44 protein-coding genes are annotated in these 51,022 nt (G+C 62.9%); 6 read left to right on the plus strand and 38 right to left on the minus strand.

Annotated elements, in window-relative coordinates:
• Positions 1–612 precede the first annotated feature (612 nt).
• The 23 genes from tssA to tssB form a co-directional block, all read right to left on the minus strand.
• Positions 613–1,734 (minus strand): type VI secretion system protein TssA, encoded by a 1,122-nt coding sequence (gene tssA, locus F2P44_RS28925; RefSeq protein WP_167092466.1) that lies wholly within the window; start codon positions 1,732–1,734, stop codon positions 613–615.
• Positions 1,731–5,855 carry a type VI secretion system protein gene (locus F2P44_RS28930; RefSeq protein WP_167092469.1) on the minus strand — a complete coding sequence of 1,375 codons (4,125 nt, stop codon included), beginning with the start codon at positions 5,853–5,855 and terminating at the stop codon, positions 1,731–1,733. Before F2P44_RS28930 ends, tssA begins: the two co-directional genes overlap by 4 nt.
• Positions 5,849–6,628: a DotU family type IV/VI secretion system protein gene (locus tag F2P44_RS28935; protein ID WP_167092472.1), complete on the minus strand. Its 780-nt coding sequence runs from the start codon at positions 6,626–6,628 to the stop codon at positions 5,849–5,851. The genes F2P44_RS28930 and F2P44_RS28935 overlap by 7 nt, the downstream gene beginning before the upstream one ends.
• Positions 6,625–7,956, minus strand: a complete 1,332-nt coding sequence (tssK, locus tag F2P44_RS28940; protein ID WP_167092475.1) for a type VI secretion system baseplate subunit TssK — start codon at positions 7,954–7,956, stop codon at positions 6,625–6,627. Before tssK ends, F2P44_RS28935 begins: the two co-directional genes overlap by 4 nt.
• A 16-nt stretch (positions 7,957–7,972) precedes the next feature.
• Positions 7,973–8,494: a hypothetical protein gene (locus tag F2P44_RS28945; protein ID WP_167092477.1), complete on the minus strand. Its 522-nt coding sequence runs from the start codon at positions 8,492–8,494 to the stop codon at positions 7,973–7,975.
• A gap of 41 nt (positions 8,495–8,535) precedes the next feature.
• Positions 8,536–9,945 (minus strand): cation:dicarboxylate symporter family transporter, encoded by a 1,410-nt coding sequence (locus tag F2P44_RS28950; protein WP_229423813.1) that lies wholly within the window; start codon positions 9,943–9,945, stop codon positions 8,536–8,538.
• A 9-nt stretch (positions 9,946–9,954) separates the two neighbouring features.
• Positions 9,955–11,250: a dicarboxylate/amino acid:cation symporter gene (locus F2P44_RS28955; RefSeq protein WP_187363467.1), complete on the minus strand. Its 1,296-nt coding sequence runs from the start codon at positions 11,248–11,250 to the stop codon at positions 9,955–9,957.
• 22 nt (positions 11,251–11,272) lie between these two features.
• Positions 11,273–12,154, minus strand: a complete 882-nt coding sequence (locus tag F2P44_RS28960) for a substrate-binding periplasmic protein (RefSeq protein ID WP_167092481.1) — start codon at positions 12,152–12,154, stop codon at positions 11,273–11,275.
• Positions 12,151–12,330: a hypothetical protein gene (locus tag F2P44_RS28965; protein WP_167092464.1), complete on the minus strand. Its 180-nt coding sequence runs from the start codon at positions 12,328–12,330 to the stop codon at positions 12,151–12,153. The genes F2P44_RS28960 and F2P44_RS28965 overlap by 4 nt, the downstream gene beginning before the upstream one ends.
• Before the next feature lie 18 nt (positions 12,331–12,348).
• Positions 12,349–12,735, minus strand: a complete 387-nt coding sequence (locus tag F2P44_RS28970) for a DUF4280 domain-containing protein (RefSeq protein ID WP_167092483.1) — start codon at positions 12,733–12,735, stop codon at positions 12,349–12,351.
• Positions 12,735–13,412, minus strand: a complete 678-nt coding sequence (locus F2P44_RS28975; RefSeq protein WP_167092485.1) for a toxin-antitoxin system YwqK family antitoxin — start codon at positions 13,410–13,412, stop codon at positions 12,735–12,737. The genes F2P44_RS28970 and F2P44_RS28975 overlap by 1 nt, the downstream gene beginning before the upstream one ends.
• Positions 13,413–15,449 carry a type VI secretion system Vgr family protein gene (locus F2P44_RS28980; RefSeq protein ID WP_167092488.1) on the minus strand — a complete coding sequence of 679 codons (2,037 nt, stop codon included), beginning with the start codon at positions 15,447–15,449 and terminating at the stop codon, positions 13,413–13,415.
• Positions 15,446–18,058 carry a type VI secretion system ATPase TssH gene (gene tssH, locus F2P44_RS28985; protein WP_167092490.1) on the minus strand — a complete coding sequence of 871 codons (2,613 nt, stop codon included), beginning with the start codon at positions 18,056–18,058 and terminating at the stop codon, positions 15,446–15,448. Before tssH ends, F2P44_RS28980 begins: the two co-directional genes overlap by 4 nt.
• Complete coding sequence (gene tssG, locus F2P44_RS28990; protein ID WP_167092493.1) at positions 18,048–19,067, minus strand: type VI secretion system baseplate subunit TssG; 1,020 nt, start codon at positions 19,065–19,067, stop codon at positions 18,048–18,050. Before tssG ends, tssH begins: the two co-directional genes overlap by 11 nt.
• On the minus strand, positions 19,055–20,803 hold the full coding sequence (gene tssF, locus F2P44_RS28995; RefSeq protein ID WP_167092496.1) for a type VI secretion system baseplate subunit TssF: 1,749 nt from the start codon (positions 20,801–20,803) through the stop codon (positions 19,055–19,057). Before tssF ends, tssG begins: the two co-directional genes overlap by 13 nt.
• Positions 20,804–20,814: 11 nt before the next feature.
• Positions 20,815–21,270 carry a type VI secretion system baseplate subunit TssE gene (gene tssE, locus F2P44_RS29000; protein WP_229423814.1) on the minus strand — a complete coding sequence of 152 codons (456 nt, stop codon included), beginning with the start codon at positions 21,268–21,270 and terminating at the stop codon, positions 20,815–20,817.
• Between the two features lie 256 nt (positions 21,271–21,526).
• On the minus strand, positions 21,527–22,405 hold the full coding sequence (locus F2P44_RS29005) for a cysteine peptidase family C39 domain-containing protein (protein WP_167092499.1): 879 nt from the start codon (positions 22,403–22,405) through the stop codon (positions 21,527–21,529).
• Positions 22,406–23,173: 768 nt separating this feature from the next.
• Positions 23,174–24,106 (minus strand): hypothetical protein, encoded by a 933-nt coding sequence (locus tag F2P44_RS29010; protein ID WP_167092502.1) that lies wholly within the window; start codon positions 24,104–24,106, stop codon positions 23,174–23,176.
• A gap of 162 nt (positions 24,107–24,268) precedes the next feature.
• Positions 24,269–25,546 carry a hypothetical protein gene (locus F2P44_RS29015; protein ID WP_167092505.1) on the minus strand — a complete coding sequence of 426 codons (1,278 nt, stop codon included), beginning with the start codon at positions 25,544–25,546 and terminating at the stop codon, positions 24,269–24,271.
• Positions 25,546–26,193: a T3SS effector IpaJ family cysteine protease gene (locus F2P44_RS29020; RefSeq protein ID WP_167092508.1), complete on the minus strand. Its 648-nt coding sequence runs from the start codon at positions 26,191–26,193 to the stop codon at positions 25,546–25,548. The genes F2P44_RS29015 and F2P44_RS29020 overlap by 1 nt, the downstream gene beginning before the upstream one ends.
• Positions 26,194–26,453: 260 nt before the next feature.
• Complete coding sequence (locus F2P44_RS29025; protein WP_167092511.1) at positions 26,454–26,939, minus strand: Hcp family type VI secretion system effector; 486 nt, start codon at positions 26,937–26,939, stop codon at positions 26,454–26,456.
• Between the two features lie 90 nt (positions 26,940–27,029).
• Positions 27,030–28,523, minus strand: coding sequence for a type VI secretion system contractile sheath large subunit (gene tssC / locus F2P44_RS29030; protein WP_167092574.1), 1,494 nt, complete (start codon positions 28,521–28,523; stop codon positions 27,030–27,032).
• Between the two features lie 41 nt (positions 28,524–28,564).
• Complete coding sequence (tssB, locus tag F2P44_RS29035; protein ID WP_167092514.1) at positions 28,565–29,104, minus strand: type VI secretion system contractile sheath small subunit; 540 nt, start codon at positions 29,102–29,104, stop codon at positions 28,565–28,567.
• Between the two features lie 368 nt (positions 29,105–29,472).
• Between tssB and F2P44_RS29040 the strand changes: the two genes are divergently transcribed.
• Both F2P44_RS29040 and F2P44_RS29045 read left to right on the plus strand, forming a co-directional pair.
• Positions 29,473–32,652, plus strand: a complete 3,180-nt coding sequence (locus tag F2P44_RS29040; protein ID WP_167092517.1) for an nSTAND1 domain-containing NTPase — start codon at positions 29,473–29,475, stop codon at positions 32,650–32,652.
• 9 nt (positions 32,653–32,661) lie between these two features.
• Entirely contained in the window at positions 32,662–33,114 is a 453-nt protein-coding gene (locus tag F2P44_RS29045) for a hypothetical protein (protein WP_167092520.1), read from the plus strand.
• Here the strand turns inward: F2P44_RS29045 and F2P44_RS29050 are convergent.
• The gene (locus F2P44_RS29050; protein ID WP_187363468.1) at positions 33,077–33,853 is read right to left on the minus strand and encodes a hypothetical protein; all 777 of its coding nucleotides are present in this window, start codon (positions 33,851–33,853) and stop codon (positions 33,077–33,079) included. The genes F2P44_RS29045 and F2P44_RS29050 overlap by 38 nt on opposite strands.
• A 416-nt stretch (positions 33,854–34,269) precedes the next feature.
• Between F2P44_RS29050 and F2P44_RS29055 the strand changes: the two genes are divergently transcribed.
• The gene (locus F2P44_RS29055) at positions 34,270–35,613 is read left to right on the plus strand and encodes a PAN/Apple domain-containing protein (protein ID WP_167092523.1); all 1,344 of its coding nucleotides are present in this window, start codon (positions 34,270–34,272) and stop codon (positions 35,611–35,613) included.
• A gap of 309 nt (positions 35,614–35,922) precedes the next feature.
• Here F2P44_RS29055 and guaA read toward each other — a convergent pair whose 3' ends face one another.
• A complete protein-coding gene (gene guaA, locus F2P44_RS29060) occupies positions 35,923–37,533 on the minus strand; it encodes a glutamine-hydrolyzing GMP synthase (protein WP_167092526.1) in 1,611 nt (536 codons plus the stop codon).
• 108 nt (positions 37,534–37,641) lie between these two features.
• On the minus strand, positions 37,642–39,105 hold the full coding sequence (gene guaB, locus F2P44_RS29065) for an IMP dehydrogenase (protein ID WP_167092529.1): 1,464 nt from the start codon (positions 39,103–39,105) through the stop codon (positions 37,642–37,644).
• A gap of 153 nt (positions 39,106–39,258) precedes the next feature.
• On the opposite strand from guaB, the gene F2P44_RS29070 reads away from it, so the two are divergent.
• The gene (locus F2P44_RS29070) at positions 39,259–39,777 is read left to right on the plus strand and encodes a DUF4124 domain-containing protein (protein WP_167092531.1); all 519 of its coding nucleotides are present in this window, start codon (positions 39,259–39,261) and stop codon (positions 39,775–39,777) included.
• Positions 39,778–39,789: 12 nt separating this feature from the next.
• Here the strand turns inward: F2P44_RS29070 and F2P44_RS29075 are convergent, their stop codons facing one another.
• On the minus strand, positions 39,790–40,095 hold the full coding sequence (locus F2P44_RS29075; RefSeq protein ID WP_167092534.1) for an RnfH family protein: 306 nt from the start codon (positions 40,093–40,095) through the stop codon (positions 39,790–39,792).
• Positions 40,088–40,519, minus strand: coding sequence for a type II toxin-antitoxin system RatA family toxin (locus tag F2P44_RS29080; RefSeq protein WP_054262875.1), 432 nt, complete (start codon positions 40,517–40,519; stop codon positions 40,088–40,090). Before F2P44_RS29080 ends, F2P44_RS29075 begins: the two co-directional genes overlap by 8 nt.
• 73 nt (positions 40,520–40,592) lie before the next feature.
• On the opposite strand from F2P44_RS29080, the gene smpB reads away from it, so the two are divergent.
• A complete protein-coding gene (gene smpB / locus F2P44_RS29085) occupies positions 40,593–41,042 on the plus strand; it encodes an SsrA-binding protein SmpB (RefSeq protein ID WP_054262876.1) in 450 nt (149 codons plus the stop codon).
• 79 nt (positions 41,043–41,121) lie between these two features.
• Here the strand turns inward: smpB and F2P44_RS29090 are convergent, their stop codons facing one another.
• From F2P44_RS29090 to lepB, 9 genes are all read right to left on the minus strand, one after another.
• The gene (locus tag F2P44_RS29090; protein ID WP_167092537.1) at positions 41,122–42,318 is read right to left on the minus strand and encodes a multidrug effflux MFS transporter; all 1,197 of its coding nucleotides are present in this window, start codon (positions 42,316–42,318) and stop codon (positions 41,122–41,124) included.
• 111 nt (positions 42,319–42,429) lie between these two features.
• On the minus strand, positions 42,430–43,155 hold the full coding sequence (locus tag F2P44_RS29095; protein WP_167092540.1) for a DsbC family protein: 726 nt from the start codon (positions 43,153–43,155) through the stop codon (positions 42,430–42,432).
• A 99-nt stretch (positions 43,156–43,254) separates the two neighbouring features.
• Positions 43,255–44,073: a membrane dipeptidase gene (locus F2P44_RS29100; RefSeq protein ID WP_167092543.1), complete on the minus strand. Its 819-nt coding sequence runs from the start codon at positions 44,071–44,073 to the stop codon at positions 43,255–43,257.
• 1 nt (position 44,074) lies between these two features.
• Positions 44,075–44,455 (minus strand): hypothetical protein, encoded by a 381-nt coding sequence (locus tag F2P44_RS29105; protein WP_167092546.1) that lies wholly within the window; start codon positions 44,453–44,455, stop codon positions 44,075–44,077.
• A complete protein-coding gene (locus F2P44_RS29110; RefSeq protein WP_167092549.1) occupies positions 44,452–45,138 on the minus strand; it encodes a hypothetical protein in 687 nt (228 codons plus the stop codon). Before F2P44_RS29110 ends, F2P44_RS29105 begins: the two co-directional genes overlap by 4 nt.
• Positions 45,139–45,264: 126 nt before the next feature.
• Positions 45,265–46,287, minus strand: coding sequence for a phospholipase C/P1 nuclease family protein (locus F2P44_RS29115; RefSeq protein ID WP_167092552.1), 1,023 nt, complete (start codon positions 46,285–46,287; stop codon positions 45,265–45,267).
• Positions 46,288–46,320: 33 nt separating this feature from the next.
• Entirely contained in the window at positions 46,321–47,676 is a 1,356-nt protein-coding gene (locus F2P44_RS29120) for a DUF4785 domain-containing protein (protein WP_167092555.1), read from the minus strand.
• A gap of 14 nt (positions 47,677–47,690) precedes the next feature.
• Positions 47,691–48,563 carry a hypothetical protein gene (locus F2P44_RS29125; RefSeq protein ID WP_167092558.1) on the minus strand — a complete coding sequence of 291 codons (873 nt, stop codon included), beginning with the start codon at positions 48,561–48,563 and terminating at the stop codon, positions 47,691–47,693.
• 234 nt (positions 48,564–48,797) lie between these two features.
• Positions 48,798–49,466, minus strand: coding sequence for a signal peptidase I (gene lepB, locus F2P44_RS29130; RefSeq protein ID WP_167092561.1), 669 nt, complete (start codon positions 49,464–49,466; stop codon positions 48,798–48,800).
• A gap of 96 nt (positions 49,467–49,562) precedes the next feature.
• Here lepB and F2P44_RS29135 point away from each other — a divergent pair, with 96 nt between their 5' ends.
• Positions 49,563–50,255, plus strand: coding sequence for a hypothetical protein (locus tag F2P44_RS29135; RefSeq protein ID WP_167092564.1), 693 nt, complete (start codon positions 49,563–49,565; stop codon positions 50,253–50,255).
• 59 nt (positions 50,256–50,314) lie between these two features.
• On the opposite strand, the gene F2P44_RS29140 is transcribed toward F2P44_RS29135, so the two are convergent.
• Positions 50,315–50,797 (minus strand): CPBP family glutamic-type intramembrane protease, encoded by a 483-nt coding sequence (locus F2P44_RS29140; protein WP_167092567.1) that lies wholly within the window; start codon positions 50,795–50,797, stop codon positions 50,315–50,317.
• Between the last annotated feature and the right edge of the window lie 225 nt (positions 50,798–51,022).

The raw sequence follows: 51,022 nt of genomic DNA on the forward strand, positions 1-51,022 counted from the left end.
TTGTCTTCATGGGACAAGCCGGTGAGATTGAGACGGGGAGGTTTTGGTGGCATGCCCAAATCATGCGCGATAGCAGCACAGTTTACAACTGTTTATTGCGGCCTGTACTCCGGCTGAACAGTTACAAGATATCATAGTTACTATAATTTTAACAAAACAAGTATGATGCCATTTCTCGCAATAAAATTGTCATTTTGATATAATGAATTATATAATTATTTTCCTCCCCGATGCAATCCACCCAAGTTAAGTGTCAAGTCTCGTCTGGTCATAAACGCGTTTAACAAATAACTCCGGCTTGTTTTGCTGCCATTCCTTGAGCGCTTGAATCGGCGTCTTCAGGCGGACTTTCGCGGCAACGCCGTCGGCGGTCCCGCGCCTGCGCTACTCGAATCGGTGCGCCTGCTACCCCACCTCGATATTGCCACCGACGAAGGGTGTGGCGGGATTCGGCAAGGCCTGTCGCACCACGGCATCCGCATCGCCAAGAGCGCCTCGGCAAACCGCGACATGGCGCTGCGCGCCACTACGCGTCATGGCGCTCGCCTCAGCACGACAATCGGGCGCCGCTTTTCGCGGGGACCCGGTTTCCAGCTGCCCACATTGTCCGCGCTACATCTTCAATCCAAGAACACCCACCAGCCGCTTGAGGTCGCCCTCCTCCCGGATGATTTCGGCGATCAGTTCCGGCAAAGGCATGCTGCCCCAATGTAGCGCGCGTCGAATAAGAAACGGAACGGGACTGTGTGGTTCCAGCTCCATCAAATAGCGTGCCAGCGCATCGAGCGTCACATACGCTTCAGCACGGTTGCGCCAGCCTGAGAGGGGCACGTCGGCGTCACTGTGCGCCGGCGCGGGCGCGGGCAGCGCACCAGTGTCGGGAAGCACGGTTTCAAGCACGGCTTGGTCGTCCATGGCGATCACTTTCTGTTCAGGATGCAATTGCACCAGCACGCGCCCGGCAGCTTCCAGCGTCGCTAGCAGGCGTGACATATTCGGCGCCTCATCCCCCAGCCGTTCATTGAGGAAGGCGTCTATCGCGGCCAACGTTGCGCCGCTTTGCGAGACGGCAGCCCGCGTCGCGTGCAGCTGCGCCTGCGACTGGGCGGCACAGCTCAGGATAGCGGCCCGCGTGAGCTGGGAGTCGGCGTCGGCGCGCGCCTCGCCACGCTGTTTCTCGTCCAGACCGGTCAGATCTTGCGCCGACATGCGTTCCCAGTCCGCCAACGTCAAGCAGGGTGGCTTGCACTGGGCCAGCGGCAGCAGCACCGCGTGGATGCGCACGTCGACGCTGAGCGATTCGTTGAGCCATTCCAACGGCGCCAGGCGCAGGTCGCAGTCGCCCTCCTCGTCGATCATTGGATGGATCGCATCCCAATAGCGGCGCAACAGCGCCTCGAGCATGCCCAGTCCCTGGCACAGTCCGGCGAAGCCGCGCTGGCGCATCCATGACTCAATCAGCCATACGGCAAACTGGAGATGTTTGGAGCGCGTGCAAAGCATCTCCACGCAAAGCGCATCGATCCGCACCCAGTCGGCCACCTTGAGCGGCCGCTCCCATTGCCTCATCGGCAGGCTGGGATCGTCCTCGTCGCGCAGCAGGCGGATTTCGGTAAAGACGGGATCGAAGCGCACTTGCGCGCCGCATGGTGCATCGGGCGTGAGCGGCGCAAGAATTTCAGCAACAATCCGCCGCTCTGCTTCGTTGACGAAAAAATCCGGTATCGCGTTCATTTGGCATTCGCTTCAAGTTGATTTGATGTCAGCGCGGCGCTGCTGGTCGGCGCCGCGTCCTGCCAGCCCGGCACATGCGACAGGAATACCGTGGGCCAGGCCAGCGGCGTGCGCTTGCCCGGCGCGCTCACGCCCAGGCGCAGGAACACACGTGTCCGCGCCGCCAGCGGCACCACGTCCGCCCCCGCGCCGCTGTGCAGCACGGGAAATTCAAAGCGCAGCAGCGGCCCGCGCTGGTCGCCGTCGGCCACCTCGCTATCGCGGTAAGCGCCGATGAAACTGAACAGCGCCCATGGGTCGTCAAAGCGGTAGTTCACGCTGCGCTCGGTCACTGACATGTTGACGTGCCCCGGTTCGGCCTGGGGCTGGCCAGTGCCGTCGCGCGCCAGGCGCAGCGACAGCAGCACCGGCATGCCGGGTTCCCAGCGCAGTGCCCGGGGCGGGTCGCCAAGGCGCAGCGTCCCCGCGCCGATCGCGAGGCGCCAGTCGATGATCTGGTTGGCGCCGGCATCGGCCACGCCTGCGGGCCGAAACTGCACCGTCACATCCAGCCCGCCCGCCTGCCCCGGTTCGACTGGATACAACGGCGCCAGGACCTCGCGCATGCGGCGCAGCTGCTCGCCTGCCGCGCGCACCGGGGCGCGGGCGCCTGCCACGCCTGGCTCGCGCTCGGCCAGCGCACTGGCCGCGCGCGCACGGTCGAACTGGTTCATCGCCGCCCCCACCGCGTCGCGGTCGGCTGGCGGCGCATCGCCGTTCGGACGCGCGTCGAACGGCGCGCGGCGCGCAAGGTCACGGTTGTACAAGCCGGCAAAGCGCTCCCATTCCTCCCGGTAGCGGCCGGCCGCCAGCTCGCGGCAGCGCGCCAGCAAGCCATTCTGCAGATTGAGCAAGCGTTCGGCAAATATATCGGCTCCACGCCGTTGCCCATCGCGTGAACTGAGCTTGGCGGTGCAGTTGCCAAGGTCGATATCGGCACTGCCGCTGACGATGAACTGCTCGAGCGCCATCAGCGAACTGGCCGGACTCTTGAGCCGGTGGCGGCGCACGTCCGCCACGATGGCTTGCCAACGTGTCACCAGCGGATTCCCGGGGGCGACACTGGCCAGCTGCGCCAGCACGCCTTCGGCCTGGCTGGCCGCTGTGTCGACAAACTCCTGCTGCTGGGCGACGTAGGCGGCAAGTACGGCGGCGTCGCCATTGCCAAAGGCGTCGAGCAGCACACCCTTTTCGCCGTTCCACGCCTGGAACGTGCGCTCGCGCGGCACGAACACCTCAGCCCCTGTGAAGATGTCGTCCAGACGCTGCAGGCGCGACAAGGCATCGGCCGCCAGCACCGCGTCCAGCTCCGCGCCGACATCGCCGGCCCCGATTTCCAGCAGCCAGGCACGCACCCGCAGCACGCTGGCGCGTTCGGCATCGCTGGCGCCACTGGGCAGTTCGACCGGGGCCACGCTGAGCGCCTGCATCAACAGCCGTTGCGCACTGGCGGCCAGCGCCAGGTCGGCCAAGGCGGCGCCAGCTTGCTGGAGCCTGGCCGGCAGCGCCATGACAGGACCGGCCTGGAAGCGCTTGCGCGCCTCGGCCAGCTGGATCGCCTGCTCCAGCAGCGCCTTGTTCCAGCTGACGGTGGCGCCGCGCGCCAGCGCCGGCAGCTGCGCCGGCCCGCCGGCGCTCATCCATGGTTGCGCCAAGAGCGCCGCCAGCGACGCCTGCAATGCCTGGCGCGGCGGCGAGAATGCCCATCCGCTGCCGGACCACACCAGGTTGTCGGCCGTGCCGTCGATGGCACTGGGCGCCGACAGCGCGGCATCCCTGGCCACGACAAAGCGTCCAAAGCCCTCGGCCGCGCGGCGCCGCGTTTCCTGTACGGCGGATTTTCCCAGCAGGGAATTGGCGCCGATCCGCTCGATCATGATCTCGTGCGCGGCGCCGAGGTTGACACTGCCCTGTATCATCCAGCCGCCCTTCCCCCCGGCCAGCTGATTCTGCTGAAGCTTGAGCGCGTCGCGCAGCGCGTGCCACGCCGGCAGCTGGCCAGCCAGCCCTGCGCCAGGCTGGGCGCCGTCGAGCAGCGCTGCGCTGCTGGCGGCCACCATGCGGTCCGAACGCAGCAAGTCGTTGTCATCGAACAGGCGCTGGTACAGCGCCGTGCTGGCCCGTCGCAGCGAACAGCGCGCCGCCGCCTGCATCGGTTCGAGCGCCAGCGACGGCTCGCGCTGTGCCACGGCCCGAAACAGCGCGGCCGTCCGTGCCGGCGCGCCATTGAGCTCGGCGCCAAGCAGGACCCGCACCACCAGCGCCAGATCGGCGCCCGACGCCGGCCCGGCATCGGCATGCTTTAGGCGCAGCATGGCGCCGATCACGCGATCGATTTCGTCCAGCCGCGCCAGGTATCCCAGGGTGGCGCCAAACTGCGGCAAGTCGTCGACATTGAGTGCGCTCACGGTTTGCGCGGCCGCCTGTTCGCTCCAGCCAGCGGGCAAGGTACATTCGGCGCCGCCGATCAGAGCGCCGGAGACCGGCTCGATCGCTACCCCCGTCAATTGGCCCAGCCGGCTGAACGCGGCGCGCCGCAATGGGCCGAAGGCGTTGTCGGCAAAGCCCTGCTCGAGCCGGCCAACCACGCGCTGGTGCAGGTCATCGAATAGCGGCCATGAACCGGGCATGAAGACGGAATTGAAACGCGCGCTCCCCAGTTGCTCGATATTTTGCAGCGCGTCGGTGGCGCGCTTCTGGCTGCGCTGGGCGTCGTCAATGCCGCTGCGCGCAGTTTGCAGGCTGCGCCGGGTATCGCTATTGAGCGCGTTCAGATAGCCCACCAGGTCGCCGCCCAGCAGGTGCAGGCGAACGGTGGAGACGACCAGTGCGGCGGCCCACAGCACCGGCACTGCCAGCACCACCCAGGACGCAACGCGGCGCGCGGCAGGGCGGCGCATGCGCTGCGAGGAGGACTGTACCAGCCCCGCTTCGGCGAAGACCTTGCGCTCGAAAATGTCGCGCATGAAGACCGGCATCGCGTCGTCCGTGGCCGCTAGCGCGGGCTCGCCCGGTCCCGGCGTGGCCAGGGACAGCGCGGCGCTTGGCGCGGCCGGCATCGCGGCAAGCAGTGCGGCCGCGTCGCCACTGTCGCCGGTCAGGTACATGCCACGCAACAGGAACGGTTCATGATAGGCGCTGGGCCGCATCAGCTCTTCGCAGAACAACTTGAGGCCAGCCCGCAGGCGTTCCAGTTCCCCGGGCAGCATGAGGTAGGCGCTGCTGTCCGCGCCGGGCGGTTCCAGTGCGCTCAATTCTGCGCAGTGATCGCTTGCCGCCCGCACCATGTCGTCCATGGCGCTGTCGGCCCACTGGGTGCGAAACGGCGCCACCAGTTCGTAGGGCGACGACCAGCCCAGCATCGATCTGCGCAGCGCCTCGGGCAAAGCGCTGCCAAAGTTGGCAAAGCCCGGCAGCGCTTCGCATTCGGACACCACCAGATAGATCGGAAAGCGCAGCGCCAGGCGATTTTGCGCCAGCCACAGGCGACGGTGAATCGCCTTGGCGCGCGCCGTCAGGTCGAGCAGGCCTTGCGGGTCGGTTTGCAGCAGGGCCGTGCACGGCACTGCCAGCACGATGCTGTCGAACGGACGCTGCGGCCGGTAGCTGCGGCACAGGCCCAGGAAATCGTCCCACACCCCATTACTCGACGCGCTGTCGGGATCGGGCGAACCGAGGTGGCCGGCCTGCAGTTGGACGATCACGCCGCTGTCGAAGAAATGCCAGTCGATGCCTTGCGCGGCCGCGCTCAAGGTACTGTCGGTGCTCAGTGCGCTGGGCAGGCCGGACTGCGCCAGCGGCAACGGGCCTTGCGCGCTGTCGTTGAGCAGCAATGTCCACGACAATTTGTAACGTTCGTGGCGCGCCGCCAGGTTCGATTCGATCAGTTCGACCGCGCTGCGAAAGGATTGGCGCAGCGACTCCGCGCCCAGCGTGCGCAGCTTGCGGTCGGCATGGGCGGCGCCGCCCTGGGCAGTCCCGCGCAAGGCCGCGTTGATGATCAGGCCAAGCAGTATCAGCACCAGCAGCGTCACCAGCAACAGCGTGGCGATGGCCAGGTTATCGGATAGAAACTTCAGCATGGCGCCACCCCGCCCGCAGCGGCTGGCGCAGCGGCCAGGGCAGCGCCCACGGCCTGGCGCACAGGCCAGGATTGCCAGAGCCAGGCGATCTCGGACAAGCCCAGCAACAGCAGCATGACTAGCGCCAGCGTCATGCCGCGCCGGCTCAACTTGGACAGGCGCCGCGCAGCGCCATGCGAGAGCGTGCTGGCATATGCTTGTTCGGCCACGACAGCGTCGCGTCCACCCAGGTCGGCCGCGCGCTGGTAAATGAACTCGAACAGCTCGCGCCGGTAGTCGGCAATCCGCCCCAGCGCGGCGCTGTCGCGATAGCGTCCCTGAAAACCGAGCGACAGCAAGGACAGGTACAGGCGGGCCACGCCGCGGCGTGCCGGTTCGCGCTCGCGCAGCAGCTGGTCGACGTCGGCGAACACCTGCTGGCCGGCGTGGGCCGTATTGAACAGCCTGGCCTCGATCAGCACATGGCGCCAATGTGCGCGGCCGGCCCAGTCGGTGTGCAGCAGCACTTCGTCGGCCAGCGCCGCTTTCAGGAAGCGCGCCTGCAGCTCTGCTTCCAGGCCGGCCTTGCCGCCGCGTCGCCCGGCCTCCAGCGTTTGCAGTTCGATCAGTTGCGCCAGTTGGCCGCTGAGCGCCTCGGCGCCGCTGCGCGCTTCGTTCTCGCCCAGCTTGGCCGCGGCCGCCGCGGCTTGGGTGAGCACTGCCGTAAAGTGGCGGAACTGGACCGACGCCAGGTCATCGCCGCCGTCCCGGCCCGGGTTGTCATGGAGTGTCATGGTGAGCCTTTGATGAACAGGACAAGTTCCTGCGGCCGATTGGCCGCCGGGCCTTCGTTGATATTGCTGATCTGGAGCGCCTGGTCGGCTACGATGAACTGGTCCGAGGCATCGACCCCGAACAAGGCATAACCGGCGCTGGCGCGCAGGCCCAGTTCCGGCGCCTCGTCGATCCGGGTGCGCGCGGCGCCGAGCATGCGGCGTTCGCACAGCGACGTCCAGATGGTGCGCGAGCCGATCACGGCGCCCTCCATCCACTGCCCCAGCTCGCGCTCAGCGTGGCCGCGCAGGCCCACCACCAGGCGCTTGCCGAGCCACTCGGCGCGCATCGGCAGCGTGAACGCCTGGCCGTCGAAGTCGAAGGTGCACGTCTTCCAGTCCTGGCTGACTTCATCGACCAGATCCTGCAAGGCCAGCAGTACGGCGTCGAACGCGGCGTAGCTGTCGGCGTGGCGGTACGGCGGCGGCGCCATCGGCACCGCGCCGGGGCGCAGCGCCGACAGCGGTCCCAACTGGGCGCACAGCGCCAGGTACAGCGGTTGCGGCTGCATTGCCGGCGCGCGCAGCACCGCTTCGAGCAATGGCAGGTGCAGCACCAGGCCAGTGAGCCGGTTTTGCTGCTCGAGCAGCGCCAACCGGTCTTCCAGGCGCGACGATGGCGCCATGTTCTGACGCGCCAGGAACAGCGCCTTGCTGCGCATGTGCGCCGCCAGCTCGCACGCGCGCCGGCACAGGCTGGAGTCGCCCGGCACTTCCAGCTGGGCAGGCCAGAACGGGCCGCGCCGCACGATTTCGTTTTCCTTGCGCAGATTCGCCAGGTGCAGTGCGACATAGGAGGCGCCGGGCGCCTTGCCTGCGATGAGCTGCAGATTGGCCGCCATGCGCGGCACCTCGCAAGCGAGCGCCTGCGATACCTCGTCGTCGACGCTGCCGCCTTCGAGACCGCGGAACATGGCGGGCTGCCCCGGCAGATTGAGCGCGCGCGCCGCGCCGAGCGCCAGATAGACCGCCAGATCGCCCAGCTCCATGCGCTGCGCATACGGCGCCAGGTCCAGTTCCAGCTCCTGGTCCTGGGCCCGTGCGGCATCGAAATGGACCGCCATGCCGTTCGGGAGGATCGCTTCGAGCGCCAGGATGCGCAGCGTGCCGGTGGTCAGGCGCGCCTCGTCCAGCACCAGCCGGCGCACCCCCCAGGCGGCCGGCTGGCCCGCCAGCGATTGCCACCCGACCAGCGCGTCCACGCGGGCGCTCTCCTGCTGGAACTGCTGTGGACTGAGCAGCATACCCTCGTGCCACTGGATACGGTCATACAGTTGTGCTTCGGCCATGACGATGCTTCCTCGGTTAGCGGGCACTGCCCGGCTTGATATCGCTGGCAATGAACTCTTGCGCGTTCAAATGCAGCACATAGCCCGGGTGATCGAGCAGCAGGCGCAGCCTGTGCTCGCCGGGGGTGGCGTAGTTGGCAAAGACCAGGGCGGCCCAGGCGCGCTGCTTGCCGAAGCGCTGGCCGTCGATGCGGATCTGCTGTCCCGGCGTGATTTCGATCGGCAGCACGCTGAGCGCGTCTGGGAAAGTGCGTTGCAGGTCGGCACGCGCGCCGAAGTACTTGGCCGCCGACATCGCCGCCAGGCTCTCGAGCATGGCCTTGTCCTTGACCAGCACGATGTCGACCGCCAGTGCACTGTCGGCATTGGCGTCGGCGGCGGCCGCCAGCGTGACGCTGGTCCAGCCGGGTTTGGCCGGCGCGGGCGCCAGTCCCACCAGCGCGCGCGCGCCAGCGACGGCGCCGCAAGCGGCCAGCGTTGCAACGGCGATCAGCACGGCAGCGCACCGGCACCATCTGTAAATGAGCTTGAATCGCATGGTTTCTCCAATGTGCGGCAGATCTTGCGGTGGTCCTGGTTTTACAATCCAGGCATGAGCATCTTGCGCAGGCCGAAGCCGACTCCAGCGCAAAAGAAGGCCAGCAAAGCGGCCGTGAGCAGACTGGCGCCCAGCCAGGCCTGGCGCCGCGTCAGCACCATCGGCCAGACAGGCGCCGGCTGGGCCGCATGCACCACTGCCGTTTGCAGCGGGCGCGCGGTCGACACCAGTGCCACCAGCACGGCGGCGCTCAGGTAGGTCACCAGGTTGCGCGGTCCGGCGCACAGCACCTCGACCGCGGCCAGCGCCGGCAGCAGCGCCTCCATCGGCAGGCCCAGCGACGCTTGCAGCACGCCCGACCACAGCACCGTCTTGACCCCGACCGTGCCGATCGAGCACAGCGCGCTCCAGCACGCCAGCAGCACCACCATGGCGCTCTCGGACAGCGTCAAAGGCCGCCCGTACAGATTGGCGATGAACACCGCCAGCACCGCAAAAAACAGCGCTTCGCCGCAGCGGACGAACACCGGCGCCACCGGCATCACCAGCTCCGACGCGCCGCGCCGCAAGCCGAGCCGCACGCTCAGCGCGGCGATAAATTCCGGCAGCGCCGCTGCGCCGGCCGGCGTGAACAGGCACACGGTGACGGGTTCGCGCAACGCCGTCATCACCGTCCACGGGTGCGCCTTGAGACGCCAGCAGATCAGCGCGCCGGCCACCAGGCTTGCCAGCAGCACCGCGGCCAGCCAGGTGGCAAGAAAGCCGATCAGCAGGCCGGTCGATCCGTCCCCCGCGCCCGCACTGGCCGCAGCGGCAAGCACAAAGGCGATCAGCGGCAGGCCGGCATTGATCGATCCGATGGCCGCTTCCAGCGCCCGGTACACCGCCTCCAGAATGATGCTCAGGTGATTGGTCACGTCCCGCCGCTGGGTCGCCACGGCCGCCCCGAACAGCAGCACGCCGATCAGCACCGAAGGCAGCGTGCCGGCCGCCAGCACCGCATACAGGTTGCGCGGCACGAATTGCGCGATCTGGGACCTTGCCACCAGTGGCGGCTCGGCGCCGTACAGGCTGATTGCCGCGTCGCCCGCACCCAGCGCCATGCGTCCCAGGGCCATCTGTTGCGGCAGCTCCAGGCCGGCGCCGGCCGCGCTGACACCAGCCAGCAGCACACCGCCGAGCGCGCACAGCGGCATCGCCAGCAGCGCCGGCACCGTCACCGCCAGCCAGCGCCGCCAGTGAGCGCCGGCGGCCGGCATGCGCTGTAGTCCGAAATACACGGCCAGCACGATGTACGGCAGCGCGAAGGCTTGCAGCAGCGCCAGGTAAATGCTGGACAAGGCGGCGAACAGCCCGGCGCCGCCCGGCCACAGCACGCCCACCCAGAGCCCCAGCAGCAATGTACTGAGCAACGCGGCCGGATGCCGTCTCACGTGCGTCAACAGGTTCATGCTCATCTCCTATAACTGAACCGGCCGCGCGCACACCAGCGACACCGCTGCGCAATCGACGATCACGGTCACCGCCGTACGTGCCATGGCGCAGATCGGATCGACCGCCATGAACAGGACGAAGGCTGCCTCGAACGGCAGCGCCAGGCCGGTGCACACGGCGCCCATCAGCGACACCGTCACCAGACCGGCCATGCCGGACGAGGCAAACCCCGCCAGCGCGGCCAGCACGACCAGCAAGACCAGGTCCGCCGGGCTCAGGGCGCGCCCGTACAGCGCCGCGATGAACAGTGAACCGCAAGCGAAGTAGGCGACCGGACCGGTACGCAGCAGTGCAACGCTGAGCGGCACCAGCAGTTCGACCCGGTTGCGCGCGAAACCGAGGCGCTCGACCATGGCCGCGACCATGGCCGGCATGCAGGCGGCGCTATTATTGGTCGCTACGCCCAGCGCAAAAGGTTCGCGCAGCGCCGCGACGACCGCGCCGATGGTGCCGCCCGCGCGATGGCGCACCAGGAACAGCGCCAGCACGATGACCAGCACGCTGACCGCCAAAAACCCGATCACGAAGCCGGCCATGGCGGCCAGCGGTCCGACACCGGTGCGCGCCACCTGGCCGGCCGTCATGCACACCAGGATCAGCGGCAACGGCAGATTGATCCAGCGGGTCAGTGTCTGGCAGGCGGCGTAGACGGTTTCAAGCGCGTCCTGCAGGCCGGTCGCGAGGCGGGTCGGGACCTGCCCGACCGCAAAGCCGAACAGCAGTGCGAACACCAGCGCCTTGAGCGTTTCGCCATTGGCCAGGGCGGCGAAGATGTTCGACGGGATCAGCATGCGCAGGATGTCCTGTCCGCTCGCGCCGGGCGGCAACGGTTCCGGTGTGAGCAGATACATCGGCATGTTGCCGTGTTCGATGTCGCCGCCGACGATCTGCCCCAGCGTGGCACGCAGGCCGTCGCTCATGCCCCCGCCCGGTTGAAACAGCAGCGTGGCGGCGGTCGCGACCAGCGCAGCGCCCAGGGCCAGCAGCGAAAATACCAGCACCACGCGCTGGACGATACGGGCCGCCCCACCCTCGCGGTACAGGTTTTGCAGGCCCATGATGACGGCCGACATCATGAACGGCAGCACCACCATGGTCAGCAGGTCCACGTACACCGCCCCGACCAGGGCGAGCGGGCCGGCCACGCCGGGCGCCGCCCAGCCGATGGCGGCCCCCAGCATGACGCATGCCAGCACCATCCATGGATTGATGGCCAGGGCCTGGAAGCGGCGCAGGGCGCGAATGATTCTGATCTGGTTCATGGCAACACCTTCAATGGAGGTACTACTTGATCAAGGTGAGCGCTCCGCTCACGCTGGGCTTGTCGGTACGGGATGCAATGACTTCGTTGACGAAGGCCAGCAAGGACGTGTCGCGTACGCCGGTCATCACGCTGAGCGCGGACTGGGCGTCGTTGAAGGTGACCGTGCGCAGCGTCAGCGCCAGGCCCGGGTCGCGCTGCAGCACGGCGCGCACCTCCAGCTCGTCGCGATAGGCGGCGGCGACCTGCCCGCGCCGCACGGCATCGACCACCGCCGGCCAGTTCGGAAACGAGACGATCGTGGCCTGCGGGAAGTGGCGCCTGCCATATTCTTCCCACGATGTATTGGCGATCACGCCGATGCGTCCCTTGAATGCGCGCACCACCTGGGCCACCGGCCGATCGCCAGACATCTCGGCCATCCGCAGCCGGTTGATCAGCATGGCGTGGCCCAGCATCAGGTAGGGCGTGGAGAACAGCACCATCTGGCTACGCTTGACTGTGCGGCCAAGGCGGCTGATGGCCAGGTCGGCGCGGCCGCTGCCGACCATTTCAACCACGCCGTCCACCGTTGCGCTGCTGCGGTCGAAGCGCACCGCCACCCCCAGCTCCTTGCCGATCATGCGCGCCAGGTCGACGTCGATCCCGCTCAGCACGCCGTTCTGTTGCACGAAAAACGGCGGACTGTCGGTCTTGAACATGGCCACCACCAGTTCGCCATGCTCGACGATGCGCGCGATATCCGGCGCCATCAGGCGGCCATCGGCCGTCACGATCAATGGCGATGCACCACTGGCCCGGACCTGGCATGGGGCCGGGGCGCTGGCGAGCAGGCCGGCCGACAGGACGGCGGCGTGCATCCAGGCCAGCGGCCGCAGACGCCTTAAGGTATCAGCGGCGCTCATGACGCGGCCTTCGGCGCCGGCGCGGCGCGTTCGAGCGGGACCGGAGCGGGCGGTTCGCCAGCCATGCGCACGCCCAGCTGGAAACCCAGCGAGAACAGCAGCACCAGCAGCGCCACGCCGGTGAACAGCCCCAGCGCCACCAGGCGTGGTGTAAAGTTGAATCGGTATTCCATCATTGGCCTCGCCAGACGAAGTTAAGGAACCGCCACGGTCATCTGACCGGGCACAGAGATTTCAATCACGCCGCCGGCCATGCACATCAGCTTGGACGCGTTATTCAGCGCCGGCATGCCGCCCAACAGGACTGTGGGCGAACCGGGAACCCACGGCGCCGTGGTCAGCGGAATGCAAGGCATGGGCACCAGCACCCCCAGCGCCGCCGCGGTCGCCGCCGCGACCAGGGGATTGGCCAGCGAGGTGCACATCCCGAACGGCATGACATTGACCATCGGCTTGTTGTCCATGATGCTGGCGTCCGGCATGGCAGTCATCACCTGGCTCAGCGGCAGTACGTTCAGCACGCCGGGCGCCAGGCCGAACGAGCATGTCAGCATCGCCCCGCTGCAAACTTGTTGTCCCATCATTCCCCCCTTAACAGTTGTTTGACACGATCGAGCAGCGCCGGCGCCGCCGCGGCGTTGCCGAGCCGCTTGCCGCGCCGGCTGAAGCGGCTTGGCTCAGCATCGGGCACGCCGTCGCGATACATCGTTTCTTCCATCAGCGCCCCGCCGGGCCAGTAGCGCCGCACCGGGCCATGCAGCACATTGGCGCGGTAGGTGCAGCGCTGGACCACGTCGCCGCGCGCGTCATGGTCGACCGATTCGCCATCGAGCAGGCCGGCGCGGTAATGGGCGCTGCGCACATGGCGGCCCTCGTGATAGAAGCGCGCTTCCCCTTCCAGCTTGCCGTCCGCCAGCGGCAGCTGCGCCGTCATGTGGCCGGCTTCGTCGAACGACAGCGACGGGCCGTTGGCGACGCCGCCGGCCATGCACTGGGCCGCCACCCTGCGCCCGTTGACGAAGGTCTCCATCAAACCGTCCGCGATTCCATGGCGATAGACGCTGCGCTGCACCAGCGCGCCGTCGGCGCCATACACCGCCATCGCGCCATGCAGCTTGCCGTGCTCGAAATGGGCCGTCATCGCGGGCAGGCCGGAAGGGCCGAACTCTTCGAGCCGGCCATGCAGCACGCTGCCGTCCATGACGCAGCGCAGCAGCAAGCGGCCGTTGTCGTCGTGTTCTTCGATCGTCGTGTTCATCTAGTTCACCTTGGTCATGGCGCCCTTGAGCGTCAGGCTGGCACCGGCTTCCACCGTTTGCGTGGCATCGGCCTTGCTATTGATGATGGGTGCCTTGCTCTCGATTTTCATGCCGGCGCTTTGCAGCAGCGCCTTGCCGGCCTTGCTGGTCAGGTCGGTGCCGGCATCGCAAGTGAGCGCGGTGCCCGCCTTGCTGGTCAACTCGGTTCCCGCCTTGTTGGTCAGCTCTTTACCGGCTTCGTTGGTCAGCGCCTCGCCCGCCTTGGCCAGCAGCGTTTTGGTCGCCTCCAGCGACAGTGCGTCCTCCGTGACCACCTTGATCGCTCCCTTGACCGTGATGGTCAGGCTGCCGTCGACGGTGAGCGCGTAGTCGCCCTTGACGGTGTGCGTAAACTTGGCCTCGTTGGCATGGGTTTCGTCGCCGGTCGCGGTCAGCGCGCGCGTGCCGGCCACTTTATGGATCTCGTTGCCCTTCTTGAGCTCGAGCGTGCGGTCGCCCTCTTCCAGGGTATGCATCTCGGCGCCCTTCCTGACCGTGGTGGTGAGCGCGTCTTCGATCTCGACCAGCATGTCCTTCTGCGCGTGCAGGTACAGCTGCTCGGCGTCCTTCTTGTCTTCGAAGCGCAGCTCATTGCCGGCGCTGCCCTGCTTGATTGATCGCGTGCGCAGGATCGACTGGGTCTGGTTGGCGGGCAGCGCGGCCGGCGTGACGTTATTGCCGTTGTAGACGCTGCCGGTGATCAGCGGCCGGTCCGGGTCGCCATTCAGGTAGCTGATCACCACCTCGTGACCGACGCGCGGCAGGAACAAGGCGCCGAAGCCCTTGCCGGCGGACGCCTGGGCTACCCGCACCCACGGCGCGCACTCATGCTCCCTGGCGCCCCGATCCCACGCAAAACGCACCTTGACGCGGCCGTACTGGTCGGTCCAGATTTCCTCGCCCTCGGGCCCGACCACCAGCGCTGTTTCGCAGCCTGCCGCATGTGGCCGCGCGGTGCGCATCGCGGGCCGGAACGGCAGCGCCGCCGGAAAGGCCTCGAAGGTATTCGCATAGCTGTCGGCGCGCGCAATGTGGCGCACGCGGCGCAGCACGAAGGCGGCGTTCAGGGTTGGCACGAAATGGCCCGACAGCGTGAATTTGGCGCCTGCGCTGAAGGCATGGCAATAGCTGTCGCCGTGCAGCAGGCGCGCTCCCGCCTGCCCCGCTTCCACCCTCAGCTGGGCCAGCGCCCTGGCGGCATCGACGCTCGGCTGGCCGCTGGCGAATTCATAGGTCGCGCCCTTGCCTGCCGCCGCCGAGAAGCTGCCTTCGAGCGAGGTGTCCGGCGTGCGGAACTCGTAGTCGCTCACGGTCGCCTTCTGGAGCGCAATGCAATGCTCATGGGCGAAGCGCGTCACCGTATCGACCGGCTTGCTCATCCCCGTGCCGGGCCAGAAGCGGATCGCCGACCCGCCGTCGCAGTCGGCAAACTGCGCCGGCGCATCGGCGAGGACCATGCGATGCCCACCGCTGCTGAAGGTAAAGAAGTAGCAAATGCCCGCCTGCTCCATCAGCCGCGAGATGAAGTCGAACGCGGATTCGTCATACTGCACGCAATAGTCACGCTTGGGATAGACGCCGCTTAACTTCGAATCGTACGAGACGCCGAACAGGGTCAGCACATCGCCCACGATGGCGTCGACACTCATGTTGGGGAACACCTTGCGGTCGCGCGACAGGGTCAGCAACCATAGCGCCGGCACGAGTTGCGCCTGGTAGACGGCAAAGTCCCGGTCCTGCCCGGTTTGGATGAAGCGCGCCACCATGCCGCTGAAGTGGCGCGTTGCAGCACCGGGAACGCTGACCGTCACGGTCATGGACTTGCCGACCACTGACTCCGCACTGAGCGAGGTACTGCCCGAGCGCATGTGCAGATCGAACTGGAACAGCTCGGACAAGCCTTCGCTGCCCTCCATGCTATCGAGCAGCAGGTCGTCCGGTCCCAGCGGCGAACTCAGTTGCAGCATGGCCCCGGTCTGGGTGAAGTTGGTTCTCATGCTCCCCCCCGCGCCATGCTGTCGCGAAAGCGGTACGCAAACTGGCCGTCATCGACGTGCATGTGGACCGCGCTGAACGCCGACGCGGTGGCCATGCGCTCCAGGACCTGGGCCGACAAGTGGGGCAGCACGGTCTGGGTCAGGATGAAGTCGATATTGCGCGCGCCACTATCGACCTCGGTGCAGCGCGCGGCAATGGCGGCGGTGACGCTGTCGTCCCAGCTGAAGCGCGCCCGGTGATTGGCGCAGAAGCGTCCGGCCAGCCTGGCCAGCTTCATGTCGACGATGACGCTGATGTCGGGGTAGTACGGCACCAGCACCACGCGCCCCAGAAATGCGGGGCTGAACTGGCGCAGCAGCGCCGGACGCAGTCGCTCAACCAGGGACGCCGGGTCGGGCAGCGACGCCCGGCAAGCGTCGGTGATGACGTCCTGCGCCGCGTTTGACGTCAGCAGGATCAGCGTGTTCTTGAAATCGATCGGCACGCCCTCGCCATCATCCATGGTGCCCTTGTCGAATACCTGGAAGAACAGTTCAAGCACGTCCGGGTGGGCTTTTTCCATCTCGTCGAGCAGCACCACGCTGTAGGGCCGGCGCCGCACGGCCTCGGTCAACACCCCGCCTTTGCCGTAGCCGACGTAGCCCGGCGGCGCGCCTTTCAGGCTGGAGATCGAGTGCGCCTCCTGGAACTCGGACATGTTGATGGTGATCAGATTGCGCTCGCCGCCGTAGAGCATGTCGGCCAGCACGCACGCGGTCTCGGTCTTGCCGACGCCGCTGGGGCCGACCAGCATGAATACGCCGACCGGCTTGCCCGGGTCGTCCAGCGCCGCGCGGAAGGTGCGCACGCGGCTGGCGATGGCGTCGAGCGCCTGGTCCTGCCCGACCACCCGTTCGCACAGACGCTCGTGCAGCTGCAGCACGGTGTGGATTTCATCGGCCAGCATTTTGCCGACCGGGATACCGGTCCAGCCCGAAATCACCTCCGCAACCGTGGCCGAATCCACGCACACCGGGACCAACGCTTCGCCGTCCTGGATCGTCTCCAGGCCCTTTTGCAGGCGTTGCAGCTGGGCGGCGTCGGCTTGCCGGTCGTCGCTGGCGCCGGTGTGCCCGGCGATGCGGCGGCGCAGGGCCAGGATCTCGTCCACTGCGCGCCGCTCACCGGCGAGCTTGTCGCGCAGCTGTGCGCGGCGTGCCTGCAGGCGGCCCAGCGCGGCATCGGCCTGGTCGGCCTGGGCGGGCTCGCCCTCGCCGCGCGCCATTTGCTGGCGCAGGATGCGCAACTCTTCCGCCGCCAGCATGATGTCGTGCTCGACCAACTCGAGCTGCGGCGGGGTGCCCGCCAACGCCAGCGCGACGCGCGCACAGGCGGTATCGAGCACACTGATCGCCTTGTCCGGCAGCTGGCGCCCGGTGATGTAGCGATGCGACAGGCGCACCGCGTCGCGCACGGCTTCATCGAGGATTTCCACCTGGTGGTGGCGGGTCAAGACGTCCACCATGCCGCGCAACATGCCGATGGCCGCTTCCGGCGTCGGCTCGTCCACCTTCACCACCTGGAAACGGCGCGCCAGTGCCGGATCGCGTTCCACATGCTTTTTGTATTCCGCCCAGGTGGTGGCGGCGATGGTACGCAGTTCGCCGCGTGCCAAAGCCGGCTTGAGCAGGTTGGCGGCATCGCCCTGCCCTTCGGCACCACCGGCGCCGATCAGCTGATGCGCTTCATCGATAAACAGGATGATCGGCGCGGCCGACGCGCGCACTTCGGCGATGACGGATTTGAGGCGGTGCTCGAACTCGCCGCGCACGCCGGCCCCGGCCTGCAGCAGCGCCAGGTCGAGCGAGCAGACCCGCACATTGGCCAGCAGCGGCGGCACGCTGCCCTCTGCCACGCGCAAGGCGAAGCCCTCGACCACGGCGGTCTTGCCGACGCCGGCCTCGCCGGTGAGGATGGGATTGTTCTGGCGGCGGCGCAGCAAGATGTCGATGATCTGGCGGATCTCGGCATTGCGCCCGCGCACCGGATCGATGCGTCCGGCGCGTGCCAGCGCGGTCATGTCCACGGTGTACTGGTCCAGCGCCGGCGATGCTCCGGCTGGCGCCGCAGGCGGGCCTGATGCGGGGCCGGCGTCTTCGATTGATGCGGCCAGCAGTTGCGCCAGGTCGGCTTTCAGGCGGTCGCGCGGAAGCTTGAGCAAGGCCGGGGCGGTCTCGATCAAGCCGCCGCGCAGGCTGTCAAGCTCCAGCAAGGCGAGCAGCACGGTGCCGGAACGGATCTGCTGCACGCCCAGCTGCATGGAGCCGATCAGCCAGGCTTCCTGGAACAACGCAGTGAAGTTGGGCGACATGGCCGGGGTGCGGCTGTTACCGCGCTTGAAGCCGTCAAGGCTGGCCTGCGTTTGGGTGCGCACCGCATCCATGTCGACGCGGAAGTGCGCGAGCATCAGCGTCAGGTCCGGCGCGCCCGTATCGATGAGGGCCAGCAGAAGGTGCTCCAGTTCGACATTGAAATGGGTCTGCTGGACGCACAGTTCGGCGGCGCGGCCCATCGCGCGCTTGCATTCCGGGTTCAGCTTGGCCATGAGCGTGCGGATATCAATTTGCATGGCCGTCAGCTCCAGTCGGTGTGGCTTGAGCGCGCAGGTCGAAGCGCGGTTGCTGATACGCTTGCGCGCTGCTGGCGGCGCTGCACAGCCATGCGCTTTGTCCCAGGCGCGGCGCCAGCGCCTGCGCGCAGCCAAGGCGCGTGGCCGGCTGTGCGGCCAGCGCTGGTTGCAGGCTCACGCTGATGTCCTGCTGCAGGTGACGGGCCACCAGCTTGCCAAGCAAGCCGTATAGGTCGCCAGATGGCAGCAGCGCGGCGAACTGCGCTGGCGCCAGCGGCGGTGTCGTGAGCGCCATCGCGGCCGCCTGGTCCCAGGCGCGCGCACCGAGACTGGCGCCCATGCCCAGCCGTTGTTTGCCAAGGCGGGCATGTTCGCGCGGCACAAGCCCATGCCAGCGGCCGACCATCTGTTCCCCAGCGAAGGCGGTGCCGATGCGGTCGCGCAGCAGTGCGAGCAACGTCGCCATGGAGCGCGGTGCGGCGCTTTGCAGGCCTGCGTGGCGCAACCAGGCTTGTTCACCGGCCGGACCTGGACTCCCCTGTGCACGGCCTGACTCCGACAGGGCATCGAGTGCCCGCACCAGCGGAGTGCTGTCCTGCGCCAGCGGGCGCAGGGACAAATGCTGCTTGCAGCGGCTGCGGTACCAGAAGCCGATCAGGCGTTGGTTGAAGATGTCGAGAAAATCGAGTCCCGCGTGATCGCGCTGGCGGCGCTGCTCCAGCAGCATTTCCGCGAACGGCGCAGCGATCGGACCATGGCCGCCCGCCAAAGTCAGCGCGGCGGTGCGCAGCATCAGGGGTGGTCCGGGCCGGGCGCTGTCGCCCAGGCTGGCAATGTCGCTCGCCGGGAAGGCAAAGTCGGTCTGCCCGGCCAGGCGCACGGCTTCGTCGATACCGTGTGCGGTGCCGACCGGCGCACGCGATGGTTCGCTCCGTTCGAGCAGGCTGATGGCCTGGAACAGGTTGAAGTCGTGCGGCGCGCGGCGCAGCTGTGAGATCAGATCAGGCATTGTCGCCCCACCATGGCTGGCCATTGCTTCCAAAGTTCGCCACGCCGCACAACAGAGAGGCGGACGAACGAGTTGGCGGTTGTGTAGAGCGCGAAAAAGCGTGCCAGCACCGCGGCCAGCACCAGCGGCGACGTTCCGGCAAAGGCATCGGAATCGAATTCGAGTTCAATGTCGGTACCGCGGCAGTGCCCGCGCCAGGTGTCGCTGCCGATGCGTGCCATGGCGCCGGTCGTGTGCAGGCGCTTGATGCCGCAGATCTGGACCTGGTCGCGCGCGCTGCCGCCGGCAAACAGCATCAGCATCCGTTGCAAGGTTGGTGCGGTGCCATGGACCAGCGAGTGGTGATTCAGGCGCATCAAGGACACCAGCGACCACAAGGCTTTGGTGGGGGCAACCGGGGCACGCTGGGCGCTTGGCTGGTACAGTGCGCGAATGACAGTGGAAGCGGCAATGCCGTCGCCGTAGAAGCGGCTGCCCGGTCCGATCTGGTCGGCCAACTGGCGGTTGGTGCAAAGCAGTTCAGCGTACATGACCTGCTCGGGCAAGGCGCTGCGCACGTTGCCGCTTTCGATGAAGCTGAGATAGGCGTCGGTGCCGTTAATACCCTTGCGCAGGCTGGTTTCGCGCCGCATGGTCCAGCTCAATGGCAGGCCCTCGCCTTCCATATCAGCCTCGGCGAAGGCATTTGGAATCTGCACGCTACGCTCACCGTGCGGATCGGACGCGGTCACCGAGACGATCGAGTGCACCTCCATGACGGCATCGCGGCGACGATCCGGCACGATCAGGTATTCGTAATGGCGGCGGTTGAAGGCGATCGGTTCGCTGGTGACGGGGAACAGGTTCACCGCTGGCACGCAGTTGAGCAGCACATTGTCGTGCGTTAGCAGCGACAGCACGGGCGCACTGTGGGTGAACACCAGACGCAGCGAGAAGCCGGTACCGCTGCCCAGGCGACCGCGCAAGCCAGTCAGTTTGAAGAACTGGAACTTGCGCGGGAATGCGAAGTACTCCTGCAACAGGCCGTAGGCGGGATGGGCATGTCCAGGCTTGCACAAAATCGCTTCGTGTTCGGCGAAACCGACTTCCGTCAGCTGGCGTGGCGCCAGGCGGTGCACGCCGTTGCTGCCTGCCAGCTCAACACTTTCCAGGGAACTGAGCAGCATTTCGTGCAGGGGCATGGTCGTCATCATGTCCCCTGCCAGGTGCAGGCACAAGCTGTCCAGTTCCAGCTCGGCGATATCCATGCCGGCGTCGGCCTGGATGTCCAGGCGCAGTGTGCGCGGGCCGTCCTGCGCGATGCAGGCCACGCGCAGCGGCCACAAGGTCGTGTCCCACGCTACCTGGAACCGGCACTGTTCGCCCGTTGCGGCGCTGGCCGACAGCATGGTCCCGCGCCGCACCGGCATGCCGACCGTGACCTTGCCTTCGGCAGGATCGAGTGCCATCTGCACGACCGTCATGGCGGGCACCGGCTGGGTCAGATGCGGGCACAGATTGTCAAGCAGGGCGCCGGCTGCGGCGGGAAGGTCGCGATCGAGGTCGCGGTGCAGGCGCGCAGCGACAAAGGCGACCGATTCGATCATATGTTCGGTGTGCGGGTCGGCTGACTCGGCGCCCGTGAGCACCAGCTGCCTGGCGACTTTCGGATAGCGCGCGGCAAAATCGGCCGACTGCGTGCGCAGATAGCTCAATTCGCGGCGGTAGTATTCGAGCAGGTCGTCCTGGGTGTTCATGGTCATCGTCCTCACGCAGCGGCAGACAGGTGCGCGGTTCCGTCATTGAGCACGACGTGAAAATACACGCGGCACAAGTGCCACCCGAGGGCGACGGCAGCGTCGATATTGATGCGCGCCGCCGTCGGGTGCTTGGCGTCCTGCGTGATGTGCACATGTACCTGCGACAGGCGCGGTTCGTACAGCTTGATGGCGCGCGTGACCACCAGCTCCCAGCGCGCCAGGTCCGCTTCCGATTGCGGGGACAGTCCCAGGGTATCGGGCAGGCCGTAGTGCAGCGCGGTTGGCGAGTCGCTCAAGAACTGCTCGATGGTCAGTCCATTGCGCACGTTGAACAGGCGGATCATGTCTTGCCGCAGCGAGTGTTGAAGGCTGTCTGAATCGGGCGTCTCGTCATCCGTTGCCAGTAGTTTTCCGCACAGGCGGTCGAACAGAGGCATCGGCGAGCTGGCTGGCATAGCGTTCATGGGATCACCTCGTCCAAGGTTGCTTAAGATGGAAAGACGGCGCTTCGTGAATCGGGTAGTTCGAAGTGAATGGTAGGCGGCGACTTCGGCGTAACACCAGTAACAAGTGCGTATCTGGTCGCTGTAGATCTGGACGCGAGGACATAGGCGTAGAAAAGGGGTTGTCCCGGAGCGACGACGGCCAATGAAGATCGGCATCTTCATTGGCCATCGCACTTCAGTTACGCGGAAAACTTAGTCTTCGTATCTCGGCGGCTTAATTCACCGCCAGCACCCATTGATACCAAGTGCTAGGGAAGGTGGATCCATTATCGTTCGGCTCATAGTTGTTAACAGTCTCGACGCCGCTGACATTGGAAGTGCTGAACTGCTGGAGGCCGTACCAGGGATCAAGGACGGTAATAGTGCCGACGCTGTTCTTGCCTACGACCACGACGTAGTGCAGGCCGCCTGCGCCAGTCCACTCGACGACGGCGATGCATGGCTTCTTTAAAGTAGCCGCCAACAAAAACTGGTTCGGATTCGTGCGATGAAGCGTAGCGTTGATTCGATAGCTCTCGAGGGCTTTGTCCATGCCCCAGGTACCCTGATTGACCCAATCGTGGCTATTATTGCTGACCACAACGCCACCGCCACCCAGACTGCCGTCGATGATTGCCCGCAACGCTTCCTCTCCCACACGCTCATTTTTCACCTGCTTGATCAGGATGCGCAGACAGGCGGGGCCGCATGAGCTTCCTTTTTGTTGCAATGAAATTTCAAAATGATTTCCTCCCAGCTTATCTTGGATCAATGCACCGGGGACATACATCTGCGCCGCCGGCACGGGCAACGCGCTCACGACAGACAACGGCGGCGGTAGCGGCACTGCGATTGGGACCGGTGGCGGCAAAGGTATGGCCAGAGCGGGGACGATGGGCGCCAAATAATGGTCGATCTGCTGGCGCAGTTCCGCGACGGTACCTCTGGCGTTACGCCCACCTGCGCCAGTCCATCCGTTAGGCTTACTGTCCACCCAAGCGGTGAGCGCCGACTTCAGCACACGCGCCCTGTCACCGGTCCTGCTTTGGTGAAAGTTCCTCAACGCGATGTCCACGGCTTTAAGTGCCCCGCTGCGCCCGAAAAACGTGAACATATTAGTTCCGGTAGCCCATTCCTGGCTTGTCATAACCATGCTGTCCTCGCAAATAGAATGCGACCCGGCGTCAGCCGCGGTACCTGCTGCTCTGCTAGTCGTCTCTGCCATCGTATTGGCCGACCGACACGTAACACAAGTAACAGCGTGATATCGCTCGACAACGAGTCATAGTGGTTGCGGCAGATGCAATGGTTGCGGATTCATGAAAGTCCAGATACCGGACAACACAAGGGTCACCAGCCTGCTGTAGGTAGTGCCATCGCCCAACACGTTGGCCTACCCGCTGAGGGAAACAGCAAACGCTTGGCTGGTCATTTCGTTCGGCATAGCACATAGGGTTGACGTGTTTCTTGTTCACGGCACCAAGGATGCGTGCGCCCAGGTCCGCGAGCGCTCAAGGTGCCGGCACACCGACACGAGCCGATCGCTTGATGGCCTAGCGTTTATCGGCCGCAGAAGCCACGCCAAGAGCATTCCGGCGCTCTAAACCGTGAAAGCCGTGCAGATCTCCAGATCGTTCGACTCGCTCTGCCTCCGCTATTGACCAAGTCATCTTCGGGCTGGCGAAGCTAAGATGAAGGGTCCTTCTGTTTTCACGGTCTGCGAAATGATCCTCAATGAACGGGGGAAAGGTGACTTTGCCATGATCTTCCCCTTTCCCAAGCGTGGCACGCCCTGACGGAGAGTTCGCCACCAGACTCGCCAACAAGCGCTTAAGTTGCTCCCGCCGCGGACTAAGTTCCTGCCGGAACCACGCGAAAGCCCCTAGACACCTAGTATATGTTGAGTAATTTGCGTCACTCTCAGCCTGACTTCGTGTTCGGTATCGGTATCACCAAGCGCAACCGCAAGAGGAAATAGCTGGCTATGTAGTTGCCGAACGAGCAGCCGCTTTAGTGAACCGCCCTTGTAGCTACCGCTGCCATTGAGGAAATCGTTTAGCACGCGCAACCGCTCACGATCGGTTCGGGCCGCAGTCACCCCGGCGCGAAGTCGCAGCGCACGCTCGTTTCCGGTGGACAGTCTGTGGCCGCCGAGGCGCCAAGGATTACAACCGTTGCCGATCGCAGAAACGCCGGCAGCAAAGTGCGCTTCATAGAGGGTCAACGCGGCGGTTGCAGCCTCGAGTAGCACGTTACTCAAATTGCCGCCGCGCCATACTTCGGAGCCGGCAACCGCACCCACTTCGCCGAGATAGTTGATGCCAAATCGGGTGCCTGTGCCGGTAACGACAATAATATTTTGCTTGGGGATTTTGAGATTAACAAGGTCGATCAAGCCGCTAGCAGCGGTCTCGATGCCGTCGTTTGCAACTGCTTTAGATGATTGAGAAGAGGCAAACACGACATGGATTTGCGCAGGCGCAACGCCGGAAACATTCAGCGCCGGTGCCGTCGGCAGATCGGCCTCGCGAATCATGCCAGTATGTGCATGACAAAGACTAACATTCAGCAAAACGCCATTGAGATCGGTATATACATAACATACTGCCGCGCAGCTTATTAGATTCATAATGTGTACCGCACCCGGCGCTCTGATTCGCAGGGAACCTTCCCGCCCATTTTGACGCACATCTTCAGCGCCAAATCCCATCGAATAGTGCCAACGAAAATTCATTGGCACCGAGGAAAATTCAACCACGCCTCCGACATGAGATATTTTTACAGTTTCAACTCTCGGCAAATCTCGATAAAACATGGCTTTTCCTTTGGAACTGTGAGGATCCTAGCGCGATCATTTCGCCATTGTCGAAATTGATGCGCACCAACACCAGAGTTGGACGTCAACCAGCGGTTTCCTTACGTGCAATAGATTAAAATAGTCCCATGGTCGATGCCATTGCGATGCAATTTCAGATATTTATATGCGACTGCGGCGGGAGGCGAGGGAATGAGCCGCGGCACCTTGTAGCATCGACCTTATTTGATCAAGCAGCCGAAAAACACTCTGTTCAACTTCCTTTTCTGTTTTATGAAGGATCTGATCGCGCACATGTGGATACGCAGCATTAAATAATTGGTTTGCAAGGTGCCATTTTAATGAATTGACTTTGCAACTCCCATCTCCCCCGAAAAACCGTCGAAATTCTTGCAAAGTTGCTTCAAAACCAAACGCACGGCTTAGTCTTCTATGTAGTTCGGTCGCTCGATTCTGGCCGGTGGATTTTTTACGTCCACCAAAGTTGAATAGAACCGTGTTAACCGAATTTATACCCACCCCAAACTGGCTTTCATAGCTGAATAATGCGGCATCAATCAGTGGAGAAATAACATTACCAATATTTCCAATAAGCCTTTTCCTAAATACTTCATTCATTGGTTCCGTTAACAGGCCCCACCGTCCACGCAGTACCATGCCTGGGAACGATACACGAAGGAAATGGTGTTCCAGACCTTTCGGGTGGATCTGCGCTGGGTCATTAAACACCCGCTTTCCAAAAAAAGCGACGCTCCAAGCTTGAAGCAGAGAAGCGACAAGCCCAGAACAGATATACGCAATTTTCTTGTTTTCTCCACGAATAAACTCCAAGACACGTTGATCGTGGTTGGAGTACCAGGAATCAGGAATTACGTTGGGAAGCGCCATGCTCACCATGTTTCCATACCCATATCGCTGCGTCTGCTGATTACGCGCTGGAATATGTGCAACTCTTGCGGCTTCAAAAATTCTGTTATTGATCTGCACACTTGCTGAGTATTTCCCAGAGTCAAGCGGCGGTGGCGATTCCGCCTGGAGTTGTGCGAGGCGGGTTGCGAAACCATCGCACAGGACGCGAATCAAGTCGCGCTGATAAGTAAAGTCTCGTCTCCACGTGTGCTCCGATGGAAATCCATACACCAAATATGCATTTTCCTGACCATTTTTAAAACTTTGCGCCTCACTTTTTAGTCTTATTCCATCGCCATCTGCTTCAAAAATTCTTCGAATATTATTAACTGTTCCGACCATGGCGGCATGTTCAGCAGAATCCGCCCCCAAGCAATCGAACGGGTGCATCCAAGCAGCTATCCGAATAGCATGTTCGGTTGCATCCAAGCCGTGTGAGGCCCCTTCGTGCATTTTCCAAACGTGTTTTATTAAAACATCGCCCGATTCCGGCACTACTTCGGACAGCGCCAGCCAGTCCTCTTTTCTCATTATGAATACCCCTTACTCGACGGAGCAAAAGAAGACGAAGAAGAGGAAGAGGAAGAGGAAGATGCGGCAACGGAAGAGGACGAAGATCTTCTTTTAAGAACGATGGTTATTCCTACTTCCTTGTACCCGCCCTTTATGATATTTTCGAGCGTAGTGATTTCACCTTCGCCTGGGTCCATTATCTCGCCAAAGTGCTGCATGACATAATGCAGGCCTCCTTCTTTATTAGCCAAAACCAACAACCTTCGTTCATCCCCGTTAAATTTCGGCGGCGATTCATCATGCACGTGCCCGCCATTTTCTAGCGTTGCTTCTTCTTCACCTTTAAATTTATTCACAATATTAACACGTGCGGATCCCGTTAAATATATGTCCATACTAAGATCTAAAAGCTTCGCAGCTATCGCCATATTGCTAGGAAGAGAATATGGCGATTCGTCGCTAGGTTCAGTGTCAGGCTGGCCGCTGGTGATCGAATATATTTTCGCCTCCACGTATTGCGTCAGCCTCAATTCTCCGGGCTCCTTCCAATATTTATTGGGGTTACTATCAACTTTTGGCAATAGCGTAACTTGTAACTCCATTGCGGCACACATCAATGCGGCGGCACCACAGGAATTTTTAAATGTTTGTTGATATGCAAGCATAATTTCCTCCGTTAACGGTCACCTGCCCGATACAGCCATTGGCCGCTTTTCAGTGTGGCGCTTCCCTGCACTTTCTTGCATGGTTCTGCACATTGCGTCTGTGCCAATCGCTGCGATACACACTCTAGTATCTCAACGATTGGAGGGAACCTGCGATTCATGCCGACAACGCTTGCTTCCGCGCCCGCTGCGTTCCGGCTATTCAGGTTGCGATCATCCGCAGATAACCGAACCGACCGGCGCCGAATCCTCAGGAATGGTCAATCTGACTTCATTGTTCCCAAATTCCAGTTCCACGTGCCCGTACCTTTTTTGGTCGAATCCGCATTCTGCTGCGCGAATACCGCGCCAATTTTTGTGAAGTTGAGCGAGAAGGAGTCACTGGGAATACCGCCGCCGCCCCCACAACTCATTTGCGAAACCATCGCATTCTCCATCGTGTAGGTCATGAAATTCATGTACACGCCATTTTCGACGCGGCCGATACTGAGGGTCGCAGGGCCGATCTTGCTGCCTTGCGTACACGCCTTGAACAATTCGGTAGTGCACAGGTCTGACGATTTTGAAAACGACATTTCCGACAGTACCGGCCGGCCCAAAGTGCGTTCGGTATTGGCCGCATCGCTCCCCATCGGCAGGTAGGCGTTATGGGAAAACGAATTGACGATGATCTTGTCGGCATAGCCGTCGATCGTGCAATTGCCTTTGTATTTGTCACCCAGGTCCAGAATAAGAACGTCTGACATTTTGTGCTCCATATAAAGAATGCGGGTGCTGTTACGGACAGCGCCGCGCTAATGAAAACGAGATGTGCGGGAAATATGCCCGCACGCCGATTACGCAGCTACAGCCGCAGGCAACTCCGCCACCAGGCGAATCGAAGTGGTCAACTCTTCCATCTGAAAGTGTGGCTTCAGAAAAACGACGGCCGAATAGGCGCCCGGCTTGCCTGCCACGTCGGTGACGTCAACCCGCCCTTCCGACAAAGGAAAGCGCGCCTTTTCCCCCTGCGACGCGTTCGCGCTCAGCAAAACATAGTCGGCCAGCCAGTTGTTCAGATAGGTTTCAACGCTCTGACGGCTCTGGAAGCTGCCAATCTTGTCGCGCATGATTACCTTGATGTAGTGCGCAAAGCGCGACGCAGCCAGCACGTACGGCAGGCGCGACGACAGCGCCGCGTTGGCATTGGCCGCATCCAGGTTGTACAGCTTGGGCTTGTTGACCGACTGCCCGCCGAAGAACGCCGCCATGTCAGACCCTTTGGAATTGACCACGGCGATAAAGCCCAGGTCATTCAACTCCTTCTCGCGCCGGTCGGTAATGAACACTTCGGTCGGGCACTTGAGCGCGATATCGCCCTCGTCGGTCTTGAACGTATGCGCCGTCATGCCGGTGATCTTGCCGCCGCCCTCGACGCCGCGAATGGCCGTGGTCCAGCTATGCTTGGCAAACGAATCGGTGATGCGCAGGCCCAGCTGGTAAGCCGAATTGGCCCACAGGTATTTGCTGTGGTCCTTGCCGTTGACGTCTTCCTCGAATGCGAACGATTCCACCGGAATGGTCTTGGCGCCATACGGCAAACGCGCGGCATAGCGCGGCAGCACCAGGGCAACGTAGCGCGAATCTTCCGACTCGCGAAAGCCGCGCCACGAGGTCAGTTCGGCGCTCTCGAAGATCTTCGACATATCGCGCGGCACGCCCAGCTCGGTGAACGAGGTCATGTCGAACAGCGATGGCGCGGCAGCGGCGATGAACGGCGCATGCGCGGCGGCGGCCACTTTGGACAGACGCTCGATCAGCGCCATGTCTTGCGGATGGCGTCCGAAGTAGTAGTCGCCAATGAACAGCGAATACGGGTGCCCGCCGAAGGTGCCGTACTCTTCCTCGTAGATCTTCTTGAACAGCGCGCTCATGTCATGATCGACCGCGCCTTCGAGGTCTTTCAGCAGCTCTTTTTTGGACACGTTCAACAGGCGCAGTTTCAGCTTGCTGCTCGTTTCGGTCCCGAACACCATATCCCGCAGGCCGCGCCACGACGCTTCCAGGGTCTGAAACCCTTCATGATGCATGATGGCATTGACCTGGTCGCTCAGGATTTTGTCGATCTGGGCCACGCGTTCATTGATCATCGTGACGATGCCCTTGTCAGGCGCCGCCTTCATGCCCTCGTCAAGCACCTGGGTTGCAAACTGCCCCAGGAGCTTGCGCGCATACATGTTCTGCGAAGGGTCGACCGCCATTTTGCCTTCCTGGACGATGCGATCCAACAGGCTCATTTCCACTACTGCGGCATTGCTGGCGCCGCTTTCTGCTGTTTGTGTGCTGGCCATCATTGAACTCACTTTCGGTGTTGGTATGAATCGGTGCCCGATCAGGACGCAAGCGCTTCGGCGCTGTCGGCCGTTGCCTCGGCGTCCGCAGCAGCGGCATCGTCGGTGCGCAAGGTTTTCAGCTCTTCGGTGTTTTGCACGATGTTTTCAAGCAGCGAATCGAGTTCGTCGTTGCCATCGAGCTTGCCGAGCAGGTCGCGCAATTGCTGGCGCACTTCCAGCAGTTTCGCCAGCCGCGGCACTTGACTGACGATCGCTTCGGGATGGAAGTGATCGAACTCGGTGAAGTTCAATTCAATCTTCAGGTTGCCCTCGCCCTTGTAGGTGTCGGGCACCGACAGATCCAGGCGCGGTGCGATCTTGGCCATCACTTCATTGAAGTTGTCGCGATCGATTTCCACCAGGCGGCGCGCCTTCAGCTTGAGCGGTGCCTCCAGCGGCTGGCCGGACAGATCGGCCAGCAGGCCAACCACCAGCGGCAGTTCCTTCTTCTCGACCGCGCCGCCGATTTCCACATCGTAGGTAATCTGAACGCGCGGGGGACGATTGCGTCCCACCCATTTTTGCAAGCTCTCTGACATCACATCCTCACTGGTTGTTGGACTTGTGGATCAGACGTTCAAGCAGGTCCGCCAAAGCGTTTCAACTGACCTGAAAGCACCGTCAACTCGTTTCGTCATTCGGGTAGTTCGGAGTCGATGGTAGAAGTCCGTTTGCACGTAACACAAGTAACAACACCAGGTCTCTCATCTACAACAATGCGTTCGACAGGGTCGGATCGTCGTGATACGATAATTCATTGCTGTTTGGCTAACTTTACAAAGGCACCATGTCTGGTCGGCCGTCCCCAGTTGCTAATCCGCACCAAACAAGGGCGCGGTTTCGCTTCGGAACCTGGCTGGTCGCCCCTGCTTCCAACACCATCGACAACGCGGACGAGACGCGCCAGATGGAGCCGCGTACGATGGATGTGCTGGTCGCGCTGTGCCACGCCAACGGTGCCATCCTCAGCACCGAAGAATTGCTGGAACAATGCTGGGGCAGCACGATCCACGGCGACAGTCCGGTCCACAAGAACATTGCCCAGCTGCGCCGCCTGTTGGGCGACAACGCCACTGCGCCGGTCTTCATCGAGACCATCCGCAAACGCGGCTACCGCACCGTGGCGGCAGTCGACTGGACGGTGGACGATGTCCAGGCGGCGCATTGGGAAAACGGTTCGCCCTTCCGTGGCCTGCTGCCGTTCGACGAAGCCCATGCCGGTGTCTTCTACGGCCGCGATAAAGCAACTCGCAAGTTGACGCAGGCAGCCCAGGCGCAGATCGACCATGGGCTGGCCCTGCTGCTGCTGCTCGGTCCCAGCGGCTCGGGCAAAACCTCGCTGGTGCAGGCCGGCCTGTTCCCGGCCATGGCGCGCGCGCAGGCCGGCAGCGGCCCTGCACTGCTGGCCAGCACCGCCTTCGACATCGCCGATCAAGGCGAACAGACGCTATTCACGGCGCTGGCCGGCGCCATGCTCGACCTGCACTGGGACGATACCTACAGTTTTCCTGACGAAAGCGCGATTGCGCTGGGCCAGCGGCTGGAACGTGATTGCACCAGCGTCATCAATCAACTGCACGCCGCGCTCGCGCCGCATCGCGCGGGCATCCGCTTCGCACTCTTTATCGACCGTTTCGAAGCGCTGTTCAACGCCAACCGCGTCACCGAAGCGGAACGCAGCGCGTTCCTGGCGGCGCTGGAACAATTGGCGCGCAGCGGTACTTGCCTGATCGTGATCGCTTGCCGCAACGATTTTTACCCGAACATCGCCACGCTGCCGCTGCTGATCGAAGTCAAGCCCTATGGCGGCCATGTCGATCTGGCGCCGCCCAGTTTCAGCGATATTGCCCAGATGATCCGCAAGCCGGCCGCCGCGGCCCAGCTGGTCTTCGGCGTCGATCCCGTCACCCACGCCAGCCTCGACGACATCTTGTGCGAAAGCGCCACCGCCAGTCCGGACGCCTTGCCCTTGCTGCAATACTGCTTGCACGAGCTGTACCGGCAGCGCACTCCCGACGGTGAACTGAGCTTCGCCGCCTTCCATGAACTGGGCGGGCTCGAAGGCGCGATTGGCCGGCGCGCCGAGCAGGTTGTCGTTGGGCTCAGCGACGAGCAGCGCGCCGAACTGCCGCACATCATGTCGCTGGTAACGGTGCTGGCAATCGACGAGGAGCTCGTCAGCAGCCAGCGCGCGCCCTGGTCGGCGCTGCGCAGCGAGCAGGCGCGCGCCACGGTGACGGCGCTGATTGAAGCACGCCTGTTCGTCAGCGACCTGGCCAGCGGGACGCGGGTGTTCGGGATTGCGCATGAAGCGATCCTGCGTCGCTGGCCGCGCATGGGCGAATGGATCGGTGCGCACCGCGATGCCTTGCGGGCGCGCGGCCGGCTGGCGCAGCAGCTTGCCCGCTGGAGCGCCGATGGGCGCCGCGCTGACCTGCTCATTCCGCGCGGCAAGCTGCTGGACGAGGCCAAGGCGCTGCGTGATGCCGGACTATGGTCGCTGGAACCCGACGAATGCGAGCTCATCCGCCTGTCCAAGCGGCGCGCGCGCCAGTTCGAATGGGCGCGCCTGTCCGCGCTGGGGCTGATCATCGTGCTTGCCGTGCTCAATTCCGCGCTCGCCCTGAGCGCACTGGCGGCCAAGCGCACTGCCGAAGCGCGCCGCACCAAAGTCGAAGGCTTGGTCGATTACATGCTGGGCGACTTTGCCGACAAGCTGCGTCCGCTGGGCAAACTTGAACTGCTCGAAGGCGTCAGCGGCAAGTCGCTCGAGTACTTGCGAAGTTCCCAACAAGATGAACTGAGTCCGGCAGCCTTGACCCTGCGTGCCAAGGCCTTGCAAGTGATCGGCGAGGTCAGCAGGGAGCAAGGCAACGCTGCGCAAACGATCGCTGCTTTCACCGAGGCCAATGCCATACTGCGGCGCCAGCACGAAGCCGATCCAACGAACACCCAGGTGCTCAAAAATCTCGGCGACAACAATTACTATATCGGCCAGATGCACAAGGATCACAACGACATGCCGGCCGCCGCGGCCGCATGGCAACAGTATCGGCTGCTTGCCGAACAGTTGCACATGCTCGAACCGGAGAATGTGGAATGGTGGATTGAACAGTCTTACGCCCACAATAACCTCGGTTCCCTGGCGCTGGCGCTTGGCAAGCCGGAGTCCGCTGAACCGGAGTTTGCCGCATCGCTCGCACTGAAACAGCGCGCACTGCAACGCGCGCCCGGCGACAAAATGCTGATCGCCGCGCTGGCCGACACCTATTCCTGGCAAGCGTTAGCCAGGCAATCCATGGGTGAGCTGGGGGCCGCGGAACAGCTGTATGAAGAGGAAATGAAACTGGTACAGCAAGTGCGCGGGCAATTTCCTAGCGAACCCATGTGGATTAATCGCTATGCCCGCGCTCTGCAGCATCGGGCGGTGCTCGCGCTCGCCCTGGGCAGGGATGATCGTGCGCTGGACGATCTGGCAACTGCTGCCGCGTTACTTGTCGACCTCGCACAAAACGACAAGAAAAACCGGGCGTGGCAGGTTGAACTGGCGAATGCCGAACAAGAGTATCTGATGGTCAAATTGCGCACCGAACCTGCGCAGCTCATCCTGCCGCAGCTGCAGCGCATTCACGCCAACCTGGTCGCAGAGAGCGCAATGAACCCGAAAAACGTCCGATGGATCAGCAACGAAACCGTCGCCCGCTCCCGCATTGCGACGGCGCTGCTCGAGATGGGCGATCTGGAACGGGCGAAAGGCGAGATTGAAACTGTCATTGCGCAGTTCCGTCTCTTACACAGGCGCACGCCGGCCGATTTGCAAATCCGCCTGTCGCTGGCGGAGTCGCTGTTGCTGTACGCAAAGATACAAAAGAGACGGAAAGACGACGCCAATTCAATCATTGCGTGCAAGGAAGCCTACGCCGTGATTCAACCCAGCACCACCTCAACCAGGGATTTTCTCATTCTCGATCCCTGGAGCCGCTCGACGCTTTGTCTGCAACAATCCGTGATCGATAATATTCCTTGGCAACGGCTTGCACAGATCGGGTATCGAGACTCTCTCTACCGTAAGTTAATCCCAAGATAGGAAAATTCTATGCAACATACAAAGCCAATATATTCCCAAGTCCCGGTGTTAGTTACCATTGTGGGCGTCGATGCGTGGGCGGAGGTCTACTACACCTATGACGATCCAGGCACGGGCAAACACCATGATAAGGCACCTACTTGCAAGATTAGCGCCGTTTCTCCGTTTCAAACGCTGTTCGCGTTGGACTACGCGACATCGCGTAACGGTTGGGTCGTCCACAGTCCTGCAGTACGGATCGCAACGCAATCAGAGATAGTTCAACCGCTAATCCCGTCGTTCCCGGACATCGAAGCTTCTCGCCTGGTACTGATTACTCACGATTTCACTAACCTGGAATATAAATTCGACGTTGTCTTCTACAATGAACTCACGAGGACGACGATATGGGATGATCCGCAGGAGGGCAATGTTCTCCAGCCCATCAAGCCGCGCGATGCTGGGACCAATCAGGCCTCATAGGCACGCCGGAAACATCCTCGCCCAGCATGTAATTCTGCAAATCAGTACAGATCGCCAACGCCAGCTTCTCCTGCAGCGCGATGCCCAGCTCACCGTGGCGGTCGCACTGCTGGATCCAGGCGATCTGCCCGGTATTGGCGTCGATCAGGCGGATCGTCGCACGCGCGTACCTGGGCTCGGTCCTGACGCGCACTTCCATTCGGTATTGCTCTGCCGAAGCATCCGATTCGCTGCCAAAGCGCTGGAACAGGCGCAAGGCAAGTTCTTCCTCCAGTCCGGAAATAAAGTTCCTTGTTCCACTTTCCGGGGTCGGGCTGCCTAGCGGCGTCAACGCCACCGATTTGATACTGATGGGACGCGCGCTCGCCGCCGATGTCAGCACGGGCACATAGGTTCCCAGAGGAATCACAATCTGCAAGCCGCTCACGTTGGCTGCGGTCGCGTAGTACTGCGCGAGACGGCCACGCAGCCTGCCCATCTGCACCCGCACCACGGGATCGAAGCTCGTATCGTAATCGCGCGCGTCACGGTGAAACACCTCGATACCGATCGCATATTCGCTGATCGATGCTTCCATGCCGCTCAATTTTCTCGTCATCAGGAACGACAGCATGGCGCGCATGCGCGGCGCTTTCACGAAGCTCGGACTGGACAGCACATGCTGCACAGCTTGCCAAGTGGCGTCGCTTTGCACGGCGGCGGCTGTCAATGTCGATGCGTTGCTGGTGTGCGTATTCATGGTCGATCCAGTCGGAAAAGGGATTCAGGAAGTGCACTGAGGTGTGCCTGAATTCACTCTAACCAGCCGCATCAATCTTGACCTTACGATTACCTTACGATTTCAAGCAGTTGATTTAAAAGGAATTATTTCCGATTTCAGAAGCGGACCGGAGCGCAGGCGCTGGGCCGCCAGTCCTGCGCGGGGATGCCCGGTCACGCTCCGCCGGGTTACGGGATGTTACTTCACACACCGGCCAGGCGCCGTCACCATCCCTGTATGGGCTGTCATCGAACGCCGCCGCTGGCAGGTGGCGCAAGCAGCAACACCCGGGGTAGCACGCGACGCAAGAGCCGATCCCGGCGCGCCGTGGCCCCCCGTCGGCTAGCCGGCGACAACCCATCCTTGTAGCAATCAACGTCCATTAGGAGAACAAGATGAAAACTGTTTCGGTATGGTTCAAAATACTGATTGTCGCGTTGGGCTTGCTATGGGGAAGTACGGCATTGGCCGTTGACTACCTCTCGGGAATCTGGAAGATCCCGGCCACAGGAGAACTCGGCGCCAGGCGCTACAACACCACGCGGCAGGCGTGCCAGGATGCGTGTTCCGCTAACCAGTCGTGTAGTGGCTTCTATGCTTTCACCGACTGGGATACATGTCAGCTCTATGGACCGGACGCCGACGTCGCCGCTCGCGTAGGACCTTGGTCGAATGTCCAGATGAACTGGAAGAAAGCCAGCCCGGACCCGCTTGCGGCCTATACATCCGGCTTTTTGCCCATCCCCAATAATGGCGCGCTGACGGATACTTTGTACGGCTATCAGCCGCAGCAATGTGCCAAGATGTGTAGCGGCAAGGCCGATTGCGTCGGTTTCCACACGATCACGACGTCCGACGTCTGCAGGCTATACGGCCTCGAGTCGACCTGGTCGAGCACCAATGGCCCGTGGTCGAACGCGAAGTTGTTCATGAAGAGCACCCAGCCAGCCATTCTGATGGTGGATGTCCATGTGATCGACAGTACGGGCGGCGGCAACGCCAGGTGGACCAGGGAGTACGCGCAGCAAGTGCTCGCCAAGGCGACCCAGGAAATGAACAATGGCGAAGTGGTGTTCAGCCTTGGCACCTTGGATCACATCGTCGACGACCAACTCTTCAATGGCCGTGCGCTGGACCCGATCTTTGTCAAGTTCGACAACAGCGGCCGTCCAGGCCGGATCAACATCTACGTCGCGGCGCCCATGAGCAATTACGGAGGGGGCGTGGCGTGGGTAACGGTCACCTTGTCGCCCTACGCAGTCATTTCTTCGCGTTACGATTCCTTCAATTCCTATGACGTGGAGGATACCGCCAGGATTTTCCTCCACGAGTTAGGGCACAACCAGGGATTTGCGCACAACGGCAGCTTTTACAGCTATCCCTACGCCACCGACTGGTACTGGAGCAGCAGCCCCCTTGCCAGGCAGGTGTTCGCACGCCTGGCCGGCTGGTCCAAGCTGCGCCAAAAGGGCTTCGACCCTAACCTCAAGAACAACAACTATAGCTGCGCCGTCAATTCCCCGCTCCCCGATCGGGGCACTTTCCCGGCACCAAACGTTCCAGCTGCAACGTCGCAGGAATGTGCGGCGCGCTGTAGCCAATCGAGCAGTTGCGTGGCCTTCCATTCGTTCACCACGTACCCATCGTGCGTGCTCTTCGACGCGACCAGCATTGGCAACGCTACCCAGCCAGGCAACTCGGCCACGGAGATGTGCTGGAAAACGGCCGGCAAGAAATAGCGCATCCGCGCCGACCTTGAACAGCTCTGCAAGAAAGGCGTCAGCAGCAAGTGCCAACAGCAGTTCGCCTATCCAGGCAATCACGACCGGTAGTGCGAGCTGAACCCGCATAGCGTTCCCAAACGCCGAGGCCAAGTTGGGCAATCCGACTTGGCCTCATCTTTTGCGCGTACAAGACGCAGCAACGCTCGCGTGAGCTTTTCATTCAGTAGCGTATCGCTGAATTGAGCACACATAGTGAAAAAGCCCTGTAAAAACAGGGCCTTGTTTGTAGCTAACGATGATTAGAGTAAATTTCCTACAAGAAACTCACTCCCACTCAATCGTCGCTGGTGGCTTCCCGGAAATATCGTAAACCACGCGATTAATCCCGCGCACTTCATTGATGATGCGGTTCGACACCTTGCCCAGCAAGCTGTGCGGCAAGTGCGCCCACTGCGCCGTCATGAAGTCCAGCGTTTGCACCGCGCGCAGCGCCACCACGTATTCATAGGTGCGGCCATCGCCCATCACGCCCACCGATTTAACCGGCAGGAACACGGCAAACGCCTGGCTGGTCGCCTCGTACCAATTCTTCGGCGCGGCGCCGGCATCGATGCTTTCCAGCGCCGGCAAGTCGCACGGCGTGTTGCGCAATTCTTCGATGAAGATCGCGTCGGCCCGGCGCAGCAGGTCGGCAAAGTCCTTCTTCACTTCGCCGAGAATGCGCACGCCCAGGCCCGGACCCGGGAACGGATGGCGGTACACCATATCGTGCGGCAAGCCCAATGCCACGCCGAGCCTGCGCACTTCATCCTTGAACAGTTCGCGCAGCGGTTCGAGCAGTTTCAGGTTCAAGGTTTCCGGCAAGCCGCCCACGTTGTGGTGGCTCTTGATGGTCTGCCCTTTCTTGCCCTTGCCGGCGCTTTCGATCACGTCCGGATAGATGGTGCCCTGGGCCAGCCACTTGGCGTTCTTCAGCTTGCCCGCTTCGACCTGGAACACTTCGACGAACTCGCGCCCGATGATCTTGCGCTTGGCTTCCGGATCGGCCACGCCGGCCAGGTGGCCCAAGAACTGGTCTTCGGCATCGATGCGCAGCACTTTCACGCCCAGGTTCTTGGCGAACATGTCCATTACCATCTTGCCTTCGTCCAGGCGCAACAGGCCATGGTCGACGAATACGCAGGTGAGCTGGTCGCCGATGGCGCGGTGGATCAGCGCCGCCGCCACGCTCGAATCGACCCCGCCCGACAGGCCGAGGATGACGTCGTCGGTGCCGACCTGTTCGCGGATCTTGGCGACCGCTTCGCTGATGTAGTCGGGCATGTTCCACTCCGACTTGCAGCCGCAGATTTCATGCACGAAACGGCCCAGCATGGCCTTGCCCTGCGCCGTATGCGTCACTTCCGGATGGAACTGTACACCGTAGAAACGGCGTTCCTCGTCGGCCATGGCGGCCACCGGGCAGCTTGGCGTATCGCCCATCAGCTTGAAGCCTGGCGGCATGTCGAGCACCTTGTCGCCGTGGCTCATCCAGACCTTGAGCATGCCGTGGCCTTCGTCGGTGACGAAGTCGTTGATGCCGTTAAGCAGCGTGGTGTGGCTACGCGCGCGCACTTCGGCGTAACCGAATTCGCGCACCAGGCCGTTTTCGACCTTGCCGCCCAGCTGGGCCGCCATGGTTTGCATGCCGTAGCAGATGCCCAGCACGGGCACGCCCAGCTCGAACACGGCCTGCGGCGCATGCGGGGCGTCGCCTTCCAGGGTGGAGCTGTGGCTGCCCGACAGGATCACGCCGGCGGCGCCATAGGTGCGCACGAATTCGTCGCTGACGTCATACGGGAATACTTCGGAAAACACGCCTGCATCGCGCACGCGGCGGGCGATCAGCTGGGTGACTTGGGAACCGAAATCGAGGATGAGGATTTTAGAGTGCATGAAAGGCCAGGAGAAATTGCAAAATCGGTGCCGTTGGGCGGCGCTCGCGGGCAACGGGGCCCACGCTAAGAACAACGCGGCGATCTGGTCGCCGCGTTGTGTGTGCCATTATTCGCCGGAACGGTAGTTCGGCGCTTCTTTGGTGATCTGCACGTCGTGCACGTGCGATTCGCGCATGCCGGCCGAGGTGATCTCGACAAACTCCGCTTTTTCGCGCAGCTCGTCGATGGACGCGCAACCGCAGTAACCCATCGACTGGCGCACGCCGCCGACCAGCTGGTAAATGATCGCCAGCACGCTGCCCTTGTAGGCAACGCGGCCTTCGATGCCTTCCGGTACGAACTTGTCGGCCTTGGCCGCCGCGTCCTGGAAGTAGCGGTCGGCCGAGCCGTCCGCCATCGCGCCCAGCGAACCCATGCCGCGGTAGGACTTGTACGAGCGGCCCTGGTACAGGATCACTTCGCCCGGCGCTTCTTCGGTGCCGGCGAACATGGAACCCATCATGACGGTCGATGCGCCTGCCGCCAGTGCCTTGGAAATGTCGCCCGAGAAGCGGATGCCGCCGTCGGCGATGCAAGGCACGCCGGTGCCGGCCAGCGCTTCGGCCACGTTGGAAATCGCGGTAATTTGCGGCACGCCCACGCCGGCAACGATACGGGTGGTGCAGATCGAGCCAGGGCCGATGCCGACCTTGACCGCATCGGCGCCGTGTTCGACCAGCGCCAGCGCAGCAGCCGCCGTGGCGATGTTGCCGCCGATGACGTCCACGTGCGGGAAGCGCACCTTGATCCACTTGACGCGGTCCAGGATGCCCTGCGAGTGGCCGTGGGCGGTATCGACCACCAGCACGTCCACGCCAGCGGCGACCAGCAGCTCGATGCGCTCTTCGTCGCGCTGGCTGACGCCAACGGCGGCGCCGACCAGCAGCTTGCCCTGCGCATCTTTCGAGGCGAACGGGTGCTCGTGCGACTTCTGGATATCCTTGACGGTGATCAAGCCGCGCAATTCGAATTCGTCGTTGACGACCAGCACACGCTCAAGGCGGTGCTTGTTCATCAGGCGCTTGGCTTCGGCGGTGTCGGCGTCTTCCTTGACGTACACCAGCTTGTCGCGCGGGGTCATCTTGTCACGCGCCTCGGCGTCGAGCTCTTCTTCAAAACGCAAGTCGCGGTTGGTGATGATGCCGACCACGGTCTTGCCTTCCACTACAGGGAAGCCGCTGATGCCGTACTGTTCGGTCAGGGCGATCACATCGCGGATCTTCATGCTTGGCGGAATCGTGATCGGGTCGCGCAGCACGCCGGCCTCGAAACGTTTTACGCGCGCTACTTCGCGGGCCTGGTCCTTGGGCGACAGATTCTTGTGGATGATGCCGATGCCGCCTTCCTGCGCCATGGCAATGGCAAGGCGCGCTTCCGTGACTGTATCCATCGCTGCGGACAGCAAGGGAATATTCAGGGCAATATTACGGGTCAGGCGAGTCTTGAGGGAAGTGTCGGCTGGCAGGACATTCGAGTAAGCCGGGACGAGCAGCACATCATCGAACGTGAGTGCTTTTTGAAGTAGACGCATAGCATTTTCCTATTGGCGCAAAAGTGAATTATACAGAAGTTCCTGTGCGCCGTCTCATCAAGCCCTCAAAATGCCCCAAAACCCGTCAAGTTCGTTGACACGGCGGACAAATCATGGCGAAATCGGGGATTGATTACTAACGGAAAGATTTACATGGTCAACCTTATCGGAAAACGAACATTGCAGCTGCTGGCCGGAGGCGCGCTGATGCTGTTCGCCTCCGTGGCTTCCGCGCAATACGTGTGGGTCGACGCGAATGGCACCAAGCAATTCTCGGATCGCCCGCCGCCGCCTGGCGTGCCGGCCAAGAACATCATCAAGGCGCCGCCTGCCGCTGCGGTCACGCCGAAGTCGGACGACGCGCCAGCGCCCTCGTCCAAGCCGATGAGCGCCGACGACAAGGTGCCGCCTAGCCTTGCCGACCGTGAAGCCGACTACCGCAAGCGCGCCAAGGCCAAGGAAGACGAGCAAAAGAAAGCTGGCGAAGACGCCACCAGGAAGGCCGGCAATAAAGTCGCCTGCGAAACCGCCCGCAGCTACAAGCGCACCCTGGAACAAGGCATGCGCGTGAGTTCGACGGACAAGAACGGCGAACGCACGTTCATTGATGACAAGCAGCGCACGGCGGAAACCGCGCGCGCCAACAAGGCGATCAGCGATACCTGCAAGTAAGCAAATCGGGGCTCAGCCTGGCTGAGCCTTCTTCTCAGCCCGCTTGCGGCGCGACTCTTTCGGGTCGGCCACCAGCGGGCGGTAGATTTCGATGCGGTCGCGCTGCCGCAAGACGGTCTCCAGTGGCTTCTTCTTGCCATACAGGCCGACCGGCTGGAGCGCCAGATCGATTCCCGGAATGTCTGCGAGCACGCCGCTCAGGCGGATCGCCTGCTCGATCGTGCAGCCCTGCTCCACCGTCAACTCGCGCAGGTACGCGCTGGCCGGCGTGGCGTAGCACACCTGGACCGTGATTTTCTCCGCCGCTGGTTCAGCCATAGACCGTCTCGGCGCGCTTGCAGAACGAGTCGACCATGCTGTTGGCAATCACGCCGAACACGGGCCCGATCAATTGTTCGAGTATCATGCTGGAAAATTCGTAGTGCAGGTCGAATTCGACCTTGCAGGCATCGGCCCGCAGCGCCTTGAAGGTCCAGGTGCCATCCATGCATTTGAACGGGCCGTCGACCAGCTTCATTTTCATCTGGGTCGGCCGCGTGTTGATGTTGCGGGTTGTGAAGCTTTGCTTCACGCCATGGAAGTGAATTGCCAGGCAAGCGACCAGCGTGTCGTCGGTCCGCTCAATGAGCTTCACGCCGCCGCACCAGGGCAGGAATTTGGGATAATCTTCCACTTTGGCCACAAGGTCGAACATTTGTTCGGCGCTGTAAGCCAAAAATACTGTTTTGTGTACTACTGCCATTAATCAACCGTTTGCTATGATGTTGGGTATGTTGCATCAGTAGTTTAACCGAACCGCGCACTTTAGCCATTTCATGAGTATTGTTGACAATAAAAAAGCATTCCACGACTACTTCATCGAGGACCGATACGAAGCCGGTATCGTGCTCGAAGGATGGGAAGTCAAGGCGATTCGCGATTCGCGCGTCCAGATCAAGGAGGCGTACGTGGTCGTGCGCGGGGACGAGCTGTTCCTGTTCGGCGCGCACATCAGCGCGCTGTCGACCGCCTCCTCATTCACCCACCCGGAAGCGGTACGCACGCGCAAGCTGCTGCTGCACCGCGCCGAAGTCGACAAGCTGATCGGCAAGGTCGAGCGCTCGGGCTACACGCTGGTGCCGATCAACCTGCACTTCAAGGGTGGACGGGTGAAGTGCGAGATCGGACTGGCCAAGGGCAAGAAGCAGCACGACAAGCGCGCCACCGAGAAAGAACGCGACGGCAAGCGGGAAGTTGCCGCGGCGATGAAGACGCACAGCCGATAAGTCCGTCTACACCCGCTGCCCTCAAAACCGTCGTTCCCGCCTGCGCCGGAACGACGGTTTTGGCTTTAATTCGCAGGCTTCACGCCACCTGCACCGCAGGCCGCGCCACCATCAGGCTCAGGCGCCAGCACAGGAAGCTCAGGACCAGCGAGCCACCCACTCCGCACGCCAGTTTCAGCGCGCTGTCGAACAACAGCGGCGCCAGCATGCCCGACACCAGCGCAAACGCGGTCATCTGAATAAACGACATCATCGACGAGGCCAGCCCGCGATTATCTGGAAACAGCGACAAGGCGCCAACCTGAAGCGCCGGCATCGCCACCGCCAGACCGAACGTGTACACCGCCAGCGGCAGCACCGCCCACGGCACCGCCGCCACGAACATGACGTTGTAGGCAATGCTGATCACGCTGCCCGCCGCCATGATGCCGAATCCCAGCCACATCATCTTCGCCGGTGCGATCCGCGCCGCCGCCTTGCCGCCCCAGGCCGACCCGACCACCATGCCGCCGATCATGGGAATGAACAGCCACGCAAACGCGGTCTCCGGCAGGTGCAGGATATCCATGATGAAATTGGCGGCCGAGCCGATGTACAGCGACAAGCCGCTGAACGCCAGGCCGACAGCCAGCGACAGCAGCAGAAACTGCGGATCGCGCAGCACCTTGATATAGTTTTTCGCAATTGCGATGCCGTGAAAAGCGTGGCGCTGCGCCTTGGGCAAGCTCTCCGGCAAGCCGCGATACACGAGCAGGATCATCAGCGCGCCGAACGCGGCCAGGAACACAAACGTCGAACGCCAGCCGAAATGCACGTGCAGATAACCGCCCAGCACCGGCGCGATGGCCGGGGCCAGCCCGAACACCATCATGATGTGCGACATGATGCGCTGGGCGTGCGCCTGGTCGTGCGAGAAGCGGTCCTGCACGATCGCCTGCCCGATCACCGAGCCGGCACCCGCCGCCAGGCCCTGGAACGCGCGGCAAGCGAGCAGCACGCCGAAGCTGGGCGCGAACACGGCCCCGAGCGAAGCCAGGGTGTACACCGCTAGCGCGACCAGGATCACCGGGCGCCGTCCGAACGAATCGGACAGCGTGCCGTAGAACAGCATCATGAAGGCGAAAGTAAACAGGAACACGCTGAGCGTTTGCTGCACCGCCAGCGGCCCGACCGCAAACTCGCGTCCGATCGCCGGGATGGATGGCAGATAGGTGTCGATCGCGAGCGCGCCGACCATCCCGAGACAAGCCAAAATTACTGTTAACATTCGCTGCATGCCAGACGTGCCTTATTCAAAAACGGCACCGCGACAGTGCGGGCAACCGAGCCCGCAATTTTACCGGCATTTTGGAAACGTCACCGACGACGCCGCGAATGTCCCGCCAGCCTATTTGCCGCCTGCCAGGCGCGCTTCGATGCGCTCGGCCGGGATATAGCCGGGGGTCTTGGTATTGGACTGGAACAGGATCGCCGGCGTGCCGTTCAGGCGCAGCTTCTGGTACAGCGCGACGTTGCGTTCGAGCGGCGTGGCGCACTCGGCCACCGGCGGCAGCGCGCTGTTGTCGGTCATGTGCGACAGCCAGGTCTTGGCCGGATCGGGCGAGCACATGATCGCCGTCGATTTGGCGGCCGAATCGCCAGCCATGACCGGCACCAGGAAGGTATAGACGGTGAGATTGTCCACTTTCGCCAGCTCGCCGATGAGCTTGCGGCAATAGCCGCAATTCGGATCCTCGAAGGTGGCGATCACGCGCGAGCCATCGCCGCGCACGGTCTTGATCGCGTCTTTCAGCGGCAAATCGGCAAACACGAACTTGCCCAGTTCATTGTTGCGCTGTTCGGTCAGGTTTTCCTGGGTGCGGGTATCGATCGCCAGCACGTCGAACAGCACGAAGGACCCGGTCTTGTCGGTATAGACCAGGCCGCGCGGCGTGACCACTTCCAGCAGGCCGCCGAATTTGCTTGGGGAAATTTTCTCGATCGGCACAGTGCCCAGCAAGGGGGCGATGGCCTTCTCGACATCGGCGTACGGCTTGGCGGGCGTGGCCGCATGGACGGAACCGCCCAGGGCCAGGGCAAGCAAAGCGGCCGGCAAGCTTAGTTTGAGTAACATGGTGCTCCAGACATCAGGTGGCGAATTAGTGGAAAAAGCGCATCGCGCCACGCCGGCCGAAGGCAGCGTTGCGGCGATGCGCCAGCGATTGACAGTAGCTTAGGGCACCGACGTGCTCTTGGCAACCGCTTGCTCCCACATGCGGATATAACTCTCGGCCGAATTCATCAGCGGTGCCAGGTCCGGCTGGCGCAAGCCCTGGGTGCGCAGGTCCGCGAGGAAGTCGGGCAGCATGCCGATATGGGCCAGGCCGTCGCCGTTGATATCGAGCGTGCGCTCGCCGATTTTGCTGCGGCCCATGACGGACGGGCTACCCTTGACCGCAATGCTCAGCGGGTACTGGGTCGGATTGACCTGCGCGCCGCCCACATCCTTCTGGAAGAAGCAGCCTTCGCTGCCGAAGCGCGGCGCCGGCTCGCCGGCAAAGCCGTTGAAATCGGTGCTGAAACCGATCCGGCCATTCGGCCCTGCCAGCGACAGCAGGTGCAGATAGGTCTGGGCGAAGGTCTGCGACGTGCCGCCGCAATCGTGCGCCACCACCGGCAGGCCGGCGCGATGCGCGGTCGGCGTGGCGTCGCGGTGGCCTTGCGCGGTAATCAGGGACACCATGCCGCCGCCAGCGAGGATGCGCTTGACTTCATCGTCCTTGAGGTTACCCTCGTGACGCCGCTCGCCGCCTGTCGTGGAGGCGTCAACCAGCCCGACGTGGCCGCTGATGACCGGGTATCCCTGCTGCTCGGTCATCGTCATCGTCTCGCGGAAGGTCAGGCGGTCCATGTGGTCGACATCGATCAGCATCCCGCGCTTCATCATGCCGCGAATGAGGGCCTTGCCCGACGGCTTGAGTGCGATATCGCCGCAGCTTTGCGAATAGCCCTCGCCCGAGCAATCGCGCGATGCGCTTTCCCAGGTGCCCATGTTATACAGCGCGGCGCCGCCGGCTCAATTCCACGTGCGCGGTCGACTTGATGAACGACCTGACGGGCGCGGCGACGTTGCTGTCGTTGGCCGGGCTGCAGGTGCTGTCGAACACTTCAAATTCGCCGGCATCCGGTGCCGTGCAGCGGTGCGGCCGCTTGAAGGCGATCTCGCCCGACGGGCCGTGGAAGGTGGCGCCGGTCTCCGTGCACGCTTTGGCGAAGGTCACGCCGACGTCGGCCAGGTTATCGATATTAAGCTTGGCGGTGAAGATGCGGCGGCCGGAATCGGAGCAGCGGCCCTTGGTCACATTGGTCCACTTGGGCGCGCAGCTGCTGTCGTTGACATTGAATTCGCCCCACTCGCCGGTGACCTCTTTCACGCAGCGATCAGGCTTGCTGAACGCCTGGCCGGCGATATGGCGCTGGTGTGCTGGCACGAGTAGTCCCAGTCGGTGTGGGTATTTTCCAGGCGCGCCGTGTACAGGCGCTTGCCGTTGGCACTGCACTGCTTCTTTTCGGGCAGGCCGAAGGTCGACTGGCAGGAGCCGTCCATCGAATCCCATTCACCCCATTCGCCGGTACCCTTGTTCAGGCAACGGTCGGGAAAGCGCGGCTGCTCCCAGCCGGCGATGTTGGCCACCTTGGCGCTGCGGCAGGCGGTTTCCCAGCTCATGCCCGGCGGGACAAAGTTGACCCGCGCCGAATACACGCGCGCGCCGAATTTGGTGTCGGAGCAGACGCCCTTCTCGACCGGGAAAAACGATGGCGCGCAGCTGCTGTCGGGCACATTCCATTCGCCCCACCAGCCGTTCAGCGCGTAACAGACGCAACGGTTCGGCAAAACGGTCAGGGAGCTGCCGCCGACCTTCACGCCGACCACGCTCTTGCACACCTGGTCGAGCGTCATGTTGCCGGTGTCGCCCTTGATCTTGGCCGACCACTGGCGCGTGCCGTTGGCCTGGCAACTGTCCTTGGCGTAGGCATCCCACGTCGGCGCGGCCAGCGCGCTGGCCGATCCAAGCAGCAGGACGGACAGCAACGGGAGTGTAGTTAAACGCTTCATCTCGAATTTTTCATCTTCTGCTTGTAAGTGGAGAATGGAGGATGCGGTTGACATCAGCCGCCGTCAGGCGCCGCCAACCGCAACGCCGTCGCCCCCGCGCAGGGGGGGGCGACGGGCCGTATGTCCCTAGATGGCCATGCGTTCAGCCGCGCGGTCGAGCAGGCGCACCACCAGTGCGATCGAGTGCGGCACCATCTTTTTGGCGACGCCACGGCGCACCGCATGGTCGCTCGACGACAGCACCGCGCCGCCGTACTTGTACGAGTAGGTGCCGCCCTGGGTCAGCATGGCGCGGATGTCGGTGGCGTTGACAGCCAGCGGCGTGAAGTCCGCCAGCGCGGCCAGCACCAGCACCGGGTCGTTCAGCTTTTCACTGCTGTAGTAGTCGGTGACCCAGTTTTCCCAGCCCGAGTGGTTGTTGGCCAAGGTGCCGAAGGTGTGGTGCGGCTGCAGCAGGTCGGTGGTGTGCAGCACGAAGCCGAGCGTCTGGGCCGACGGCGCCGCCAGGAAGCGGCTGAAGAAATACTGACCCAGGTTGTCGATCGGCTGGAACGGGAACGCCTGGTAATCCTCGTACATGGCGCGCGTCGAGTAGCTGCCCTGGCGGTAGCGCGCCTCGGTGATGCCGTAGCTGTTGTACTTGGACGAATAGCCGAACCAGCCACCCAGGTTGCCGGGACCGTCGTCGAGGTAGTCGTTGACCAGCCAGGCCGCCGCCAGCGTATCGATATCGCCGGCATTGTTCATCTTCTGGTAGTTGTAGCCGCCGAAGTCGTTGCCGTGCACGTCGGCGCCCTGGGTGTGGCTCTGGAAGTGCCAGAACGAGGTGTAGCGCGCCAGGTCCGAACCCGCGCCCCAGGCCGGCGAGGTCTGGCAGTTGCCGGTGGTGGCGCCGCACAGATAGGTATCCTCGAAGTAGTCGACGTCGTGCGCGCCCTGTCCGATGACGGCGGCGAATTGGTCCATCGTGTAGCCAGCCTTGTTGACGCCGGCGAGCAGCTTGGCGTACTTGGTCTGGTTCGGGTGCGTTTTCATGAACTGCACCGCGTCGAGCACGATCTGGCGGTGGGTTTCGGTGTTCCACGCCTTGGCGGGGAGGCAGGCGGCCATGGCGAACGCCAGTGGTACCAGCTTGATTGCTGCTTTCATGCGGAGGTTTCCTTCGGTGGTGGTGAGTAGGGTTTATTGGGTTTGTTTGCGCGCAATTGCGGGCGTAGCGGCAACTGCGCGCAAGCCGGCGCGCAGCGCTTCGCGCTCGTCGATCACCAGGCCGCGCTGCTGGCGGTGCAGCAGGCCGACCCGGCTCTGGTCGAGCAGGCTGAGGTCGCGCAGCTCGTACGGTCCGCGCACGCCGGCCAGCAAGGCCGCGTCGTACGCCAGCTCGATGTTGCCGGCGCCCGGCTCAAGCCAGGCCGCCGAATGGGCCACCGCCACCGGCGCCATGGCGCCGTTGACCATGCCGTACAGGAGCGCGCGCACTTCATAGCGCCCGCCCGCGCCGACTTCCACGCCGAAGCGCGCGACCAGTTTGTCGGTCTGGTCGATCAGGTTGACGTTGCCGTCGAAACGGGCTTGCGGCATGGCGACCGCCACGCCCACGCGCAGCGAACGTTTGACGGTGGCGTTGCCGCTGCCCGCTTCCGCCGCCGCCCTCACCTCCCACAGGCCCGGCGCCGGGTTTTCGTCGGCGTCGAGCAGGTGACGCGCTGTGAGCATGCCGTCGCGGCCGCGCTTGAACTCCAGCGGAAAAGTGCGTCCGGCGGGCGAGACCAGCACGGCGGCCATCTTGTCGAGGGTGCGGCGTTGTGCCGCGCCGCGCAGCGCGGACGGTTCCAGGGCATCGGCATGGATCACCAGTTCCTGGCCATGGAGGTAATGAACCGCATCGGTGCGCAGGGTCAGCGCGACCGTGCTTGCCGGCTCGACGACATTGACCAGGTAGCGCGCACCCGCATCGGCGGCGGGTGCATCGGCGCGCAGCGTGAAGCTGCCCGCGCCCAGCGATGGATGCAGGCGGAACGCCGAGGTGCCTTGGGCGAAGCCATGGCCGGCCTTGGCCAGGCGGTCGGCGTCGACCAGCATGTCCATGCCGGTACCGTTATTAAAATCCTTGCCCTGGGCGGTGCGCACGCGGATGGCACGCGGGTCGATTGCCTTGACGCCGCGCGCGCTGGCCGCGCCGGTCGGATGGACCCGCACCACGGCCTGCGGCGCGCTGGTGCGGATCGCCACGCCGGCGGCCAGTTCGGCGGCGCTTACTTCGGTGTAGTACTCGCGGCTTTCGCCGACAAACGGCGCCGGTTTGGCCAGCGGCTGCGCGCCGGCGGCCCAGCTGACGGCGACCGCGTCGCGCCGGCCTTCGGGCGCGGCGATGGCAGTGGCCATGCTCAAGCGGCTGGACCGGGCCAGCGCGGCAGGTGCGGCAAGGTCGCCCGCCTGGGCCGGCAGCAGCTCCAGGCGGCTGGCGGCAACGGCGCTGCCGCACAGGGTGCCCAGCAAGACGGGCAGGAGGAAGGACAGTTGGTGTTTGGTAGGCATGTTGGTAGTCCCGGTTACAGATCGTTGCGCAGGAGAGCGTCGAGGCCGAAGCAAGGACGGCGGCTCTGGTTGTGCGACAGGGTTTCGCCGCCCAGCCTGGCCTTGTCCTGGAACCAGGTGCTGCCCGCGCCGGCCTGGCTGGCGCACGACAGGAAGCCGTCCGAGCAGGCCGGCAGCCAGGCCTGGGTGATTTCCAGCCCCAGCTGGGTGGGATAGCCGCCGCAATAGCTGGCGCTGTCGAAGACCATGGTCTTGACGTCGGTGCCGACCACCGCATAGAAGTTCTTGGGCAGCGCCGGGCGCCCTGCCGTGCCGTACATCCAGGTGGCGTTGTAGTTCGCCATCCAGCTGACCTGCTGCATGCGCACCGCGTCCGACTGCTGGCCCAGCAGCCAGCCGAGCGAGGATTCGAAGACGTTGCCGCTGATGGTGGCGTCGGCCAGCGGAGTACCCAGCGACGATGGCGCCAGCGCGTTGACCCAGCGGATGGTCGTGATGATGCCGGGGAAGCGGCTGTCCTGGGTTGGGTTCGACATCAGCCAGCGCATCATGTTGCCGCCGTGGGAATGGGTTTCGACCACCAGGTCGGTGATGTTGTTGGCGGCGATGAAGGCGCTCAGCTGCTTGCCGAGACAACCGCTCGCTTCCGGTGCCCACGCGTACTTCGAGAAGTCGCAGGCCACGACCACGTACAGTGCGGGATTGGGCAAGCCCTTGCGGACCGCGTCGATCATCTCGCGGGTCCAGTATTCGTTGGTGGCGTCGGGGTGGTTGCCGGTGCCATGTACAAATGCCACGCCGGTGTTGCCGGCGCTCGCCGCCACGGGAAAAGCGGCCGCCAGCGCCAGTGCACAAAGGCGCGCGCGCCATCGCTCGTTCAGAACCATGTTGTTGTCTCCCTGTTTTGATCGTAAGTCAGGCCCGGCCGGGCCATGGGTGGCCGGCCTCCGGTTACGCAGGGAAGGACAAGGTGACTCATCCGTCCGCGCATCGGGGACTGCTACGATGCATCAGACGGAGTTACCGATTGAATACGGATAGATGATGCCGGCTCAAATGTATTAAAACTACAACAGCATTGGGCGACGGGAAAGCGGGAAAGGAGGCGGACGGGGTGTTACTCAGGGCATCTTCATGCCGAAGCGTTCCAGGCGCGGCATCCAGTTACCGTCGATATCGGCCGACGCCAGGATGCGCTCGGCGCGCCCGATCAGCAGATGGCGCGGCACCATGCCCACCATGCGCGAGTCGGCGCTGCGGTCGCGGTTATCGCCCAGCATCATGAACTGGTCCCTGGGCACGGTCACCGGCCCGAAGTTGCGCAACGCCATCAGTTGCGGGATGACCTGGATGCGGCGGCGGTGGCCGTCGAAGGTTTCGTCGATGCGCTGGGCGGCGACAGGGGCGGCGTGGGCAAGCGGCTCCATGGCCGTGCCGGCGGCCGCGTAACTGGCGCCCTGGCCGTTGATAATCAGCTGTTCGTCGCGCATTTCGACGATGTCGCCGGGCAGTGCCACCAGCCGCTTGATCAGGCGGGTGCCGTCCGTGGGCGACGAAAACGTCACCACATCGCCGCGCCGGGGCTCGCCCACGCGTGCCAGCACCACATCGGTCAGCGGAATCTTGACGTTGTACGCGAGCCGGTTGACGAAGACCACATCGCCTTCCAGCAGGCTGGGCCGCATCGACCCCGACGGAATCGGGTTCCAGTCCGCGATGGCGGTGCGGAAGACACCGAATAACAACAGAAACAGCAGCCAGCCTTTGTTCTCGCGCATCAGGTTTTTCATATCACCCTCCTCTGTAAGTGGTGAACAAAGTTATACGCCGACGATCTTTAGCGATGCTTAACGCCGGGCCCCGCTTGGTTGCGTGAACAATGTTGCTTGCCAAAAAGTTGTATTACTGCCAAAATCCACGCGACGCTTTTCGCGCCCGGGCCACGCCCTACACCTCATAAGAACATCCTCATCAGCATGAATACACGTCCGCTTTACCTCGCGCTCATCCTTGCCGGCCTCAGCGCCACGGCCCATGCGGGCCTGAACAAATGCAAGGGTGCGAATGGCCATTACACCTTCCAGAACGCACCGTGCGACCTGCCCAACGCGCGCCCGCACAAGATGCCGACCCTGGCCGAACGCAACGCGCAGAGCAGGCTGGAACGCAAGCAGGAGCAACAAAAGGAGAAATACGCGGATGACCGCCCGGGCGCCAATTGGGACCCGGCCCGTAAGCCCGGAGCCCCGCTGCCGCCGCTGACGCAGGCCGCGCCGCCGAGCGCGCCGGTAGTCGCGGCCAAATCCGCACCCGTACCGAAAGCCGCGCCTGGCGCGCCGGCCAAAAGCGAGAATCAGCAAAAGCTCGCTGCGGAGAAAATCGACGCCGAGAATGCGAAGATTCGGGCGAGCAACAAGGCGATTGAATGCACCAACGCGCGCCAGCAATTGACGCTGGTCCGCCGCGATGGGCGCGTCGTCCAGATCGACAAAAAGGGGGAGCGTCAGTATTTGGCGGACGAGAATCGCAATGCAGCCATTGCCGATGCCGAGCGCAGCGTCGCCCGCGCTTGCGGATAAAATCATCCTGGAGCGCTGAACCTGGTTCTTGCCTGCTGCACGACAGGTGTCGGCATTAACTACCCCAGGCAAACCAAGGTCATCGCTGTAAGGTTGATCAGCATGTGGGGCACGCATGCCGCCACGTACGCTTTACGGAGTGATTGGCTGCTCCAGTAAACATAAGCGTACGAGTATGCAAAAAAGGAACAGACGGTCCCAAAAAACCACGATACGGCAACTAGGCCATGTGCGCCTCCGAAAATCATTGCGGATATGCCGGCGATAAGAAATGGTCGATGGAAATATTTGGAAAGAACCTGGATAGTCAGTCCGACCAGAAGTGTCTCAAAGAGTGGCGCAAAAAAAATGGCACCAAAAAATTCGGAGAATGTCGCCGAACGAGATGGTGGATCAAGCATGACGATGCCCAACTGCAGGGCGATTGAATCAGCTGCGACCGATAAGCAAAAAGAAAGAACCAGTGCTGTCGCATAGCTCAGCAAGCAGGTCTGCCATAGGCCGCAGGTCCTGAACTCTGGGGTTATGGAAATGGACGGCATGGTTACCTTTGAGTAAGTGACGTGACGTATCGTCGCATTTAGAGCGTGCGAATGCCATACGGCATTTCCATAAACCAATTCCACCTTTGATCGCCATCAGTAACTATTCAGCCGCTACGCAGTTGGCCTGATCGGATCGCCAGCAAATGCACGGCGCAGCACTTCCAGCATGCTGTGCCCTTGTTTGCGTAGGGTGTCGAGGCAGGAGCGGATGGTGCAGAAGTT

This window comes from Massilia frigida, assembly GCF_011682175.1.
In the GTDB taxonomy this organism is placed as follows: domain Bacteria; phylum Pseudomonadota; class Gammaproteobacteria; order Burkholderiales; family Burkholderiaceae_D; genus Telluria_A; species Telluria_A frigida.

What these genes read in the sequence shown, in the direction of transcription:
- tssF (WP_167092496.1), bottom strand. Translation starts at nt 20,803, where the DNA reads ATGAACACCCAGGACGACCTGCTCGAATACTACCGCCGCGAATTGAGC.
- F2P44_RS29095 (WP_167092540.1), bottom strand. Translation starts at nt 43,155, where the DNA reads ATGTTACTCAAACTAAGCTTGCCGGCCGCTTTGCTTGCCCTGGCCCTG.
- F2P44_RS29070 (WP_167092531.1), top strand. Translation starts at nt 39,259, where the DNA reads ATGGTCAACCTTATCGGAAAACGAACATTGCAGCTGCTGGCCGGAGGC.
- F2P44_RS29125 (WP_167092558.1), bottom strand. Translation starts at nt 48,563, where the DNA reads ATGGTTCTGAACGAGCGATGGCGCGCGCGCCTTTGTGCACTGGCGCTG.
- guaA (WP_167092526.1), bottom strand. Translation starts at nt 37,533, where the DNA reads ATGCACTCTAAAATCCTCATCCTCGATTTCGGTTCCCAAGTCACCCAG.
- F2P44_RS29120 (WP_167092555.1), bottom strand. Translation starts at nt 47,676, where the DNA reads ATGCCTACCAAACACCAACTGTCCTTCCTCCTGCCCGTCTTGCTGGGC.
- F2P44_RS29005 (WP_167092499.1), bottom strand. Translation starts at nt 22,405, where the DNA reads ATGTTCACGTTTTTCGGGCGCAGCGGGGCACTTAAAGCCGTGGACATC.
- F2P44_RS28950 (WP_229423813.1), bottom strand. Translation starts at nt 9,945, where the DNA reads ATGAACCTGTTGACGCACGTGAGACGGCATCCGGCCGCGTTGCTCAGT.
- F2P44_RS29040 (WP_167092517.1), top strand. Translation starts at nt 29,473, where the DNA reads ATGGAGCCGCGTACGATGGATGTGCTGGTCGCGCTGTGCCACGCCAAC.
- F2P44_RS28975 (WP_167092485.1), bottom strand. Translation starts at nt 13,412, where the DNA reads ATGAACACGACGATCGAAGAACACGACGACAACGGCCGCTTGCTGCTG.
- tssK (WP_167092475.1), bottom strand. Translation starts at nt 7,956, where the DNA reads ATGGCCGAAGCACAACTGTATGACCGTATCCAGTGGCACGAGGGTATG.
- F2P44_RS29080 (WP_054262875.1), bottom strand. Translation starts at nt 40,519, where the DNA reads ATGGCAGTAGTACACAAAACAGTATTTTTGGCTTACAGCGCCGAACAA.
- F2P44_RS29140 (WP_167092567.1), bottom strand. Translation starts at nt 50,797, where the DNA reads ATGCCGTCCATTTCCATAACCCCAGAGTTCAGGACCTGCGGCCTATGG.
- tssG (WP_167092493.1), bottom strand. Translation starts at nt 19,067, where the DNA reads ATGCCTGATCTGATCTCACAGCTGCGCCGCGCGCCGCACGACTTCAAC.
- F2P44_RS29100 (WP_167092543.1), bottom strand. Translation starts at nt 44,073, where the DNA reads ATGGGCACCTGGGAAAGCGCATCGCGCGATTGCTCGGGCGAGGGCTAT.
- tssB (WP_167092514.1), bottom strand. Translation starts at nt 29,104, where the DNA reads ATGTCAGAGAGCTTGCAAAAATGGGTGGGACGCAATCGTCCCCCGCGC.
- tssH (WP_167092490.1), bottom strand. Translation starts at nt 18,058, where the DNA reads ATGCAAATTGATATCCGCACGCTCATGGCCAAGCTGAACCCGGAATGC.
- F2P44_RS29015 (WP_167092505.1), bottom strand. Translation starts at nt 25,546, where the DNA reads ATGAGAAAAGAGGACTGGCTGGCGCTGTCCGAAGTAGTGCCGGAATCG.
- F2P44_RS28945 (WP_167092477.1), bottom strand. Translation starts at nt 8,494, where the DNA reads ATGCGATTCAAGCTCATTTACAGATGGTGCCGGTGCGCTGCCGTGCTG.
- F2P44_RS28980 (WP_167092488.1), bottom strand. Translation starts at nt 15,449, where the DNA reads ATGAGAACCAACTTCACCCAGACCGGGGCCATGCTGCAACTGAGTTCG.
- F2P44_RS28955 (WP_187363467.1), bottom strand. Translation starts at nt 11,250, where the DNA reads ATGAACCAGATCAGAATCATTCGCGCCCTGCGCCGCTTCCAGGCCCTG.
- F2P44_RS29050 (WP_187363468.1), bottom strand. Translation starts at nt 33,853, where the DNA reads ATGAATACGCACACCAGCAACGCATCGACATTGACAGCCGCCGCCGTG.
- F2P44_RS28965 (WP_167092464.1), bottom strand. Translation starts at nt 12,330, where the DNA reads ATGATGGAATACCGATTCAACTTTACACCACGCCTGGTGGCGCTGGGG.
- F2P44_RS29055 (WP_167092523.1), top strand. Translation starts at nt 34,270, where the DNA reads ATGAAAACTGTTTCGGTATGGTTCAAAATACTGATTGTCGCGTTGGGC.
- F2P44_RS29115 (WP_167092552.1), bottom strand. Translation starts at nt 46,287, where the DNA reads ATGAAAGCAGCAATCAAGCTGGTACCACTGGCGTTCGCCATGGCCGCC.
- F2P44_RS29075 (WP_167092534.1), bottom strand. Translation starts at nt 40,095, where the DNA reads ATGGCTGAACCAGCGGCGGAGAAAATCACGGTCCAGGTGTGCTACGCC.
- smpB (WP_054262876.1), top strand. Translation starts at nt 40,593, where the DNA reads ATGAGTATTGTTGACAATAAAAAAGCATTCCACGACTACTTCATCGAG.
- F2P44_RS29090 (WP_167092537.1), bottom strand. Translation starts at nt 42,318, where the DNA reads ATGCAGCGAATGTTAACAGTAATTTTGGCTTGTCTCGGGATGGTCGGC.
- F2P44_RS29025 (WP_167092511.1), bottom strand. Translation starts at nt 26,939, where the DNA reads ATGTCAGACGTTCTTATTCTGGACCTGGGTGACAAATACAAAGGCAAT.
- F2P44_RS28970 (WP_167092483.1), bottom strand. Translation starts at nt 12,735, where the DNA reads ATGGGACAACAAGTTTGCAGCGGGGCGATGCTGACATGCTCGTTCGGC.
- tssE (WP_229423814.1), bottom strand. Translation starts at nt 21,270, where the DNA reads ATGAACGCTATGCCAGCCAGCTCGCCGATGCCTCTGTTCGACCGCCTG.
- F2P44_RS28930 (WP_167092469.1), bottom strand. Translation starts at nt 5,855, where the DNA reads ATGCTGAAGTTTCTATCCGATAACCTGGCCATCGCCACGCTGTTGCTG.
- F2P44_RS28935 (WP_167092472.1), bottom strand. Translation starts at nt 6,628, where the DNA reads ATGACACTCCATGACAACCCGGGCCGGGACGGCGGCGATGACCTGGCG.
- tssC (WP_167092574.1), bottom strand. Translation starts at nt 28,523, where the DNA reads ATGGCCAGCACACAAACAGCAGAAAGCGGCGCCAGCAATGCCGCAGTA.
- lepB (WP_167092561.1), bottom strand. Translation starts at nt 49,466, where the DNA reads ATGAAAAACCTGATGCGCGAGAACAAAGGCTGGCTGCTGTTTCTGTTG.
- F2P44_RS28960 (WP_167092481.1), bottom strand. Translation starts at nt 12,154, where the DNA reads ATGAGCGCCGCTGATACCTTAAGGCGTCTGCGGCCGCTGGCCTGGATG.
- F2P44_RS29045 (WP_167092520.1), top strand. Translation starts at nt 32,662, where the DNA reads ATGCAACATACAAAGCCAATATATTCCCAAGTCCCGGTGTTAGTTACC.
- tssA (WP_167092466.1), bottom strand. Translation starts at nt 1,734, where the DNA reads ATGAACGCGATACCGGATTTTTTCGTCAACGAAGCAGAGCGGCGGATT.
- F2P44_RS29020 (WP_167092508.1), bottom strand. Translation starts at nt 26,193, where the DNA reads ATGCTTGCATATCAACAAACATTTAAAAATTCCTGTGGTGCCGCCGCA.
- guaB (WP_167092529.1), bottom strand. Translation starts at nt 39,105, where the DNA reads ATGCGTCTACTTCAAAAAGCACTCACGTTCGATGATGTGCTGCTCGTC.
- F2P44_RS29010 (WP_167092502.1), bottom strand. Translation starts at nt 24,106, where the DNA reads ATGTTTTATCGAGATTTGCCGAGAGTTGAAACTGTAAAAATATCTCAT.
- F2P44_RS29110 (WP_167092549.1), bottom strand. Translation starts at nt 45,138, where the DNA reads ATGAAGCGTTTAACTACACTCCCGTTGCTGTCCGTCCTGCTGCTTGGA.